Below are 57,671 nucleotides of genomic sequence, written 5' to 3' on the forward strand. Positions count from 1 at the left end.
ACTTTATTTTATCAGATTTTTGTCTATCTCTCTTTTCTTTTTTCTTAATTTTGTCCAATATCTATTGTAGCACTACACAGGAATTTGTTAAATAACTGTTACAACTCTTGAAATAAATATGGGAGTGTGCTATAATGTATTCTATAGAAATGTGTATTTTATAAGCGAAATATTTATATGAGGTGATTTAACAATGACAGAAATGGAACTTTACAAGCTTTGGTGTGAAAAGGCTGTTGACGATCCTGATCTCCAGACAGAGCTTAAGTCTATCGAGGGCGACGAGGCTGCGATCCAGGACAGATTTTACAGAGATCTTGAATTTGGCACAGGCGGACTCAGAGGAGTTATCGGTGCAGGCGCATACAGACTTAATGTTTACACTATCAGACGTGCAACACAGGGTCTTGCAGACTATGTAAACGGCGCATTTGAAAACGGCAGCGTAGCTATCGCATATGACAGCCGTATCAAGTCTGACAAGTTCGCAAAGGAAGCTGCTGCGGTTCTGGCTGCAAACGGCATAAAGGTATACATCTATTCAGAGCTTATGCCGACTCCAATGCTTTCCTGGGCTGTAAGAGAGCTTAAATGTCAGGCAGGTATCGTTATAACTGCATCACACAATCCTGCAAAGTACAATGGTTACAAGGTTTACGGCGAGGACGGCTGTCAGATCACACTCGATGTTGCAAACACAGTTATCGGCAAGATCAACGCAGTTGAGATGTTCGGCGGTGCAAAGGTAATGGACTTTGAGGACGGTATCAAGTCAGGCAAGATCGAATACATCAAGCAGGAAGTTATCGACAAGTATCTTGACAAGGTAGCACAGCAGGGCGTACATACTGACCTCGTAGCAGACAGCGGTCTGAAGGTAGTATACACTCCTCTTAACGGCACAGGAAACAAACCTGTAAGAGCTATCCTTAAGAAGATAGGCATAAAGGAAGTAACAGTAGTACCTGAGCAGGAAAATCCTGACGGAAACTTCCCTACCTGCCCATTCCCTAACCCTGAGATAAAGGAAGCCCTTGCAAAGGGACTTGAGCTTTGCAAGACAGTAAAGCCTGACCTTCTTCTTGCAACAGACCCAGACTGTGACAGAGTTGGTATCGCAGTACCTGACCCTGACGGAAACTATGTTCTGTTCAGCGGAAATGAAGTAGGTGCAATGCTCCTCAAATACATTTGTCAGGAAAGAACAGCCCTTGGCACAATGCCAAAGAACCCTGTAGCTGTTAAGACTATCGTAACAACAGACATCTGCAAGAAGATAGCAGCAGAATACAATGTAGAGCTTAGAGAAGTTCTCACAGGCTTCAAGTTTATCGGCGAGCAGATCGGATTCCTTGAGAAAGAGGGACAGGACGACAGATATATCTTTGGATTTGAAGAGAGCTATGGTTATCTTGCAGGCTCATATGTAAGAGATAAGGACGCAGTAGTAGGCTCAATGCTCATTTGTGAAATGGCAGCATTCTACAGAACAAAGGGCATCTCACTGCTTCAGGCAAGAGAAGATATGTACAAGAAGTACGGAAACTATCTCCACAGCCAGAAGTCATTCCAGTGCGAGGGTGCAAGCGGAATGGAGAGAATGAAGGAGATCATGACAGATCTGAGAGCTAATCCACCTAAGGCTATTGGCGGACTCAAGGTAGTAGACATAGCAGATTATCTTGCATCTGAGGAAACAAACCTTGAAACAGGCGCAAAGACAGTTCTTACACTTCCAAAGTCAGATGTTATCGCATTCAAGCTTGAGCAGGGTGCAAGTGTAATAATCAGACCTTCCGGCACAGAGCCAAAGATCAAGGCATACTACACAACTATCGGCGACACAAGAGCTGATGCAGAAGCACAGGAAGAAAAGCTTATTGAAGATTTCAAGGGCATTCTTGGTTTCTAATAATTACTGAATATAGCGAAAGCAGGCGGTTTCCGCCTGCTTTTTTTCTGCGTTTTTTACCATAACTTCTGATAAACGCCAACCTCTACAATTCTAAATATAACGCTACTCCGCACCCACAGGCGAACTCTGTTCGCCCATACAGAGTTTCAGACAAATTCGCTGTGCCGCAAAATCGCTACGCTCTTTGCGGATTTTACGTTGTGCTATGGGATAGAAAAAGCGGTGCAGAGTTTTTTTACTCCGACACCGCTTTGATTTTGCTTTTAGTTTGTTTTTCTTCTATTGCTTTTCTGCACCGCTTTTGTAGGCTTGCGCCTATTGAGGCTCTGCCTCAAACTCCGACAGGGCTTTGCCCTGTACCCACAATGGGTTTCACCCCTTGACCCTGACCAGGGGCGTGCCCCTGGACCTTTTGCTCGCTACGCTCGGTGTTGACTTTTACTTTATGCTTGTGATTTACTCGGTTTGGCTATGCCATTCCTCACTCCTCACTTCTCACTTTAACCGAGAAGTTTATCCGCAATGGAATCCAGCCAGCCGCCCTCGACTTCTTCTATCTCACCGTTATCGCAAGCTTTCGCAAACTTCGGGTCTATAGGCATTTTCGCCACAGCGTCGATACCAAACTTCACTGCCGCTTCGTCCACATGGCTCTCACCATAGATATTATGCTTCTTTCCACAATCAGGACACTCAAAATATGACATATTCTCCACTATTCCAAGCACCGGTACTTTCATCATATCCGCCATATGCACCGCTTTCTCGACTATCATGGAAACCAATTCCTGTGGCGATGTGACGATAACTATGCCGTCAACCTTAATGGATTGAAAAACTGTCAGCGGCACATCACCTGTTCCTGGTGGCATATCTATAAACATCACGTCAACGTCGTTCCATGCCACATCTGTCCAAAACTGCTTCACTGCGCCTGCAATAACAGGGCCACGCCATACAACAGGGTCAGTTTCATTTTCAAGAAGCAGATTAAGGCTCATTATCTCAATACCGGTCTTGCTCACCGCAGGGATAATGCCATACATATTGGTATTAGCTCTCTCGTGGATATTAAACGCTGTCGGTATAGACGGGCCTGTTATGTCAGCGTCCAGCACAGCGGTCTTAAAACCACGTCTTTGTGCCGTTACTGCAAGCATACTTGTCACCAAAGACTTGCCTACGCCACCCTTTCCACTCATTACTGCATATACCTTTTTCACAGAGCTCGCAGCATTAAGCTCCTCTTTCAAGCTCTTTTTATCAGAGCATTTTGAAGCACAGTTTTCGCAATCATGTGTGCAGCCTTCGCTCATAGAATCATTCCTTTCAAGGCATTTACACCTTTATTTACTATGTTAAGTATATCACTTTGACCGTGAAAAGTCAACCAATACTGACTTTTCACCCAAAGCACTGCTGCCGCATAAAATAAAACAGCCCTGCACCTTGTAACAAAATAGATACTTTGGTATAATACCCCGATAATAAGGCAATAATAGGAACAAGCAGGAGCAAAAGCCTGCAAATCAAGGCGAAAGCCCATAGAATAGGAGTGTTTACAAGTGACTGTACACAGGGGCGATATATATTATGCAGATCTCAGCCCAGTGGTAGGCTCAGAGCAAGGCGGTATGCGACCGGTGCTGATAGTACAAAATGACATAGGCAATAAGCATTCACCCACAGTGATAGCAGCGGCAATAACGAGCCGCCTTGATAAAGCGAAACTGCCGACACATATAGAAGTTGGCGGTGGCACCTGCGGACTAGCGAAAGATTCCGTGGTATTGTTGGAACAGATCCGTACATTGGACAAGAAAAGGCTAAAGGAGAAAATGGGAACACTTGACGTAAGCTCCATGTCCGCAGTAAATTCGGCATTATCAATAAGCTTTGGATTAAAGCTCTAGTTAAATGAGGAATGAGGAGTGAGGAATGGCATAGCCAAACCGAGTAAATCACAAGCACTAAATAAAGAACAAAAGATAAAGCGGTGTCGGAGTGGAAACTCTGCACCGCTTTTACTATCTCATTTTACAAACTCCCCCCGCAAAGAGCGCCAGCGATTTTGCAGCAATAGAACTTGCGAACAAAATGTAGGGGACGGCGCCCTCGACGTCCCGTTCGGAGAGTGTCAAGGTTTTGCTTTATCACAATTTTGTGTAGACGTACCGTGTTGCAAATGTTACGCCGTTAAGCATTTTGAAACAATACGTCGAATGTTGTGCGGATAACACAGGATTAAGCAGGCGACCAAATTTGGGACATCTAGGACGCCAGCCCCTACAGAATTTCCACACAGAAAAAAGGCGGTCAAAAACCGCCCTTCTAAAAATCATATCAAACCTATCCGAGAATATCAGAGTGTAGCAATAATAATTCCTCACTCCTAACTCCTAGCTCCTCACTAACCACGACCCTGTGAAAAGGCAGATTGTAAGCCGCATAATCAGTTATGCCCTTGCCCTGATTAGGATTAGCCTTTGAGTAAACAGCGTCACAACAGAATAATACAACAAGTATCACGCACGCCGCAAACCTTGCCTTGAATGGTATCTTCTTCAAAAGATCATCAAAAAACGGTGCCATGATGTATATTCCTGCACAGCCTGCAAAGCCAAATATCAACGCTCCCTCAAGACATATCCTGCCATTGATGTTGCAGAAATATCCCGTGTAATCCCAATATTTCATGTGCTTGAACGTTTCAAGATACCAGCTCGTTACGTATTCGACCACCGAGCATAACCCCACGACAAGGAAAAAAGTCGCCACATGGTGGTCTATGAACCGCTTCAGCAGTATGATACCGCACACACCGCCAAAACCATATATAGGAAGCCATGGGCCAAACATGGTTCCTCGATTGACGAAAACTCCGTCCTCAACGATGTGTATGCCCACTTCCCATATCCAACCTATAAATGCGAATATGAAAAACAGCAGTATATACGTCATGAGTGTATAGTTTCTGTGATAGTCACGGTGAACTATAGTCTTGTTGGCAAATCGGCTGAAATGCGCCTTTCTGTCTACCGCAAGACCGGGGTATTGCTCAAATTCCCGCAGATCGTCAAGCGTCAGCGTTCTCTCCATTATTCACCGCCCCCATTCTCATTATTTTCAGGCACTTTTATCGTGCATATCGGTATGCTTCTAACAATGTCAGGATTTTCGCCCTTTTGTGCAGCTTCCTCAGCCATAAGCTCTTCCAGAAGGTCAAGGTCAAGCAGCTTGTCATTAAGCTCCTCATAGCCCTCTATCTTGTTCTTGATAGCCTCACGCCTTAGCTGTAAATACACCTCTGCGTCTATCGCCGTTGTATATGGGTTAGACCAGAAAACTCCCACCGCACCGAACGATATGCTCGAAAGCAGTGTCCAGCCTATCATAGAAAGATCCACCTTGAAAAGCTGCCACTTGTATCCCCTAGTCATGGCGATAGAAAGCTTTATTGCCTTTCTCGTCTTGATGTTAGGGTTTTCCGCACATATGAACGGCACCATTGAATAGGCATAATGTTTTATAGGATATCCCACGATAGTAAACGCCCATAAGGTCTGATATATGCTGGTTACAAACATAGTCCTTGCGGGGTGAAGCGTTCTCTCGCGGAAAAGAAAGCCTAGTCTGCCTATCTTCGTTTTCTTGTATGTGTGATTTTCAAGGAAAAATCTTCTCTCACATACCCAAAGCACATTCACTATGAATATGGTGAACATCAACTGGAAAATAAAATACACGAATGAAACTATAGTATCCCATGTGGATTTTTTTCCTAAAACATTCATTATCGCCGTAAGCAATGAAAACTGATAGGAATTGGAGCTTGTTGCACTGTCAAAATAAACCGAAGCAGAGGCTGTAAAATTATTGAGTCTGTCATTAAGATAGGTCTGTGCCTTTTCCTTTGCATTTCGGCTAAAAGAAAAAGCGTCTGCCAGTGCTTCCAGGTTAGAAGTGTCGTTTGATGAACCAAAGAACGTGACTTCCTTTGAATTTAGCCCGTCAACTCCGTATTTTTTATAAGCGTCCAGCCACTTTTTTACAGCGTCAGGGTTATCTATCTGCCACTTGTCACTGACCTGTTCTGCCGTAAGACCATTTTTAACCATATCCTCAATGATCTCTTCCTTATCTTCGGCGTCATATTTAAGATCAGCAACGTGAGAATTATCATAGCTTGACATATTCTGCGTGGTCGATCCATATTCTCCTGCAATAAATACCATTATGAAGCACACTGCTATGCAGGCGATATAATTTCGCTTCACCCTGCCTTTAGCCGACTGCTTTATTTTTTTTCGGTCAAGCTTTATGACCACCGGCATATCTTCATTTTTCTTCATCTAAAACTATGCCCCCGACGGGACATATCCTCCCTTCACACATACCACTTAACAAAACACTACATAATCAACAATAAATCGACTATTTAATTATATCTTTTTTTTGTGAATATGTCAACGATTTTGAGATCAAAACAAGTTTATTTTAAGATAGTTTTAAGTTTACGTTTAAAACGCCAAACTTTTTTTGCATATTTTCATCTGCAATGTAGAAAATAACATCAAATGACGATATTCATCAATAGGAGTGATAAAATGAAAGCCACTAAGCTTATGAAAACCTCACCCTCTGTCATCTCTTTCGCAGCCATAGGCGGCAAGAAAGAAAACGAAGGACCTTTGGGCGACTATTTTGACAAAATAAATGACGATCCCTATTTATCCACAGATAGCTTTGAAAAGGGCGAAAGTCAGCTTCAAAAGCAGGCAGTGCTTCACGCTTTGGATAAAGCCGCCCTCTCCCCCGAGGATATAGACGTGCTTTTCGGCGGTGACCTGCTAAATCAGTGTGTCGGCACTACCTATGGCGTAAGAGCCTTTGAAATGCCCTTTCTCGGCATTTACGGAGCCTGCTCCACCATGGCGGAGGGACTTCTCCTCGCCTCTCTTTTCGTTGACAACGACCTCGCAAAAAAAGCAATGGCGGTCACATCTTCCCACTTCTGCACCGCTGAAAGGCAGTACCGCTTTCCCCTCAACTACGGTGGACAGCGTATTCCCACATCTCAGTGGACAGCCACAGCCTCAGGCTCATTGGTGGTTGCCCCCTCGGACAAGCCCCCCTACATCAGGGGCTGTACTATCGGAAAAATAGTTGACTTGGGCGTGAGCGACGCCAACAACATGGGTGCAGCCATGGCTCCTGCAGCCTTTTCCACAATTAGCACATTTTTCACCGACACAGGCATGACCCCCTCCGACTTCGATTATATCGTCACAGGCGACCTTGGCAAAGTTGGAAGCCGTATTCTCTGTGAGCTTTTCGAGCGTGAAAATATAAATATCCGTGACAATCATAAAGATTGCGGCATGATGCTCTATGACTTTGACGAGCAGGATATCCACGCAGGTGGAAGCGGCTGTGGGTGTGCAGGAAGCGTTCTGTGCGGCTATTTTCTCCCGAAGCTCCGTGCAGGTGAAATAAAAAATATCCTCTTTGCTGCCACGGGTGCGCTAATGTCACCAACAGTAAATCAGCAAGGGGAATCTATCCCCTCTATCTCACATCTCGTGTGGCTGTCAGGGGAAAAAGATATGAAAGGAGCAAACTAATGGACTATCTATGGGCTTTTCTTATAGGAGGTCTTTTTTGTGCCATAGGACAGGTGCTTATGGACTTCACAAAACTGACCCCCGCACGAATACTGGTGGCATACGTCACAGGCGGCGTGCTTCTGGGTGCACTGGGACTTTATAAGCCACTTATAGACCTTGCAGGCTGTGGCGCAACTGTCCCTCTCACGGGCTTCGGCTATCTTCTCTATAACGGTGTCCGTGAACAGATAGATAAAATAGGCTTCCTAGGCATTTTCACAGGGGGACTTACCGCCTCCGCCGCAGGCATAACTGCAGCCATGACATTCGCCTTTATCTTTTCGCTTTTCTTTAAAAGCTCAGCAAAAGAATAGTTTTATCTTGACAAACCCCAAACCCAGTGGTATTATAAAGATATGTAAATTGGGGGTGCAGAATAATGTATAAACAGATATATCCCGTCATAGGCGACGAAAAAAACCTGCCCTTTTATGTGGTAGGTCTGGGACTTGAAAGCTGGCAGTTTCCAATAAAACGTGCAGATGGCTACGAGTACCCACAAATATTTTTGTCACGCTCAGGGGAGGGCGAGGTCATAATAAACGGAGAAACCACAAAAATACCGCCCGATACTGTTTTCTATATCCCCCCATTCTGTCCACATGAGTATCATGCCATAAGCGATGCGTGGTATCTGGATTGGATAGCCTTTTCCGGCTCACAGGTCATTCCCCTCTTGGAGCAGTGGAAGCTTAATAAGTTCACCGCCATTCAAGGGGTAGATATGGACAGATTACGCCGTATCATAACACGCATCTATTATACTCTGAAAAGTGATAAGCTTTATGGCAATCATTACGCTTCAGCACAGCTTTACGACTTTCTTATAGAATATCGTAAAATAGCTGATAACAGGCTTTCGTCATTTTATACCGCACAATCTGTTGCCTTGGCAGACGTATTGCAGTATATTGAAGAGCATTATCCGGAGCAAATAAAGCTTAACGAGCTTGCAAAAATCGCAGGAGTATCCGAGCAGCACTTATGCAGACTTTTCAAGAAAAATTTTCAGCTCAGACCTATGGAGTATCTTGCGCAAGTAAGGGTACAGCACGCAAAGGATCTGCTTGTGTATTCCAACAAGACCATAGGTGAGATATCAGATGAAACGGGCTTTCAGGACGGATCTTATTTCTCCGTGGTATTCAAACGGTATGAAAATATGACTCCGGGAGAGTATCGGAGAATAAAGGTGTAGGCAAAGTGAGAAGTGAGGAGTGAGGAATGGCATAGCCAAACCTAGCAAAGAGCCACTACCAAGTAGAAGAAACACAAACTAAAGCAAATAACAAAGCGGTGTCGGAGTAAAAAATCTGCACCGCTTTTACTATCTCATTTTACAACCCCACCCCGCAAAGAGCGAGGCGATTTTGCGGCGGTAGAATTTGCAAACAAAAAAAAGAGCGGTCAAAACCGCCCTTTTAAGATCATATAAAACCTATCCGAGAATATCAGAGTAAAAGCAAGAATAATTCCTCACTCCTAACTGCTCACTACTTAGAAAGCAGCTTCTTTATTCTCTCCATAGCCTCAACAGTTCTGTCCTTGTCGCCGAACGCAGTCAGTCTGAACCAGCCCTCGCCGTTCTTGCCAAAACCTGCGCCAGGTGTGCCAACAACATTTGCATTCTCAAGAAGATAATCAAAGAACTCCCATGAACCCATGTTGTTAGGGCATTTCAGCCAAATGTATGGCGAGTTCTTGCCGCCTGTGTACTTGATACCAAGCTCGTCAAGTGTGGAAGCCATTACCTTTGCGTTGTTCTGATAGTATTCAATGTTTGCTCTTGTCTGTTTCTGACCCTCCTCAGTGAATACAGCCGCAGCAGCACACTGAACAGGATATGATACACCGTTGAACTTTGAGCCTTCACGTCTGCCCCAAAGCTGAGCAATAGATACTTCACTGCCGTCAGATGCCTTAACAACAAGCTCGTGTGGGATAACTGTATATCCGCATCTCATACCTGTGAAGCCTGCTGTCTTTGAAAGTGAGCACATCTCGATAGCACATTCCTTTGCACCCTCAACAGCAAAAATACTTCTTGGTACGTCCTTTTCTGTAATGAATGCCTCGTATGCAGAGTCGTAAATGATGATAGCGTTGTTCTTCTTTGCATAGTCTATCCAAACTTTAAGCTGCTCCTTAGTGTAAACAGAACCCGTTGGATTGTTAGGTGAGCAAAGATAAATAATGTCGCACTTTACGTTCTCGTCAGGCATAGCCGCAAAGTTGTTCTCCTCGTTTGAATCAGCATAAATTACCTTTCTGCCGTTCATAAGGTTCGTGTCAACATAAACAGGATATGCAGGGTCTGTGATAAGCACTACATTGTCGTCACCGAAAATGTCAACAATGTTTCCGCAGTCAGACTTTGCACCATCGTTTATCCTGATGTCGTCAGCAGGAATGTCAACACCGAAGCTCTTGTAGTAGCCTGCAACAGCCTCTTTCAGGAAGTCATATCCTGCACCGCTGTCCTCATAGCCCTTGAATGTTTCCTTGACGCCCATTTCGTCAGCGCCCTTTTTCATTGCCTCAACAACGCACTTTGCGATAGGCTGAGTAACGTCGCCGATACCCATTCTGATGATGTCAGCCTCAGGGTGTGCCTCAGTGAAGGCCTTTACCTTCTTGGCAATGTTTATAAAAAGATAGTTCTTTTCCAGCTTGAGAAAATTTTCGTTGATACTTGGCATAATTCCAACTCCTTTTCATTTTTGCGACCCGAAGTTTCACGGGTCAAACTTATAAAACGCACACAGCCGCAAAGCACATTCAAAACGCTCTGCGGCTGCCGCTTTTTTAACGCAGTGTCCGCTGCGAAATTTACATTACGATGTGACCTGAGAATACTGTTACAGCGTCGCCTGTAAGATATACAGCCTCGTCTGTGTATCTTATCTTAAGAGTGCCTCCCTTAAGTATAACAGATATTTCCTCGTCCTTTTTGCAGAATCCGTTAAGAACAGCCGCAACTGCTGCTGCACAAGCACCAGTGCCGCAAGCCCAAGTTTCGCCGGAGCCTCTCTCCCATACTCTCATCTTGAGTGTGTGGTCATCGATCACCTTGATGAACTCAGCGTTCACTCTCTCAGGGAATATCTTGTCATGCTCGAACTCAGGACCTACCTTGTCAATGTCAAAGCTGTCAACATTGTTCATGAATACAACAGCGTGTGGGTTGCCCATTGAAACGCAGGTGATGTTGTAGTCATTTCCTGCAATGTTCACCTTTCTGTCAACTACCCTGCCGTTCTCGTCAGGCTCAAGTTCAACAGGAACAAGGTGAGGAGCAAGAATAGCCTTGCCCATGTTTACAGTAGCACCGCTTACCTCACCGTAGTGACGGATAAGTGAAACTGTCATGATACCCGAAAGTGTTTCGATAGTCATTTCGTCCTTGTCAACAATGCCGTTATCTCTCATGAACTTAGCAACGCATCTGATACCGTTTCCGCACATCTTGCCCTCAGAACCGTCAAGATTGAACATTCTCATCTTAGCGTCTGCGACCTTTGAACGGCAGATAAGGATAACACCGTCGCCGCCGATACCGAAGTGTCTGTCAGACAGATTGAGTGCCAGACCCTCAGGATTGTCTATTCTCTGGTCAAAGCAGTTGAAGTAGATGTAGTCATTGCCGCAGCCCTGCATCTTTGTGAACTCAAATGTCTGCTTTTCAGTTCTCATGTTGTTGATATCGACTATCTCAGTAGTTGACTCAGTGTATTTACTTCTGATAGATGCCGCAATAGCGTTTGCAGTGTCGATAGAAGTCAGACAAGGAATGTTCCACTCAACTGTCTTTCTTCTTATCTTAACAGAATCTCTTGTAGGTATTCTTCCCTTTGAAGAAGTGGAGATAACATAAGCTATCTTTCCGCTCTCGATAAGTGTAAGAGTGTTGTTGTCCTCGTTCTCGTGTATCTTTGCCACTACCTCAGCGTCGATGCCGTGCTCGTGAAGCACCTTAGCAGTGCCGTTTGTAGCGTATATCTTAAATCCAAGGTCAGCGAACATCTTAGCCGTCTGTGGTATCTCGCCCTTGTCAGAATCTCTGACAGTGATGAATACTCCGCCCTTCTTGCCAAGCTTGTAGCCAGCAGCAGTAAGGCCCTTATACAGTGACTCTTCAAGAGAATTAGAAACTGCAAGCACCTCACCTGTTGACTTCATCTCAGGTCCAAGGTGGTTGTCAACGCCGATAAGCTTCTCGAATGAGAATACAGGAACTTTAACGGCAACATATGGTGAATTTCTGTAAAGACCAGTGCCGTAGCCCATGTCCTTGAGCTTCTCGCCAAGCATACACTTAGTTGCAAGGTCTACCATAGGAACGCCCGTTACCTTAGAGATATAAGGGATAGTTCTTGAAGAACGTGGGTTTACCTCGATAACATATATCTCGTCATGGTATGCAATATACTGAATGTTTACAAGACCCTTTGTGTTAAGTGCGATAGCAAGCTTCTTTGAACACTCGATAATTCTGTTTATCAGGCTGTCAGAAACGTTCCATGCAGGATAAACTGCAATAGAGTCGCCTGAGTGGATACCAGTTCTCTCGATATGCTCCATGATACCAGGGATAAGAATATCCTCGCCGTCACAGATAGCGTCTATCTCAAGCTCAGTACCCATAAGGTACTTGTCTATAAGTACAGGGTTCTCGATTCCCTGGTCGAGAATGATAGCCATGTATTCCTTGATATCGTCATCGTTGAATGCGATTATCATGTTCTGTCCGCCAAGAACGTAAGAAGGTCTCATAAGAACAGGATAGTGTATCTTATTTGCAACTTCAAGAGCCTCGTCACAAGTCATGACAGTGAAGCCCTGCGGTCTTTTTATCTTAAGCTGTTCAAGCAGTTCGTCAAATCTCTCTCTGTCCTCAGCAGCGTCGATAGCGTCAGGAGGAGTACCCAGAATGTTTACACCATGTTCAGCCATGTGCTTTGTGAGCTTGATAGCAGTCTGTCCGCCGAATGCCACAACAACTCCAACAGGCTTTTCAACTCTGATGATGTTCATAACATCCTCGTCAGTAAGAGGCTCGAAATAAAGTCTGTCAGCAGTATCAAAGTCAGTTGAAACAGTTTCAGGGTTGTTGTTTACGATAACAACGTCATAGCCCTTTTCTTTCAAAGCCCATACGCAGTGAACTGACGCATAGTCGAACTCGATACCCTGACCTATTCTGATAGGACCTGAACCGAATACTATAACAGTCTTTCTGTCATGACCCCTGTTTGCAATGAACTCGCTCGCCTCGTCCTCATTGTCATATGTTGAGTAGAAGTAAGGTGTCATAGCCGCAAACTCAGCCGCACAGGTATCAACCATTTTAAATACAGCATGAACAGGCTTTTCTATCTTCTTGCCTGTTATCTTCTCGATGACCTTATCAGTATAGCCTATCTTCTTAGCTTCAAGATAAGTTTCCTCGTTGAAATTATTTTTGAGCGTCTTTTCCATGTCGATAAGCTTGCAGAGCTTGTAGAGGAACCACTCGTCTATCTTAGTGATGCTGTGTATCTCATCAACAGAAACTCCACGTCTGAGAGCCTCGTATACAACGAAAAGTCTTTCGTCTGTGCAATCAGAAAGTCTGTCATGGATAGTCTTGTCGTCAAGGTCAAGCATCTTAGGTGAGATAAGGCAGTCGTGACCTATCTCAGCACCTCTTACAGCCTTCATTATAGCCTGCTCAAAAGTTGAGCCGATAGCCATAACTTCACCTGTAGCCTTCATCTGTGTACCAAGCTCACGCTTAGCATAAACGAACTTGTCGAAAGGCCACTTAGGGAGCTTAACAACAACATAGTCAAGGGCAGGCTCAAAGCAAGCATAAGTCTTGCCTGTTACAGCATTCTTTATCTCGTCAAGAGTATATCCGATAGCTATCTGAGCTGCAACCTTAGCGATAGGATAACCTGTCGCCTTAGAAGCAAGTGCGGAAGAACGTGAAACTCTAGGGTTTACCTCGATAACAGCATACTCGAAGCTGTCAGGGTTAAGAGCGAACTGACAGTTACAGCCACCCTCTACTTTAAGAGTATCGATTATCTTCAAAGCTGCGGAACGGAGCATCTGATATTCCTTATCAGCCAGCGTAACAGCAGGAGCGATAACGATAGAGTCGCCTGTGTGAACACCAACAGGGTCAAAGTTCTCCATTGAGCAAACAGTGATAACGTTGCCCTTAGCATCTCTCATTACCTCGAACTCTATCTCTTTCCAGCCTGCGATACATTTCTCAACAAGCACCTGAGTGATAGGTGAAAGATAAAGACCATTTCTTGTGATCTCTTTCAGTTCTTCTTCATCATTAACTATACCGCCGCCTGTACCTCCAAGTGTAAAGGCTGGTCTGATGATAAGAGGATAACCGATACCAGGCTGATTAGCGAAGTCTACAGCGTCCTCAACAGTATTAACGACCTTTGAAGGGATACATGGCTGACCGATAGACTCCATAGTGTCCTTGAACATCTGTCTGTCCTCAGCCTTGTCGATAGTTTCAGGGTTAGCACCAAGAAGCTTAACATTATACTTGTCAAGGAATCCCTCCTTAGCAAGCTGCATAGAAAGCGTAAGACCCGTCTGACCGCCAAGGGTAGAAAGCAGGCTGTCAGGGCGTTCTTTTTTGATAACTCTCTTAACAGTTTCAAGAGTAAGCGGCTCAATGTATATCTTGTCAGCCATAGCATTGTCCGTCATGATAGTAGCAGGGTTAGAGTTTATAAGAATAACCTCAAGACCCTCCTGCTTGAGCGCACGGCAAGCCTGTGTACCTGCATAGTCAAACTCTGCAGCCTGACCTATAACGATAGGACCCGAGCCGATAACGAGAACTCGCTTTATATCTTTATTTAAAGGCACTTAAATTCAATCCTTTCTGAAAAGTTTAGGGAAACACTGAAAGTGAGGAGTGAGGAGTGAGGAGTTATCCCTTCTCACACTCTCGAAAACCGCACCCAGCAGCCCTCTGTGTTAAAGCTTAACGACCTCAGTAAAACATAATGTAGGGGCGAACAGCGTTCGCCCGTTCACTATCACGACCGCCCCATATAAAAGCCGCTCGAATAATGAACACTACAATAGTCATATCAAACACATTCCGTCAGCCACGGGCGAACACTGTTCGCCCCTACTGTTGCAGAAACTGAGATCAATAATTTCTATACTTCAAAAAATCAGAGCTTACTTCTTGTTAGTGTCAATGAGCTCAATAAACTCATCAAACAAGAAGTCAGTATCATGCGGACCACCACAAGCCTCTGGGTGGAACTGTACAGAAAATGCAGGCTCGTTGAGATATCTGATACCCTCACAAGTGCCGTCATTGGCATTTACATAAAGCACCTTTGCTTCACCCTCAGGGAGCGAATCGTTTTCTACTGCATATCCATGGTTCTGTGATGTTATGTAAACTCTGCCTGTTTCAGTGTTCTCAGCAGGCTGGTTCGCACCTCTGTGACCATACTTCAGCTTGTGTGTCATCGCACCATGTGCAAGCGCCAAAAGCTGATGACCCAAACAAATTCCAAAAGTAGGTATCTTCATCTCAGAAAGCTTTTTAAGCTCCTCGATTATCTCCACATTCTCCGCAGGATCTCCAGGGCCGTTTGAAAGCATTATGCCGTCAGGTGCAAGCTCCTTTATCCTCTCTGCCTTTGTGTATGCAGGAACAACAGTTACCTCGCAGCCTCTCTTAACAAGCTCTCTTCCAATGTTGTGCTTTGCACCAAAATCGTAAAGCACTACCTTTCTCTTGACCTCTCCCTCAGGCTCGAATGTTTTCTCCTCCGAGCAGGTCGTGTTCTTTACAGCCTCAACTATCGTATAGTTTTTCAGATCTGTCAGTCCGAAACTTGAACCCTCAGGAACGATCTTTCCGTTCATAACACCCGACTCACGAACTATCTTTGTGAGCTGACGAGTGTCGATACCGTAAAGACCAACGATGTTATGCTGCTTTAAAAAAGTGTCAAGATCACCCTCACAACGGAAGTTGCTAGGCTCTTGACACCAATCTCTAACAATATAAGCTTTAACATGAGGACATTCACTTTCAAAATCCTCAGGAATAACGCCATAGTTACCAATTAACGGAAATGTCTGAACAACTATCTGTCCGTAGTAACTAGGGTCAGTAAGTGTTTCGAGATAGCCTGTCATAGCCGTAGTAAAAACAATTTCGCCAATAGCTTCGCCAGCTGCGCCGAAACTTTTACCCTCGAAAATAGTACCGTTCTCCAAAATCAGATACGCCTTCTGCACTATAAGCTCCTCCTTTTTCACGCAAATTTTTACGATTACTATTATAGCACAACCTCCTGCCTTTGTAAAGGCTTTTAACACTTTTTTTAGTTTTTATTTTTCAGTGTAAAATAAAAAACGAGCAGACTGAAGTCCACTCGTAAAAACCTTATTCTGCAGCTGCAGATACAGCCCCGCTTTTCTGTTCACGTTCTCTGAAAATAAGTCCGAAGACAAACCTCACTATAGGGCCTGCAAAGAAAAGCTGCCAGCAAAGAGCCATAGGAAAGTTCATAGCCGTTGTTTCTAACCATACCGCAATTACCTCCCTGCCTGCGTCCTTAAAAAGCAGCGTAGCCGCAAGGCTCATGAGTGGGCACATAAAAATAACAGAGATAACAGATATGGCAAGCACAAGATGAAAAGGATTATCCTTTCTCACATCAACAATGCCGAACGCCTTTTTCTTTGCTATCTTTCCCACAGCAAAAAAGTCAAGAACAAAAGCTATCGGACCCATTATCACAAGCTCGTGAAAAGCCTTGAGAAATACTGCGTTCGACATTCCGCCCATGTTGAGTGCAATGTTGTAGCATATCATGGCGTATACCATCACAAACACCATCAGCACCGTAAAAACTATCTCCTGAAACAAATTCTTTGGCATAAAAAAATCCTCCTTATGATATCAAACCTACAGCCCTTTCGCAGACGCTGTGTTGTTCGTTATCATTCAGAGAATGTGCGTTTCCAATATAAACCTGTCCTAACAATATTCTATTGCTGTATTCCTTACTTATTTATTTTACCATATTTTAAGCCTGCCGTCAATTATCCAAACAGACAGAATATTTTCAAAAATGCAGGACAAAAAATATATTTTTACACAAAAAAACAGGCAGACCAAAGCCTGCCCGTATTAAAATGACCCAATATAATCTGTAGGGGCGAACAGCGTTCGCCCGCTTTTACGGCTTATGCAAAGCCTATTTTCTCTTTTTCAACGCCGCTTTAAGCCCTCTCATGATAACATCTCTCGCCTTAACAGCGTCCTCCTTGTCAAGAGGCGGCGTGTCACCAAGAGGATAATCTATACCAAGCTGCTCATACTTTACCTTGCCCATAGTGTGATAAGGCAGAACGTCAAGCGCTTTCAAAGTCCTGAGCTGTGAGATAAACTCGCCCAGCCTGAAAAGGTATTCTTCCTTGTCCGTGATACCCGGCACAACAACATGACGTATCCATATAGGCACACCATGCTCCGACAAAAACTTCGCAAACGCAAGAATGTTGTCATTGTAATGCCCCGTAAGCTTCTTGTGTTCCTCACGGTCAATATGCTTGATATCCAGCATAACAAGGTCAGTGCATTTGCAAAGCCTTTCAAACTTTTCAGTGCTGTCAGGCGTAAAAGTGATGCCCGAGCTGTCAAGACAAGTGTGTATCCCCTTTTCCTTAGCCTTTTCAAAAAGCTCCGTCACAAAGTCTATCTGCACCAAAGGCTCACCGCCCGTGCAAGTAATGCCGCCGTTTTTCATGAACTCTTTTACCGAGTCATATTCCGCCAGCAGACTTTCCACCGTCCTCTTTGTACCAGTGCCTATCTTCCAAGTATCAGGATTGTGGCAGTAAAGACACCGCATAGGACAACCCTGAAAGAAAATAACAAACCTTATCCCCGGTCCGTCCACCGTACCAAAGCTTTCCGTAGAATGTATAAATCCCTCCATGGGATATCCCTCCTTTTTTATTTCGCATGAACGTACGCCCGTTCAGCCTGCACAAACCATTCTGTAGGGGACGGCGCCCTTGACGTCCCGTTTCTGCTCGCTCACAAATTTATATCACCGCATACCTATCCGCAAAAAGTAACAAACGAGCGGCAGCTCCCCTCCACATAAAACAAGATGTTCCATGTAAGACGACGCCGACCGCCCGTGTGCATATTATCCGCAAAGAAACTCGCTCTATGCGGCAAAGCTCAAATTAAAGGCTCTTGTGGAACGTTCTTGAAATAACGTCGTCCTGCTGCTCCTTAGTAAGCTTTACAAAGTTTACAGCGTAGCCTGAAACTCTGATAGTGAGCTGTGGATACTTCTCAGGGTGAGCCTGAGCGTCCAGAAGAGTTTCTCTGTTAAGTACATTTACGTTAAGGTGATGACCGCCTTTTTCAGCATATCCGTCAAGAAGTCCGATAAGGTTGTCTACCTGTGCCTCTGTTGGTTCAAAGTTTGCCATAGTATTACATTCCTTTCTTAGTATTTATGGAAAACAAGCGGAGCATTTATCTCCGCCGTTTTCTAAAATAGGGAGTTAATCTTCATCTCTGTCAACAGCGTCCTCTTCTGTAGGCTGACAGCAAGCCGTCTTGCCGTCACCGCCACAATCGGAAGTGCTGTAAGTTTTAACGTTCAGACCTTCTTCAGTTTCGTCAATGTCTATCGTAAGATGACCCTGACCGCCCATCATAAGTCTGTCAATGACGTCAACAAGCTCGTTTACCTGAGCCTCGTCCTCGTCCTTTTTAACATTAAACCCCATCTTCGTTAAGCTCCTTAGCTATGCTTTCGATATCAAGGTCGCCCATGAATACCTTGTCGTCCTTGCCAAGAGCGTCAGGAATGATAGAGAATGTGTTTGAGATACCGTCCTGAGCGTGTCTGAATGGCAGCTTAGCAACTGAAGAAAGTGATGCAGATGCACCGTGAGTATCTCTGCCGTGCATTGGGTTAGCACCAGGAGCAAGAGGCACACCGATCTTTCTTCCGTCAGGTGTAGAACCAGTCTTCTTACCATAAACAACGTTAGATGTGATAGTAAGGATAGACATTGTAGGAACACCATCTCTGTATGTGTGGTGCTTTCTGATCTTGTCCATAAATGTTCTAACGAGGTCAACTGCGATCTTGTCAACTCTCTCGTCGTTGTTGCCATACTTAGGGAAATCGCCCTCAACTTCGTAATCTGTAACGATTCCGTCCTCATCTCTGATGCACTTTACCTTAGCGTACTTGATAGCAGAAAGTGAGTCAGCAACAACTGACAGACCTGCGATACCTGTAGCGAAGTATCTCTTGACATCTCTGTCATGAAGAGCCATCTGAACTCTCTCATAAGAATACTTATCGTGCATATAGTGGATAACGTTCAGTGTATTTACATACAGACCAGCCAGCCACTCCATCATATCGTCATACTTAGCCATTACATCATCATAATCGAGGTAATCGCCTGTAACCGGACGATACTTAGGACCTACCTGTATCTTAAGTCTTTCGTCAACACCGCCGTTGATAGCATAAAGCAGGCACTTAGCAAGGTTAGCTCTTGCACCGAAGAACTGCATTTCCTTACCGATCCTCATTGAAGATACGCAGCAAGCGATAGCGTAGTCGTCACCGTGTGTAACTCTCATAAGGTCGTCGTTCTCGTACTGGATAGCAGAAGTCTTGATAGAAGTCTTAGCACAGAACTTCTTGAAGTTTACAGGAAGCTTTGTGCTCCACAGAACTGTCATGTTTGGCTCTGGTGCAGGACCAAGGTTCTCAAGTGTGTGGAGATATCTGAATGAAGTCTTTGTTACCATTGGAACGCCGTCGATAGAAACGCCACCGATAGACTCTGTTACCCAAGTTGGGTCGCCTGAGAACAGTGAGTTGTACTCAGGTGTTCTAGCGAACTTAACAAGTCTGAGCTTCATGATGAAGTGGTCAACAAGCTCCTGAGCCTCCTGCTCTGTGAGGATACCTCTGTCCATATCTCTCTTGATGTATATATCAATAAATGTAGAAGTTCTGCCAAGTGACATTGCAGCACCATTCTGCTCCTTAACAGCAGCAAGATAGCCGAAGTACAGCCACTGGATAGCTTCCTTAGCGTTCTTAGCAGGACGTGATATATCGTAGCCGTAGATCTCGCCAAGCTTCTTGAGTTCGCCAAGGGCTCTGATCTGCTCAGAAAGCTCTTCTCTGAGTCTTATGTTCTTAGAAGTCATTCTTACCAGTGAAGTAGCAAGCTGATCCTTCTTGTCCTCAACGAGATAGTCTATACCATAAAGAGCAACTCTTCTGTAGTCGCCTATGATTCTTCCTCTGCCGTAAGCGTCTGGAAGACCTGTGATGATAGCAGCGTGTCTGGCAAGCTTCATCTCAGGTGTGTAAGCGTCAAAAACGCCCTGATTGTGAGTTTTTCTATATTCAGTAAAGATCTTTACAACTTCAGGATCAACTGTGTAGCCGTTCTGCTCGCAAGCATTCATAGCCATTCTGATACCGCCGAAAGGCTGAAGAGAACGCTTGAAAGGCTTGTCAGTCTGGAAACCAACGATCTTTTCAAGATCCTTGTTAAGGTAACCAGGGCCGTGTGAGGTGATAGTAGAAACGATCTTAGTGTCCATATCGAGAACACCGCCGGCTTCTCTCTCCTTCTTTGAAAGCTCCATTACCTGTTCCCAGAGCTTAGTAGTTGCTTCTGTAGGGCCTGTAAGGAAGCTGTCGTCACCGTCATATGGTGTGAAGTTCTTCTGGATAAAATCACGAAGATTGATAGAAGTGTTTGACCATCTGCCGGGCTTAAAGCCTTCCCATTCGTCATAAAACTGTCTTTCCATTTTATACTCTCCTGACATAAGATTTCGGGCAGCACATATTACCTCAATATTCAGTATTGCATACCTATTAATAATACTACCGCTCGTATGTTAAAATAATAACATACTTCAAAATCAAAGTCAAGTCACATTCAGAAATATTACTCTTACGCCATACTTCTTTCATATGTTAGAATTGGTTACCCAATTCACGGAAAATTATTTGAATAAAAAAAGTGATCGCCTCCAAAAAGCTCAAACATTTTTCGCAACAAAAGCGGTGCAGAGCATTCCGCTCCGACACCGCTTTGTAATTGATTTTTTTGCAATTGTTCTATTGCTTTTCTGCACCGCTTAGTAGGCTTGTTCCTATTAAGGCTCTGCCTCAAGCTCCGACAGAGCTTTGCCCTGTACCTTTTGCTCGCTTCACTCGTGTGTGCTTTTACTTTGTGTTGGTGATTTGCTCGGTATGGCGCTGCCATTCCTCACTCCTCACTTAAAAACTACGCTCTCTCGACTTTGAGCAGATTTGTCGTTCCGCTCATTCCAAGCGGTACTCCTGCTGTAATAACGACAAGGTCGCCCTTCTTCAGATAGCCAAGCTCCACAGAACGCTCCAGAGCGTGTCTGATGAGTTCGTCAGTGTTTGTTTTCTCTTCGATAACGCCTGCTCTGATACCCCATGAAAGGCTGAGCTGATGATATGTTGTATCGTCAGTTGTAAGTGCGATTATAGGACAGTTCGGACGGAATTTTGAAAGCGTTCTTGCTGTTGTTCCGCCCTTTGTTACTGTCAGGATCGCTACAGCATTAAGGTCATGGGCAGTTGTAACAGTAGCGTGTGAGATAGCGTCAGTGATAGATGAATTTCTCTCGTCTACTCTTTTCTTGAAACGTGAGATATAGTCGATATCCTTTTCGGTCGTTTCTGCGATAAGGCTCATGGTCTTGACAGCCTCAACAGGATATTTACCTGCGGCAGTTTCCCCTGAAAGCATTATAGCAGACGAGCCGTCATAAATAGCGTTTGCAACGTCGGTTATCTCGGCTCTTGTAGGACGTGCGTTTGTTATCATAGACTCCAGCATCTGAGTTGCTGTGATAACGTTCTTGCCTGCGTTGTAAGCTTTCCTGATAAGCTCTTTCTGGATAGCAGGTATCTGCTCGAAAGGTATCTCAACGCCCATATCTCCTCTTGCTACCATTATTCCGTCAGCAGCGTCAAGGATCTCGTCAATATTGGCAACACCCTGAGCGTTTTCTATCTTAGCGATAATTCTAGGATTGAACCAGCCAAGGCTCTGGGTAAATTTTCTAAGATAAATAACGTCAGCGCCTGTTCTTACGAATGAAGCTGCGATATAGTCAAATCCCATTTTTGCGCCAAATTCAAGGTCAGCCATATCAGCGTCAGAGATATAAGGCATAGAAAGGTTTACGTCAGGAACGTTGATACCCTTGTGGTCGGAAACAACTCCGCCGTGGATAACTTCGCAGACGATGTCAGTGTTGTCAACTCTCAGTGCTTTCAGCTCGATATTTCCGTCATTGATAAGTATTCTAGTGCCTACAGAAACGTCCTTTGGAAGCTGTGGAAATGTGATAGAGCAGATAGTTTCGTCACCCTCCACTTCTCTTGTGGTAAGCGTGAATGTATCGCCGTCCTTGATAGTAACAGGCTTGTGATCCTTAAAGTTTTTAAGTCTTACCTCAGGTCCTTTTGTATCAAGAAGAGTTGCAATATTAACGCCAAGTTCTTCCCTTAGCTTGCATACAGTTTCAAAACGAGCCTTATGAACACTGTGGTCAGAGTGTGAGAAATTGAATCTCGCAACGTCCATGCCGTTTTTCATAAGCTCACGCATAATGTTTTCGTCATCTGTGGAAGGTCCGATAGTGCATACGATCTTAGTTTTTTTCATTTTTACTCTCCTAACATACATTACTATTTCAACGCATTAGCGTTTTAATCCAAAAAAACAAAGCTTTTTCATTTATTATAACCGATTTTAACTTAATCGTCAATAGCACAATGTATAATTTGTGTAAAATCGAAAAACAAAATCATACATTTTTCAAAACAAAAAACGGACGATCTTAATAACCGCCCGTTCAACATCTTATCTTCCGAAACAATCCTCGCAAAGCTCACGAAGATCCTTTGCCGCCTTTTCAATATCAGGCTGAGATACCACCGCAGAAACTACCGCAGCGCCGTCAATACCCATACCCTTAAAGTTCGGCACAGTTTTTTGATTAACTCCGCCTATTATTACGATAGGGATATCCACAGCGGCTCTTATTTCTACAAGTTGTTCCCTTGTGACAGCTCTTGCGTCTGTCTTGGTGTTGGTGGCATACATTGCACCAACGCCAAGGTAATCTGCACCGTCTGCCTGTGCTTTTTTAGCTTCTTCAAGAGTTGCCGCAGAAATACCTATTATCTTGTCCTCACCGAGGATTTTTCTTGCAACTGCACATGGCATATCGCTCTGTCCCAGATGAACGCCTGCACAATCAACAGCCTGTGCGATATCAAGTCTGTCGTTGATGATAAGCGGCACATTGTATTTGTCCGTTATCTTTTTTACTCTAACTGCAAGCTCATAGAACTCTCTTGAAGTGCAGTCCTTTTCTCTTAGCTGGATAACTGTACAGCCGCCTTTTACGCCCTCCTCTACCGACTGCTCGATAGTTTCGCAGGACATAAGTCCACGGTCTGTGCAGAGATAAAGCGTGTAGTCAATTTTCGATTTGTCCATTTTTTTACCCTCTTATCTTTTATCATAAAATAACTTCCATACCTGTCTTGTATGGCTTCAGCCCCGCTTTTTCGTAAAATTTTCTTGCCGATGGATTACACTCCCACACGTTGAGAGTAACATTATAACAGCCCTGCTCCTTAGCGAATTTCTTCACTGCCTCGTAAAGTACCGAGCCGATATGCTGACCTCTGCAATTTTCATCAACGCACAGATCGTCGATATACAAAGTCTTTATATCCGTGAGAACGTTGTCGTCCTTATGCTCCTGAAACACACAAAAAGCGTAGCCCTTCATCACATCATTTTCATCAACTGCGGCAAATATAGGCTTAGTTTTATCCTTGAGCATATCTTTAAGCTCGTTATCAGTATACTTTTTCGCACCCTCTTTAAAAAGGTCAGGTCTGCCCTGCTGATGAACTCTCTCTACCTGATAGAGCAAGCTGTCCATTTGCGGTATATCCTTTTCACAAGCAAATCTTACGGTCATTTTTCATTCTCCTTCATATGAAAAAGTATAATATGCAATGCAAACGGACGAACACTGTTCGCCCCTGCAAGCAACATCACCACATAAAATTTAGTGGCATCACATTGATATGATACCACTAGATCTGAAATATTGCAATACTAAACTTCTTCTATCTTAGCCTTAGCCGCAAATACCTGACTATTCATTTTGCTGATTGCGTCAATGATAGAAATATGGAAGCTTCCAGAGCCTATCTCTCCAGCATTTTCATATGCGAACTCGCCTGCTATGCCCATGCTTGCAATGCCTGTTACAGCGGCGGTATACATATCGTCGCAAGCACCTGCGAATGAGCCTACAAGTCCTGTTGTCATACAGCCTGTGCCTGTTACCTTTGAAAGATATGGGTGACCGTTTGATATCCTTGCGACTCTTTTTCCGTCTGTTATTGTATCCATCGCACCTGTGATAGCTGCAACGCAGTTATACTTTGCGGCTGTTTTTTTCGCAACGGAAACAGGGTCGTTTTTCTCGTCAGCTTCCGAGGTGTCAACACCCTTTGTGGAAACTTCTAGTCCTGCAAGATATGACATTTCAGAAAGATTTCCTCTGAGTATGCTTATCTTCACATTTTCAAGTATACGCTTTGCAGTTTCATTTCTGAAATTTGATGCGCCTGCTCCAACCGGGTCAAAAACCACAGGAACGCCAAGCTCGTTGGCTTTCTTTCCAGCAGCTACCATTGACTCGACCGTTCTTGCATTGAGAGTACCCATGTTTATAACGAGAGCCTTTGAGATAGAAGTTATATCTGCTGCTTCTGCGATATCGTCTGCCATGATAGGTGAAGCGCCAATGGCGAGAATGCAGTTTGCAACGTCATTTACAGTAACATAATTTGTGATACAATGCACCAAAGGGCATATATCTCTTACCTTGTCTGCTGCTTTCGCACAGCTTTCAATTATAGAGCCCATTATGCTCTTACCTCCTTTGAGAAGCCAAGGAAATTATCAAATACTTTTGCCTTTTTAAGAGCTGTAACGATAACGATAGCAAGAACTGTACCGCCTGCACAGCTTACAAAGAAAGGCAGGATATAAACTGTTATTGCTGCGGCTGGTGCGCCAACGAGAAATCTAGCAACAGGATATGCAAGAAGTCCACCGAGGACTGATGTGCCGAAAAGCTCGCCGACATAAGCGGCAGGGAGCTTCTTTATGTACTTATAGAGCATACCTGCAACGAATGCGCCAACCATTGAGCCCGGGAACGCAAGGAGAGAGCCAAGTCCCAGAAGATTTCTGAGAAGTGCGGCTGTGAAGCCAACGCCCACTGCCCATGCAGGTCCAAGGAAAACTGCACCGATTATGTTTACAAGGTGCTGAACAGGTGCGCACTTTGAAGCACCGATAGGGAACGAAACAAGCGAGCCTACCACTGCAAGAGCTACCAATACTGCTGCGAATACCAATTTGTGAATGTTTGTCTTTTTCATTTTTATTCCTCCATATCGTATCGCACCGCCGAACGAAAAAGAGCAAGTTATCCAGCGGCGCACAGACCGTGGCTATGCTATCCGCTCACGATCTGACGTAAATTATTTTCGGTCGGTGCTCCATTGCACCCTCTCACCCCGAAACACGGGTTCCCTCGCTGAATACTTTTTATGAAAAAGTTCGCAAGACGCTCCTCTTGCACATTACATTCTTTTTATATCTGCTCTCATGTAATTGTCCGATTTTTCGCACAACTGCCGAGCTGACATTCAATTTTTATATCATGCGGGCGAATGCTGTTCGCCCCTACATCGAGTTTTCTACTTCTCTGAGCAGAATTTCACCTCTTTGCCCTCGAGTATCATGTTTGTTGTTCTAACGGCACACATCTTGCCGCACATTGAGCAGGTATGTCTGTCGGCAGGTGGGGTCTGCTCAAAGAATCTTCTTGCCTTTTCACCGTCAAGTGCTATCTCGAACATTTCGTCCCAATCCATTTTGTGACGTGCCGCCGCCATTTTATCGTCTATATCTCTTGCACCCTTTACGCCCTTTGCGATATCTGCAGCATGGGCTGCTATCTTGCTGGCGATAATGCCCTCCTTAACGTCGTCAACGTCAGGAAGTCTGAGATGCTCGGCAGGGGTAACATAGCAGAGGAAGTCTGCACCGCTTGCTGCGGCTATTGCTCCGCCGATAGCTGATGTGATATGGTCATAGCCAGGAGCGATATCTGTTACCAGAGGTCCAAGTACATAGAAAGGTGCACCATGGCATATCTTCTTTTCCATTATCATATTTGCGGCGATCTCGTTCATTGCCATATGGCCAGGGCCTTCTACCATTACCTGAACGTCCTTTTCCCACGCTCTCTTTGTGAGGTTGCCAAGCTCGATAAGCTCGGAGATCTGAGCGGCGTCGGAAGCGTCTGCAAGACATCCCGGACGGAGTGCGTCGCCAAGTGAGATAGTTACGTCATACTCTCTGAGTATTTCAAGCACCTCGTCATAATACTCAAAGAATGGGTTTTCATTGCCTGTCATCATCATCCATGCGAAGAGCAGTGAACCGCCACGGGAAACGATATTCATTTTTCTTCCCTCACGTCTGAAAGCTTCGATTGCACGTCTGTTGATACCTGCGTGGATAGTCATAAAGTCAACGCCCTCTTCTGCATGGGCTTTTACTACTTTAAGAAAGTCCTGAGCTGATATCTCAAGGAGGTCTTTATCAAGGTAGCCGATAGCGTCATACATAGGAACAGTGCCTATCATGGCAGGCGATTTTGCTACTAGCTCTTTTCTGAATGTATTGGTCTTGCCGTAGTTTGACAGATCCATGATAGCTTCAGCGCCGAACTTGATAGCCATATCCACTTTCTGCATCTCAATGTCATAATTCTTAGCGTCCCCTGAGATACCGAGATTTACGTTTATCTTAGTTTTAAGACCTTTACCGATACCCTCGGCAGAGAGAGCAGTATGGTTTACGTTGGCAGGGATCGCCACCTGACCTGCTGCAACGAGAGCCATAAGCTCGTTTACGTCTATATTTTCTTTCTTAGCCACTGTTTCCATTTCAGGGGTAACGATACCCTTTTTAGCGGCTTCCATTTGAGTTTTATAATTTCTCATAGAACAGTTCCTTTCAAATCGTAATAGTCATAAAAGTGATTAACGGGGCTATGTCCTTTGCCCACTGTGAATGATTTTTCTATTGCCTCGGTGATATAGTTTTTCGCCTTTGTTACAGCGGAGAGCATATCCATACCGTGGGCAAGGTTTGCAGTTATGGCAGATGACAAAGTACAGCCAGTGCCATGGGTATTAGGCGAATCAACACGCTTGCAGGCAAGCTTATGAACGCCCTCTGGGGTACAGAGATAATCCACAGCGTCGCCAGTGAGATGACCGCCTTTGACGAGGACGTTTTTTACGCCCATATCCATTATTATCCTTGCGGCTTTTTCCATATGGTTTTCATTCTTTATCTCCAAGCCTGAGATAGCTTCGGCTTCGGGGATATTCGGTGTAAGGAGCGTAACTATAGGAAAGAGCTTTTCCCTCATGGTGGAAACAGTTCCGCCCTCAGAGAGAGCGTCACCGCTTGTAGCGACCATGACGGGATCGCAGACGATAATACTTGGTTTATACTCATTAAGCTTATCCGCAACTGCTGAAATAATTTCGGCAGTTGGGAGCATACCGAGTTTTACGGCATCGACGTGGATATCCTCAAACACAGCGTCTATCTGTTTTTGTATCTCCTCAACGGGTACGTTGAAAACAGACAGCACACGGGTAGTATTTTCAGCGACGACAGAGGTAATAACGCTCATGCCGAAAGTTTCATTAGCGCTGAAAGCTTTAAGGTCGGCTTGTATACCTGCGCCACCGGAGCAATCCGAGCCTGCCACTGACAAACATTTTAACATACTTTATTCCTTTCTTATGGAAAAGGGGAAACAAAAAACCTCCTGACAATGCAGGAGGTAAATTTACACAAAACTTGCTTCCTACACTGGTCTTGACCAACAGGTTCAAAGGGTCAGGTTTTACCTTCTCAACCCAGCTTTTTGCTTGGGTCCCCCTGCAAACTTTATTCGATTTTTTCGCAGTTTTTCTGCTTTTTTATTATAACACTGGTCAGCGAGATTGTCAAGGAAAAATTGTGCAGATATCGCAAGTATTATCGAGCAAACAAAATCGGGCTGTCGAGGGCGCCAGCCCCTACATTTACATTTGAAAATTTGCCGATACAGTTTTTGTTATGCCGCAAAATCGCTTCGCTCGGTGTTTCCTCTACTTTGTGTTGGTGTTCAGCTCGGTTTGACTCCGCCATTCCTCACTCCTCACTCCTCACTTAGCTCTGCTCCTCACTTACTACAGTATTCTCCTGATAGTGTTTATCTTTCCACAATACTTGATATTTGCAAGAGGCTGTATTCTGATCCCATAATATGTACTCATAGCATGGACTATTTTCCCACCGCCTATATACATTGCTACATGGCCATAGTTATTACAGATTATCAGGTCGCCTGCTTCTATATTTTTCAAAGACACTGCTTTTCCCATTTTCGCCTGCGAATATACGCTGTTATACATATTCACACCGGCTTTTCTATAGGCTTGCATTGTCAATCCACAGCAATCCGTTGCCTTATACTTTGTTCCGCCCCAGACATATCTTCCGCCGTTCATGCTTGCGGCATAATCAACGGCTGTTTTTATTCTTGCTTTTCTCTCAGGTGTACGCTTCACACCTTTTCCTACCTTGACGTACTTACCCTTATGATCGCCTTCATTGATAAGGACATAATTTGCTCCGCCGATATTCTTGCTCTGACCTGCCACACGCTTATTTTTATCGGTAGTGAGAGTACCCGACACAGCCACAGAGGCTTTTGTTTTTGAGGATTTCTTGAACCTACCGTTTTTAAAGCTATAAAGCTGAACGTTTTTATCTATATGATAGTATGTTTTTGCTGCTGTCTTTACGTTGAGGACCGATGACTCTGACTTGGCACTGCCGTTTACCGCTTTAACGGTGACTTTATATTTTGTGGAAGCTTTAAGATAAAGCTTGCCGTCATCGGTTATATTTATATAGTTATCCTTTTTAAGTGCCTGCCATGTATATTTTCTTACATAGCGTCCGTTTACATAGACCTCAAATGTAGTCTTTGATGAAAAGCTGGTGAGATTTTTTACTCCTGCTTCTATTTTGTTTGAATACGCTTGTCTTTTTATCAAAACAGGTTTTGTCATCGAGTCAGCGGCAGAAGCTGTTATAACATTCACATAAGTCTTAGTGGATTCCTGCGGTGCAAATGCCACAAAGCTTATCATTATAACTGATGAAATTATCACTGCTGTTATTTTTCTTATTATGTTGATAACGGATCAGTCCTTTCCAGTTTTTTGTATTCATATACTTATACGATTTCATTTATATTATTATACACCATTAATTATTACAATCTGTAATAATTAAGTTTCTATTTTGTAAACCTTTATGATAGTATTATACATTTTTGACTATTGTTAGTATGCTAATCTCCTATTTTAATGCAGTTGTTGGTGTTTTCTTGCATTATCGTGAACAGCATATCATTCTTTATTAATATTATATAAACATAATTTATGACAATCTTACAAATATAAGAAAAACATCATCTTATGGTTTGGTCGATTTAATCAAGCGAATTCCATAGATTGGTATTAGTCTTTTGCATCATTTGCGAAAACGTTTGCTACCATAAAATTACAGTGTTCTCATAGATTGAGAACGATATGTGAAAACTAAAATTATTTTGCGTAAATTAATTGTGAAAAGTGACAAAAAAGCCGTTCACAATCAGTGAAAAAGTTCTGAAAATTAATTTTTTATAAATAAAATATTGCGAATACCATTGACAAACATAGTTTACTGTAGTATAATTTCATTAGAAAATACAGAAAACGTTTAAGTTCAGTTACGAGGTATATATTTATAGTGGGTATAATGGAGGTCACGCTGATGAAAAGCATTAATTTTATGGGCGACAATGGTTTCAAAAAAGCACTTGAGAGCGTTGGTGTAACTGCAAGCAGCAGTATCAGCAGCGAGAAGATCTCGGGCTGTTTTAAATATGTTACGGCTGACGATATGTGTATTATCACTGGATATTGCGGTGACAGCCATATCGAAGTGCTGGAGCTTCCTTTTGAGCTTCGCGGCAAAAAGGTCATAGCTGTTGCAGGCGGTGCTTTCGCACATCTTTACGACCTTAAATGTGCTGTTATCTCAAAGGACATTGTTATCATCGGAAGAAAGGCATTTTACAAATGCTGTTCACTGGTGAATGTGACTATACCTGAGAGCGTAAGGTTTATTGGTGAGATGGCATTCTGCGGTTGTGAATCTCTGAGATTTGCGACTATACCTGATGGTGTGGAAAGGATACTGCCATTCACATTCTACAATTGCGACAGTTTGGAGAGAGCTGACCTGCCTGAGAGCGTAAGAGAGATCGGCGAGTCTGCATTCGGTTTCTGCTCTTCAATGAAAGAAATTTGTCTTAATGAAAATATAGTTTCCATAGGAAACGGAGCTTTCCAGAACTGCATTTCTCTGAGAGAGCTTGAGATACCGGCAGCTATGATCGAGATCGCAGAGAATGCTTTCACATTCTGCTCAGGTCTGGAAGCGATCTCTATACCATTTGGAATCGAGGCTGTTGGCGACTACGCATTCTTCGGCTGCTCTGCTCTGAAAAAGGTTGAGTTCGCAGGATCTGTAAGAAAGATAGGCGAGTGTGCATTTGCACTTTGTGAGAAGCTCGAGAGCGTTTATCTTCCTGATTCCGTTAGCAGAATAGGCAAGAGAGCGTTTGCTCAGAATACTGTAGTTAAGACGGTGAGGATATCAGGCAAGATCGCTTATGTTGGAAGCGAGGCTTTCCGTGGCTGTAAGACTTTGAGAGAAGTTGTTATCCCATCATCTGTGAAGAAGCTTGGTGCAAAGGCTTTCGTGGATTGCTCTGAGTTAAGAAGCGTTGTTATTCAACATGGTGCCGATGGCATTGCGGAGGACGCTTTTGAGAGAGGTGCCGCCTTGATTACTGCTGACGCTGTTCCTGCACTTGATGACGAAACATTCAGGATAGCCGAGGCTGTTTACAACAAAAATTTCGCTTTATAAAATATATAACCTCTGGATCGGGGCGGCAGCTTTTAAGTTGCCGCCCTTTTTCTGTCTATTCGCAGGTGGGATATAATAATCCAAGTCGGTAGGATATAGGTCATTGTCGGTGGTACATAAAAAAACGAGCGACCAAAGGTCGCCCTACTATATGTAAACAAAAAAATACGCTCTGCATAATGCAGAACGTATTCAGTGGGGTGGGTAGTGAGATTCGAACTCACGGTCTTCAGTGCCACAAACTGACGCGTTAGGCCAGCTACGCTATACCCACCATACATATTAGAAGAAAATACTCGCAGCAGATTTTCATCTGGAACGAGTTTAATGGTACGCCATACTGGATTCGAACCAGTGACCTACCGCTTAGAAGGCGGTTGCTCTATCCAACTGAGCTAATGACGCATACTGTACTCATTGATATCTCAAACTCGGATAAAAGTTTAAGATATATTGGAGCGGGTGATGGGAATCGAACCCACATGACCAGCTTGGAAGGCTGGAGTTCTACCACTGAACTACACCCGCATACTGCCTGACCAGGCGTTTTTGGTGGTCTTTCAAGCTTACCGCTCAATCAACGATATTTATTATACCACTACAAGAGCCTTTTGTCAAGCACTTTTTTATATTTTTTTCATCTAAACTCAACTTTGTGCAACTTTACTTATTTGTTCTTCTTATGTTGTTTCATTTTATTCACTATAACATCTTTGAACAAAAAGCCAACGATACCTGCTACTAGAGCTACTCCAAGCACCACAAGTACAACTGTGAAGTTGCCGCTTTTTACATTGCTTCCCAAAATCGTGGAGAGCATTATTGCTGGAAGTCTGCAAGGCATGACATAATAGAAAAAATCCTTCTTGCTTATGGGAGTCAGAGGGACGATATATGAGATAACGTCCTTGGGTATTCCCGGTATGAGATAGAGGATTATAAGGATAACGGTTAGCTTTTTCTCATTTTGCAGGAATTTGAATTTTTTTAGCTGTTTCTCGTCAACAAAGGCTTCCACTATCGGTCTGCCAAATTTTTTCACAAGCACGAATATTGCCATTGTGCCAAGGAGCGTACCTAAGAATGATAGCAACCCGCCCCAGAACCAGCCGAACAGCACTCCACCCACCACTTGTATAGGCGGTATGACTGCTATGACCACTTGAAGAGCTTGTATGAAAGTAAAGATAAGCACTCCCACAATGCCACTGTAGTTATCTAGCTTACGCTCCAAGGCTGCAATGCCTGCCTCGCTGTGAAGCGCTTTTATAAGAGGTATACACACCACTGTAGCCATTGCTATGACCGCTATTATTGCAACAAGGCTTATTATCTGTATTTTTTTCTTGTGCCTTGCAGTTTGTATTTTCGCCTCGTTCAATATTTCTTTCTCTTGTTCTTCGTTCATAAAAACGTCACCGTCATTTTCTTCTGAGTATTTTTTTCCTAAACCAATTTATGTACATATCTGTCAACTGTGTGAGGGCATAGTCATAAATAAAGAAAAACAGGTTCGCCGCCACCCACAGAACAAGCACGGCATACTTGCCAAACATCTCCATGCCCTCGAGCATATCCACTGAGGTGAAGATATACTGAAAAGCCAAAAAGAATATGACTATCGCCACATTGAACACTGCAAGCTTTATTGCCCACACAAGCAGGCGGTTTTTCTTTTGGTCGAGATAATATTTAAGTATTGGATAATACCCCATGAACAATATGAAAAGCAGGGTCGCTTCGTAATTTGGGGTCACGAAAATGCTCAGCAGGCTCACTGCACAATAGGTGGCTATCGCCCAGTTTTTATCCACCTCCACTATCATCACAACCATCATGAAGCCGGCGAAGGTAGGGATAGTATAATCGAGCATGGGCAAAAAGCTGCTTGAAAACATCAAAAGCAGGCAGACAGCAGAGCATATGCCGCCAAGTGCCACTCGAAAAGCTATTTTATTTCTCATGATTATTTAGCAGCACGGTATAAGGTCGCCGCCCATCATTTCACAGCAGCAGTCTGCACAGCAAAGGGAGGAACAGCAGTCAGGTCCGCTCATGCCGCCTGCTTGGTAGCCCTGAGTTGGGTTGCCGCTCATATAGCCGCTTCGCTGTCTGTTCATCTGGGCTAACACGCTTTGGTACTCCATGTTATTTGGGTCGAGCTGGACGGCTCTTGTGAAGTTGTTATAAGCCTCATTGAGCCAGCCTCTGCGGTGGCAGATAGTGCCTTTAAGGAAATACCACTCGGCATTTCTTTCCGAGGAGGACACATTATCAAGTATCTGATCTGCCTGAGTATAGCTTCCGCTTTGGATAAGGCTTCTGATATAGCCTGAGTCAAAGCCCTGCGAAGAGGCATAGCCGTCATAGCCGCTTTCTGCGGACTGGTATCCTCCGCCACGTCTTGAGGTCATTATCTGATCGTAGGCGGCGTTTATCTCGGACATTTTCTCCTCAGCTACGTCAGCTAGGGGGTTATCCTGATACTGATCGGGGTGATATTTTTTCACAAGCTCTTTATAAGCTGATTTTATTTCAGCCTCTGAAGCTGTTGGGGATACGCCTAAAATTTTATAAGGGTCTTTGGAGATCATTGATCGTTATTTCCTTTCCTGTTATTGCGGAATTTTCCGCTTCTTATTTGAGTATAGACATTCTTAAGTCCAAGATACACGATATTATCAAGTATATCACGATATCTTTTAAGATTGAGCTTCACATAGATATCTGCCATTTCGCCCAGCGTGAAGTTTATGCTGTCATCGCAAAAGGCGTGGACTTGTTTCAGATAGTCAGCATTTATGCCCTCGGTGGGTGGAAATTTTGCAAGGAGCGGATTGTAGCTTTCACTCTCGTGGTCGTCGGGCAGGTCGTCAAGAGCGTCGCAGATATAGATAAATCTGCCGAGAAGGTAGCCGAATCGTTCAAGGAGCGGTCGGCGTTGGTCCTGCCTGGTGCAAAGATTCCCTGCAACGGCTTGCATCATAAGTGCGGTAGGCTCGCAGGCAAGGTCTATGCCTGCTGTTTTTTCACGCTCTATTTTATTTTGCAATTCCATTGCGTTTTCAACGGCAGGGGCAAGATCCGGATAAAGGTGAGCCGCCTTCTTATAGGGCTTTTTGAAAAAAGGCAGAAGTGCAAATGCGGCAAGCTTGCCTTTTAGCCCTTTATCGGCTATATCGTCACGGAGCTTATGATATGTGAGTATCACGGCGGCTGAGGACGTATATTTAAGATTGCAGGTACACTTTGCGCACATGGTCTTTTTAAGAGGGTGTGCGATACAGCGTTGCTTTTCTGCGTCAAGCTTCACTCCCCTCACAGAGAGATCCATAAGGGAGAGAAATGCGAAATCGTAGCTAAGGGTAAAGCGTGTCACAAAGCCATAGCGCCTGCCCATATCCTTACAGAGTCCGCAGTAGACAGCTTTATAGATATCATATTCAAACATTCGCATATAGGGTTTGAAAGGGCGGACATATCCGAACATAGGCACTCCTTAGATTTTCGTTACTATACATTATAAAACACGATTGTGTATATCCCGTGAAATATATAACATTATACAACAATTTTAAGATAAAAGTCAATAATTTTTATGATAAAAATAAGGTGGCAGAGTACAAAAAGGGCGACCTTGGGTCGCCCTTACAATTTTATAATGTTACATTGTAAAACGTAAATCAATTAATTTGTGCGGTAACAAGACGGGCGAACGCTGTTCGCCCCTACGTCACGTCACTGCAAACTGTGAGTTATAGAGATCGGCATAGAAGCCGTTCTTTGCCATAAGCTCATCATGACTTCCCTGCTCTACTATGTGTCCCGAATCCATTACTATGATCGTATCTGCGTTCTTGATAGTAGAAAGTCTATGGGCGATTATAAAGCTCGTTCTGCCCTGCATCATTTTCTCAAAGGCACGCTGTACCAATATCTCCGTACGGGTATCTATAGACGATGTAGCTTCGTCCAGAATGAGCATTGGCGGCAGCGAGAGCATTACTCGTGCGATACAGAGAAGCTGTTTCTGTCCTGCGGAGATAGTGCTGTAGCTGTCTGAAATAACGGTATCATAGCCCTTTGGCAGACGCTTTATAAAGCCGTGACAATGTGCTGACTTGGCGGCGGCTATCATTTCTTCCTCGGTGGCGTCAGGCTTGCCGTAACAGAGGTTCTCTCTTATGGTGCCTGTTTTCAGCCACGTTTCCTGCAAGACCATGCCGTACATACTTCTCATGGAGTCACGGGTACAATCCTTTATAGGCTCGCCGCTTATGCGTATCTCGCCGCTGTCGGTGTCGTAAAATCTCATAAGGAGGTTTATCATGGTGGTCTTGCCGCAGCCTGTTGGTCCTACGATAGCTGTACGCTGACCGCTCTTTACATGGAGGTTAAAATTTTCGATAAGCTTCACATCAGGCACATAACTAAATGACACGTTGTCAACGTCTAATGTGCCATCAACGTAGGTAAGGACAGTAGCGTTAGAGCTGTCAGGTATCTCCTCTGTTTCGTCTATGACCTCAAAGACACGCTTTGCAGAAGCGAATGCACTTTGAAGCTCGGTGATAACGCCTGATATTTCATTGAAAGGCTTTGTATACTGGTTCGCATAGGTGAGGAAACAGCTAAGGTTACCAACTGTGAAGCCCACGCCTTTTATTACGGAGAGTGCGCCCACGATACCGACAGCCATGTAGACGAGGTTGTTTACAAAACGTGTGCATGGGTTGGTGAGTGAGGAGAAGAATGTGGCGTTAAGTCCAACTTTCTGGAGTTTCAGGTTCACTTCTTCAAACTGCTCCTCAGCTTCTTCCTGATAGCCGAATGCTGTTACTACCTTCTGATTGCCTGTCATTTCCTCAACAAGGCTGGTCATGTCGCCTCTTGCAACTGATTGCTGGTGAAAAAGCTTGAATGTGTTCTTGGCGATAAATCTTGCGACAAATAGTGAAAGCGGAGTGAGGATAACCACGATAAGGGTTATTTTCACGTTGATGGAGAGCATGAAGCCAAGTGTACCAAAAATTGTACATACGCCTGTAAAGAGCTGTGAAAAGCCCATGAGAAGTCCGTCTGACACCTGCTCCAAGTCGGAGATTATACGGCTGATTATATCACCGTGAGGGTGGGAGTCGATATAAGAAAGGGGTAGCTTTTGGAGCTTAGCGAAAGCATCGTTTCGGATATCTCTTACCACGCAATAGGTTATCTTATTTGTACAAAGTGACATGAGCCACTGGGCAATGCCTGTTACGGTGACTGTTACGCTAAGCTTGATGATGATATTGATAATTCCGTCAAAATCTACAAGTCCCTTGGCTATGATAAGGTCAACAGCGTTGCCGACGAGGATAGGAGCATAAAGGGTGGTGGCAACGGTTATGACCGCAAAGACCATGGACAGTATGAACAGCCACATATGCGGTTTTGCATATCTGAGAAGCGGTCTGAGAGCGGAGGTATCAAGCTTGTTTTTTGTGCTTTGCTTAGCCATTTGCCTGTGCCTCCTTTTCTGAAAGCTGTGAAAGGCAAATTTCTTTATATACCTCGCAGCCGTTATAAAGCTCTGAATGAGTGCCGATACCTGCTATTTTGCCATCGTCAAGAACGATTATCTTATCGGCACTTTTTATAGATGAGATCCTCTGTGAAACTATGAAAACGGTCATGCCGCTTGTTTTTTTGTGGATAGCTTTTCTTAGTCTTGCATCTGTGGCAAGGTCAAGGGCGGAGGCTGAGTCATCGAGAATGAGTATCTCAGGATCACCGACCAATGCTCTTGCAATGGTAAGTCTTTGACGCTGACCGCCTGAGAGGTTTTTGCCCTCCTGCAAGATCATTTCGTCAAGCTTATCAGGCTTTTTCTCTACAAAGTCTTTTGCCTGAGCAATGTCAAGAGCGTTCCAGATATCCTCGTCCGTGGCGTTTTTATCACGCCACTGCATATTGTGTCTTATAGTACCCTTAAAGAGGACAGCTTTCTGAGGAACAATGCCTATCATACCTCTGAGCTGTGAGAATGGGTACTCTTTTACGTCAACGCCGTCAACGAGGACTTCGCCCTGACGGACGTCATAAAATCTTGGTATAAGGTTGATAAGAGAGGTTTTACCTGAACCTGTACCACCGATTATACCGATAGTTTCGCCTTTCATGGCTTTGAAGCTTATATCCGAAAGGGAGTCGGCTTCGGCTGATGCGTACGAGAAGAAACAGTTCCTAAACTCTACGCATGGTGCATTACCGTCAGTTGTGACAGGCTTATTATCCTTATCGGATACACTTGGCTCCACAGCGAAAACGTCGTTTATTCTGATAGCGGAAGCCTGCATTTTGGTGATATTTGTAACGAGTATCGCCATAGCAAGGAGTGCCAAAAGTATCTGGTTCATATAGTTTACAAGGGCTATCACTTCGCCCTGTGAGATAGAGCCTGAATAAACTGTTTTGCCGCCAAACCAAATGATAGCGATGATAGCGAAGTTTACGATAACATAGGTGGCAGGGTTCATAAGGGCGGAAACTCTTCCTGCAATTATCTGCTGACGTCTAAGTTCTTCAGTATTATCAGCGAACTCTTTCTCCTCGTCTTTCTGACGGGAAAATGCTCTGATAACTCTTGCGCCTGTAAGAGTTTCGCTTGTCATAAGGTTAGTTTTATCCAGCTTTTTCTGGATATTCTTATACTGCGGGATAGTGATGTGCATTATAAGATAGATAACATAGGCAAGGCATGGGGCGATTATCAGGAAGATAAGGGTAAGCTTCACTGAGATAGAGAATGCCATTATTATTGAGCCTAAAACGATAAAAGGCGAACGAAGAAACAGACGAAGGAGAATATTCACACCCTGCTGTGCGGTATTGATATCCGCTGTCATTCTTGTGACGAGGGTATGGCTTCCAACGCTGTCTATTTCCGCATAGGACAGTGAATTGATATGCTTGAAAAGGTCACGTCGGATGGCTGTTCCAAAGCCCAGTGACGCTTTTGCGGCGAAATACTGAGCAGTCAGCGAACAAGCCAGACCGCAGAAGGCGAGGAGAACAAGCACGCCACCCATTTTATAGATGTAGGGCTTATCTTGATTTTTTATACCCACGTCAATGATATTAGCCATAACGAGTGGCACTGCAAGCTCGAAGCAGGCTTCGATAAGCTTAAACAGCGGACCGATTATGCTTTCTTTTTTATAGTTTTTCAGATACCTAAAAAGCTTCAGCATTTTTCTTTCTCCCAACTAAATAAAATCATATAAATTTCATTATATCATATGTTTTTGTACATTTGTAGACGAATAAGTTAATTCTTTAAAAAAGTGGAGGATAATGTAGGGGCAAAAAGCTTGCCCGTCTTTATACACCGGCATAGTTTGTGATGATTCAAGCCTCGCACCTCCGAGCGGGACGCCGAGGGCGTCGTCCCCTACAATAATCATCGCCGCAGGCGATACCTTCATTCCTCACTTCTTATTCCTCACTTCTAAAAAAGGGGGTTGACAAAATGGTGAAAGTGTGCTATAGTCATATCAATAGGTTTAAATGCTATGACGGAAATAAGTAGCCTTTTGCGAAATTTCAGAGAGCTTTCGGTCGGTGCGAGAAAGCATTTCTACAAAGTGTGAATACATTCCTGAGCTGTTCGCTGAGAAAGCTTTTGCGTAAGGCGAAACGGTTTGCACACGTTACAGTGCTATGGCTTCGCTTTCTGCTGAGCCTGTAAGGTCGGGAGTTTCCCCGATAAACTGAGGTGGTACCACGATGATTCGTCCTCTGACAGATATTCTGTCAGGGGATTTTTTATTTATGTACCGCAAAAAAATAATACGGAGGTATGAAAAATGACAGTATTTGAAGAACTGAAAAGAAGAGGTCTTCTCGCTCAGCTCACTGACGAGGAGGAGATAAAGGAGCTTATCAACGCTGGTAAGGCTACTTTCTACATTGGTTTTGACCCAACTGCTGATTCTCTACACGTTGGTCACTTTATGGCGCTTTGTCTTATGAAGCGTTTGCAAATGGCAGGCAACAAGCCTATCGTTCTTATCGGAGGCGGTACGGCTATGATAGGCGACCCGTCAGGCAAAACAGATATGAGAAAAATGATGACAAAGGAAACTATCAACCACAATGTTGAATGTTTCAAAAAGCAGATGTCACACTTCATTGATTTTTCTGATGACAAAGCTATTATCGTAAACAATGGCGATTGGCTGCTTGACCTTAATTATGTGGACGTACTTCGTGACGTTGGCGCTTGCTTCTCTGTAAACAAGATGCTTACATTCGAGTGCTACAAGCAGAGAATGGAAAGGGGTCTTACTTTCCTTGAGTTCAACTACATGATAATGCAGTCCTACGACTTCTACAGACTTTTCCAGGATTACGGCTGTAATATGCAGTTCGGCGGTGACGATCAGTGGGCTAATATGCTGGGCGGCACTGAGCTTATTAGAAAGAAGCTTGGCAAGGACGCTTATGCAATGACTATCACTCTCCTGCTCAACTCTGAGGGCAAGAAGATGGGCAAGACAGAAAAGGGCGCTGTATGGCTCGACCCTGAAAAGACTTCTCCATACGAGTTCTATCAGTATTGGAGAAACGTTGGTGACGCTGATGTTATCAAGTGCCTGAAGATGCTCACATTCGTTCCTATCGAGGAGATAGAGGAAATGGAGAAACACATGGAGGGTGCTGAATACAACAAGGCTAAGGAGCTTTTGGCTTACGAGCTTACAAAGCTTGTTCACGGCAAGGAGGAGGCTGACAAGGCTGACGCTGCGGCAAAGGCTATTTTTGCAGGCGGTGGAAACAGCGATGATATGCCTAGCACGACTATTGCGGCGGCTGATCTTACTGACGGCAAGATAGGTATTCTTACGCTTCTTGTTAAGTGCGGTCTTTGTCCTTCAAACGGTGAGGCAAGACGTCTTGTTACTCAGAACGGTATTGCGGTGAATGGTGAGAAGTTCACTGACCCTAAGGGTCTTGTTGATCTCTCTGAGCCTGTTGTTATCAAAAAGGGTAAGAAGATCTTCCACAAGGCTATTGCGGAATAATATAGCACAAAATAATTTCCACGGGTGGACAGAAGTTCACCCGTTTTTTTTTATATAAATATATGGTATTTTGCAATATTCATAAACATTCACACAAAATACATATAAGGTTTAGCTATATTTAAAGTTATTCATATATACTTTTAATCAAAGGAAAGTTTACACGAAACATACGAAAAAATCACGAAAAGAGGCGTGGATATGAATGGCAATCAGGAAGTGTTCAGACGGATAGAGAAAAAATATATCGTTGATGAACCGACTTATGAAAAGCTTATAAAAAAGCTCGATGGGCATTTTGTCAAAGACAGATATTACAAAAGCACTATCTGCAACATATATTATGACACACCAAGTCATCAGCTTGTGAGAAACTCCATTGAAAAGCCTGTTTACAAGGAAAAGCTGAGAGTGAGGAGCTACGGCGTACCTAATGATGAAGACATGGTCTTTGTGGAGCTGAAAAAGAAATACAAGGGTGTGGTCTACAAGAGGCGTATTGAAATGACCCTTGCACAGACCCGTGATTTCTTTGCAGGCAAAGAGGTACCTCATGATAATCCGCAGATAGAGAACGAGCTGAAATATTTTCTCAAATTCTATGAGGGCATTGCTCCTGCAATGTATCTTAGCTATGACAGGCTTGCTTACTGCGGTACAGAAGACCCGTCCCTTAGGCTGACCTTTGACACGCACATTCTTTACCGTGAAGAGCAAAAGGAGCTTGACAAGGGCATTTGGGGAAAAGAGCTTCTGCCTGCTGGCATGAGGGTAATGGAGATAAAGATACCGAACGCTATGCCTCTTTGGTTATCGGCTATACTTGATGAACTGGAGATATATCCTGCGTCATTCTCAAAATACGGAACTGCGTATCTTAACGAATTTTCTGAAAAAATACATAAAGGTAAGGTGATAAGCTGTGCTTAATTCAACTACTCTTGCGGCTACTACTGTGACCACCACTGAAACGACCGTGGCGGCGATAACTACAAACGAATTTGTTTTCTGCACTGCGGCGTCTTTGGTGCTTGGTCTTATAATTGCATTTGCATTCAACTTCAAGCAGAAAAAGACAAAAAGCTTTATGATGACGCTTGCTTTGCTGCCTGTGATAGTACAGGTAGTGATAATGCTTGTAAACGGAAACATCGGTACGGGCGTGGCTGTTATGGGTGCATTCAGCTTGGTAAGATTCCGTTCTGTACCGGGAAGTGCAATGGACATTTGTGCTATCTTCCTTTCAATGGCTGTCGGTCTTGCGACGGGCACGAACCACCTTGCGTTGGCTCTTATGCTTGCGGTGTGCGTGAGCCTGCTGAACATTATTTATACGCTTCTGCCTATTGGCAAAAAGAAGTCGGGTCACAAGGATCTTAGTATCACTATCCCTGAAAGCCTTGATTACACTGAGGTATTTGACGATATATTTGAAAAATATCTTTCAGAATGTGAGCTTGTTTCGGTAAAGACCACAAACATGGGAAGTCTTTTCAAGCTGAAATACCGCATCGAGCTTAAAGACGGTGCTAACGAAAAGAAGCTTATTGACGAACTTAGATGCAGAAATGGCAACCTTGAGATAATGTGTGCAGTGGCAGCAGACATTGAGGAACAATCATTCTGACAAAATAACAAAAGTATCCATAAGCAAAACCGCACAAGGCTAAAGCGGTCTTGTGCGGTTTTTTTCAACCTTTTTTACCATACAAGGGGGTATTTTTCATGAAAATTTTGGACACTAAAAAGCTGGCAGCTATCACGGCGGCGTTTTTTATCACGGTCACGGCTTTTTCAGGCTGTTCTGAGAGTGCAAATTCTTCACAGACCACAAGCAGTGTTTCTCAGGCGGCAAAGTCTGACATTGACGCAAGCATTGCGGCAGAGGACATTGACGTTAGATATGACGAGGAAAGCTCAGTAGGGATTACATTTGCTGATGGCAGTGCGGCTATAGACGGTGAGGGTGCGACCTCAGAAGGGGAAACTGTAACCATTTCGCAGGCAGGCACTTACATTCTTTCAGGCACGGCGACCAACGGCAGGATAATCGTTTCAGCGGACAAGACGGCTGAAATAAAGCTTATTTTCAATGGAGCTGACATAACTTGTGCTGACAACGCTCCCCTGCTCGTGAGCAAGGCTAAAAAAGTTTATATCGTGCTGGAGGACGGCACAGAGAACGTTTTGACGGACAGTGCAATCTACTCTTTAGGAGAAGATGACAGCAACACAGACGGTGCTATTTTCTCCAAAACCGACCTTACTATAAACGGCAGCGGTACACTTACTGTGAATGCAAACTACAAGCACGGCATAGTTTCAAAGGACGATCTTGTTATCACTGACGGCAATATCAATGTGACCTCGGCTTCAACCGCTATGGAGGGCAAGGACAGCGTTAAGATATCTGGCGGAACATTCAACATTTCCGCAGGCACGAACGGCATAAAAGCCACTAACGCAGAGGCTTCTGACAAAGGCTTTATAAGCGTGACAGGGGGAAGCTTCACAGTAGTCGCAAACAATGACGCATTCGAGGCGGAAACTGTGCTTTCTATCCAGGGCGGAAGCTTTGACATCACCACAGGCGGTGGAAGTGCAAACGCTTCTATGAAGTCTGACGGCACGCCAAACAGAAATTGGCAGAACAACATGGGCAACGGTGGTGGTGGTCCGAACGAAATGGGCAGACCTGACGATAACGGAAACGGCACGGGAGGCGACCCGCCTGCAATGCCTACGGCTGACAACACAGGGCTGACTATCAAGACTACGGCCAACACTACTACAGACAGCGACAGCACTTCAACATCTGCAAAGGCTTTAAAGGCAGGCAACGAGGTGAACATAAGCGGCGGCGAGTTCAAGATAGATTCGGCAGACGATTCAGTACACAGCAACGGAAACATTGTTATAACAGGGGGAAACATTTCTGTGGCGTCGGGTGACAACGGAATGCACGCTGACGGAAATCTGACCATATCCGACGGCACTGTAGACATCACAAAGAGCTACGAAGGTATCGAGGGAGCTATCGTGACAATAGACGGTGGCACCATATCAGTGGTAGCAAGCGATGACGGAATAAACTGCGCAGGCGGAAGCGACACTGGATCAACAGACAGAATGGGTGCTGACCAATTCTCGTCACAGGACGGTGTTGAACTTAACATCAACGGAGGAACTGTAACCATTGACGCTGAAGGCGACGGACTTGACTCAAATGGCAACTTCACAATGGCAGGCGGTACGGTTTGCGTTTGCGGACCTACTAACGGTGGCAACGGTGCACTTGACTACAACGGCACTGCAACTGTAACAGGGGGAACGCTCATCGCCTGTGGTGCAGTTGGAATGGAAGAAGGCTTCGGTGACAGCTCCACACAATACAGTGTTCTGCACGATCTTGGTTCAACCGTTTCAGCAAACGAAAAACTGACTATCACTGACAGTGAAGGCAAGGAGATCTTAAGCTTTACCCCTAAAAAGACTTGGCAGAGCGTTGTATTCACAAGCGCTGACCTGAAGGAAGGCGAAACCTACACCATTACGGCAGGGTCGCAGTCGGAAACCGTGACTATTGACGGCATTGTTACTTCTAATTCCAAAGGAATGAGCTTTGGCAGAGGTCATGGCGGAGGACGTGGTTTCTGATATGAACGACAAAAGGACGAACTTTGGGTTCGTCCTTTTTTATTTGGCCGATTTATCGTTCATAGTATGCGGGACGTCGAGGGCGCCGTCCCCTACATTTGTGTAATATAAATTGTAGGGGCGAACAGTGTTCGCAAGTTTTTGCTCACCTTTGTTGTATACATACGCAAAAAAGACCGCCTCATGATGAAGCGGTCTTTAGTAAGCAATTTAGTTTTGGCTGTGCAGATTATGCAAGCTCAGCAAAGTACTTGATTGTTCTTACCATCTGTGATGTGTAAGAGTTCTCGTTGTCGTACCAAGAAACTACCTGTACCTCATAGAGATCATCAGCGATCTTAGATACCATTGTCTGAGTAGCATCGAAGAGTGAACCAAATCTCATGCCGATAACGTCAGAAGAAACGATTGGATCCTCGTTGTAGCCAAATGACTCAGATGATGCAGCCTTCATAGCAGCGTTGATGCCTTCAACTGTTACGTCAGCACCCTTTACAACTGCTGTAAGGATTGTTGTTGAACCTGTTGGAACTGGAACTCTCTGTGCAGAACCGATGAGCTTGCCGTTAAGCTCTGGGATAACAAGGCCGATAGCCTTTGCAGCACCTGTTGAGTTAGGAACGATGTTTGCAGCACCAGCTCTTGCTCTTCTCAGGTCACCCTTTCTGTGAGGACCGTCAAGGATCATCTGGTCGCCTGTGTAAGCATGGATAGTGCTCATGATACCGCTCTGGATAGGAGCATACTTGTTAAGAGCATTAGCCATAGGAGCAAGACAGTTTGTTGTGCAAGATGCAGCTGAAATGATTGTATCGTCAGCTGTAAGTGTCTTCTCGTTTACTGAGTAAACGATAGTCTTGAGGTCGTTACCAGCAGGAGCTGAGATAACTACCTTCTTAGCACCAGCATCGAGGTGAGCCTGGCTCTTAGCCTTTGATGTATAGAAGCCTGTGCACTCGAGAACTACGTCTACACCAAGCTTGCCCCAAGGACAATCCTTAGCGTCCTTTTCTGCATAAATCTGAAGAGTCTTGCCGTCAACAGTGATAGTATTAGCCTCATCGTCAGCTGATACTGTGTGAAGGTTCTCACCGATCTTACCACAGTAACCGCCCTGAGCTGTATCATACTTAAGAAGATCAGCGAGCATTGAAGGCTTTGTCAGGTCGTTGATTGCAACTACCTCGTAGCCCTCTGCGCCAAACATCTGTCTGAATGCAAGACGTCCAATACGTCCAAAACCATTAATTGCGACTTTAACTGCCATAATTAATTTACCTCCTAAAAATTTTTCTGTACTTATTATACTACATTTTTCTATACATTGCAAGTGTTTTTACAAAAAACTTAGAACTTTTTTTCTTTAAGGCAATACCGCACAAAGATTGTGCGTCAGATGCGTAGTCAGATTTTTTCGTCAGGTCACATAAAAATTCCGCAGGCATACTGTCGTATGTCAAGGGATTTTTGTGTGATATGGCGGAAAATCTGCAAGCAGATGGCGTGCAAAGCCGTCAGGCGGGCTTTGTGCGGTGTTGCCTTAAAACTTCACCGTAAAGCTATCTGTGTCTTGATCCGTCAAAGCACTGCTAAATTCTTTAAAATATGATCAAATATTGATGATTTTTTATTGACTACCCCGACAGTTTAGGTTATAATATTTACATGAGATCTTTATGAAAGGCAGGCTAACAAAGTGGAACTGACATCTTCTGTGAAAGAGATATATGCTCAGTCTGAGGAAAACATTATCCTCACTGACGCTGAGCTTAATGTCATTTGGAAAAATCATGGCGATCTGCCTGATGTTATAGATATTTCTGCTTTATGCGATACTCCGGAAAACGCTTTCATTCTGCCTGTTGAAAAGACAGCTACCTTTGAATATAAGGGCAGGTTTGCAGACTCAGCGGCAATGCGGTTTGAACCGCTGAGAGATAATGGCGTTATAACGAATTATCTCATACACTATTACTCCTGCATGGACATAGAACGTCTTTCGGACAAGTCTGGGTATTTACGCTTCAAATCGAATTTTCTCGGCAACATCAGGATAGAGCTTTCTAAAATGTTAGCGATGCTTGACAGCCAAAAGAAATCCTTTTCTTCAAAAACCGGCACTGAATATGAGCATTTTGACCACGAGGCAAGGCTTCGTATACTAAAGACATTTTCCGCAACGGTGAACATGACAGAGCTTGCGAAATATTTCAGTGGCAATTTCACAACTGAATATCAGAGCCTATCAGACATATGCGGTGAGGTATGCGACGAAGAAGGCAATTTGCTGGAGGAGGACGGCTGTATTTTCAGATACTCCATTGACCCATGCATTTATTTTGAAACAAACAAAAGCCTTATTAAAAATGTGCTTGTAAATCTGCTTGTGAACGCATATATGTACAATGACAAGGAACAGCGGCAGGTTGAGCTTATCCTAAAAACCGAGGACGACAGGATAATACTGTCAGTTAGTGATAACGGCAACGGCATGACAGACGAGGTATGGCAGGCGGCTATCACGCCCTTTGGCACATTTCAAAAATACAGCAGCAATGAGGCATTGGGACTTGCACTTGCAAAATGCTTCTGCGTCCGTTTTGGCGGTGAGCTGAGTTATCGCAGTGAGATAGACAAAGGCACTTGTGTGACCATGAGTTTCCCTTGCGACAGCCGTGGTTTGCCGAAAGAATTCCATGTTAGCAGAATGCCACCCATACCGAACCCATACGGCAGCACATACTGCATAATGGCTAAAGGGCTTGACCCGCTGAAATAGGGTTTGGGCAATATACAGAGCAAGTGAATAAATGGGATACAAAAAAGGCAGTGCCGATTTTCTCGGTACTGCCTTGATTATTTTATGGAAATTAGTCCTTGATGATAGACTTACCTGTCATTTCCTTTGGCTGCTCCAGACCCATGAGTTTGAGCATTGTTGGTGAAAGGTCAGCAAGCACGCCGCCCTCTCTGATAAGAACATTGCCTGCGCCTGCGATAATGAGAGGTACAAGGTTGGTTGTGTGGGCTGTGAATGGAGAGCCGTCCTCTTCCATCATCTTATCTGCGTTGCCGTGGTCTGCTGTGATAAGTGCTATGCCGCCCTTTGCAAGAACTGCGTCAACCGTTTTGCCTACGCACTCGTCAACTGCTTCTACTGCTGCTACGGCTGCGTCGAACACGCCTGTGTGACCTACCATATCGCAGTTTGCATAGTTGAGGATAATTGCGTCATACTTGTCAGACTCTATTCTCTTGAGAACTTCGTCGCAAACAAGATATGCGCTCATTTCAGGCTGGAGGTCATAAGTTGCTACCTTCGGTGAATTGATGAGGGCTCTGTCCTCGTTCTCAAAAGGAGCTTCTACGCCGCCGTTGAAGAAGAATGTAACGTGTGCATACTTCTCTGTTTCGGCAATTCTAAGCTGTGAAAGACCCTTCTTTGCGATATACTCGCCGAAAGTATTTTCAAGGCTTGCTGGCTTGAATGCAACGTCAACGTTTGGCATTGTTGCGTCATACTGTGTCATGCAGACATAGTAAAGTGGGAATCTGCCGTTTCTTCTCTCAAATCCTATGAAGTCGTCGTCAACGAGAGTTCTTGTTATCTCTCTTGCTCTGTCAGGACGGAAGTTGAAGAAGATAACGCTGTCATTTGCGGATATCTTGCCGTTTTCATCGATAACTGTAGGAACAACGAACTCGTCTGTAACGTCAGCGGCATAGGAAGCCTTGATAGCGTCAACTGCGTTATCAGCCTTATTGCCCTCGCCGTATACCATTGCGTCATAAGCCTTGCCTACACGCTCCCAACGGTTATCTCTGTCCATTGCATAGTAACGTCCCATTACTGTTGCTATCTTGCCGACACCAATTTCCTTGAGCTTTTCTTCAAGCTCAGCTACGAAGTCAACTCCGCTTGTAGGAGGAACATCTCTGCCGTCCATGAAGCAATGAACGTATACCTTTGTAAGACCTGCTTTCTTAGCAAGTTCCAAAAGACCATAGAGGTGTGAATTATGTGAGTGAACGCCGCCGTTTGAAAGAAGTCCGAACAGGTGGAGTGCGCTGTCATTCTTCTTGCAGTTCTCAACGGCTGCTGTGAAAGCTTCATTTGAGAAGAATTCGCCGTCCTTGATAGACTTTGTAATTCTTGTAAGTTCCTGATAAACTATTCTTCCTGCACCGATATTTGTATGGCCTACCTCTGAGTTACCCATCTGTCCCTCAGGAAGTCCAACGTCCATGCCGCTTGCGCCGATAAGAGTGTGTGGATAGTTGGCAAGAAGTCTGTCGATATTAGGTGTTTTGGCAGCTCTGATAGCGTTGCCGTAATCCTTGTGATTATAGCCGAAGCCGTCCATAATGATAAGTGCTATGGGTTTCTTTGACATATTTCTTAGTCCTTTCAACATCATTTATATTCGTATTATCCCCAATAACCGCCATTTTCAAGGAAGCTCAGGACATATTCCTTAAATTCCTTGGCTGTATCGTCGCTTGTGTAATAGGTCTTTGCGCCGATACGGACATAGTTGCTCTCTCCTGCTTCATAGTAGATAGCTGGACCTTCTGAACATTTTATATCCAGCCAATCGCCGCCAACAACGTACTCCTTTGAATCCGGCTCTTTTTCTTCTGCGTTTTCCATGACTTTCGTGCGGAACTCTGTTATCTTGTCGAGCAGCTCGCTGTCTGTGAACTCAACGCCGCTAAGGAGCTTACTAGAGTCCATTTTGATAGTTACATTTTCAAGCTTAGCTTCAGATGTTGTCTGAGAGCTTTCTGCCGCTGGTGCGCTGCTTTCGTCAGTGCTTCCGCAGGCTGCAAATGACATACACATAGATAATACTAATGCTGCAAATATTATTTTTTTCATAGTTGCGTCCCCCTGTTCAAAAAAAAGCAGAGGACAGCCGCAGCCGTCCCCTGCGGAACTTTTTATTTGTTTGTTCTTGTGACGAATGATATTTTGCCCCTAGATATCCGTCTGTTAATTAGCCCTCAACAGCAGCCTGAACGATAGTGTTGAAGTCAGCAGCCTTCAGTGAAGCGCCGCCGATAAGACCGCCGTCTACGTTCTCCTTAGAAAGAAGCTCTGCGCAGTTCTTAGCGTTCATTGAACCGCCGTACTGAATTGTAACTGCCTCTGCTGTAGCCTCGTCATAGATCTTAGCAAGTGTTGCTCTGATGAATGCGCAAACTTCCTCTGCCTGATCTGCTGTAGCTGTCTTGCCTGTTCCGATAGCCCAAACTGGCTCGTAAGCGATAACGGACTTCTTAACGTCCTCTGCTGATACACCGAAGAAATCAAGCTTTACCTGTCTTGCGATAACTTCCTCTGTGATGTTGCACTCACGCTCCCAGAGAAGCTCGCCAACGCAAACGATAGGCTTAAGACCAGCTGCAAGAGCTGCCTTTGTTCTCTTGTTTACTGTTTCGTCTGTTTCACCGAAATACTGTCTTCTCTCAGAGTGACCGATAACAACGTACTCAACGCCAAGCTCAACGAGCATATCTGCTGAGATCTCGCCTGTGAAAGCACCGCTCTTCTCAAAGTGAACGTTCTCTGCACCGATCTTTACGTTTGAACCTGCTGTTGCGTTGATAGCAGTTTCAAGGTTTGTGAAAGGTACGCAAGCGATAACTTCAACCTTGCCCTCAGCGTTTGCAACCAGTGGCTTGATAGCTTCGAGAAGCTCCTTAGCCTCAGGTCTTGTCTTGTTCATTTTCCAGTTTCCTGCAATAATTGCTTTTCTTACAGCTTTTTTCATGATAAAAAACTCCTTTATTTTTTATAGGGAACAGAAAAACTGCTCCTGCTAGTTTTCCAAGTCTATTATACAACATTCACTCGTATTTGTCAACTAATTAACAAAGGCTTGGACTTATTTTATCTGTTTTTTTACAGCTTATCTATAAGCATGACCACACCGAAAACGCCAAGCAGGACACCGATAGCGATAGCCGCATAGCCGAAAGGCGTTTTCTCCTCTTTTTCCTCGGCTTCCTTTTCCTCCTCAGTGACTTCTACCTTTGATTTTTCATCGTCAAGGTAAAATTCCTGTGGGTTTTCTGGGTTATACTTTATGTCTATCATGTCGCCCTTTTCATAGCCGTTGTCTGTGACTATCTGGGTATACTTTTCGCCGTCAATGGTATAGCCTATTTTCCACTCGGTAAAAACTCTGTCCTCACCGCCGTTGAAGTCAGGCATTGTGGTCTTGACTTTCTGCAAGGCTTTTGCCTGAGTTGGTTCGTAGTGATCCTCCTCAGGGATATTATATTCCTGCTCAGGGAAAAAGCGATAGCCCTGCAAGGCTTTGATACCGAAATAGATAAGTCCCACGCCTGTGAGCAGAAGAATTATTCCGCCTATGCCCTGCCAGCCTAATCCGCTTTTTGCAAGTAGTGTTATTTCATTCATTTTTACTACCTCGATTTCTGCATAAAAAAGGGACAGGCAAAACCTGCCTGCCCCTAGCTTATAGCTTAGTAAAATATATTACTTGTCAGCGATTACGTCAATACCTGGGAGAACCTTGCCCTCGAGGTATTCAAGTGAAGCTCCGCCGCCTGTTGAGATGTGTGACATCTTATCAGCAAAGCCAAGCTGGATAACTGCTGCTGCTGAGTCGCCGCCGCCGATGATAGTTGTAGCGTCTGTTTCAGCAAGTGCCTTTGCAACTGCGATAGTACCCTTTGCAAGTGTTGGGTTCTCGAACACGCCCATAGGACCGTTCCAAACAACTGTCTTTGCAGACTTAACAGCCTCGCCGAAGAGAGCCTGTGTCTTTGTGCCGATATCAAGGCCTTCCTTGTCAGCTGGGATCTTATCAGAATCAACAACTTCTACGTCGATAGGAGCGTCGATAGGATCAGGGAAACCTGCTGCAACTGTTGTGTCGATAGGGAGAAGAAGCTTCTTGCCAAGCTTTTCAGCCTTTGCCATCATTTCCTTGCAGTAGTCGATCTTTGTATCGTCAACGAGGGAAAGACCAACTTCCTTGCCCTGTGCCTTAAGGAATGTATATGCCATACCGCCACCGATGATAAGTGTATCGCACTTCTCGAGGAGGTTTGAGATAACGTTGAGCTTATCTGCTACCTTTGCGCCGCCGAGAATAGCAACGAATGGTCTAACAGGTGTTTCAACTGCATTTCCGAGATAGTTGATCTCCTTCTGCATGAGGTAACCAACTGCTGTTTCCTTAACGAACTTTGTAACGCCAGCTGTAGAAGCATGAGCTCTGTGAGCTGAACCGAAAGCGTCCATTACGAATACTTCGTCGTCAACGAGGTCAGCAAGTTCCTTAGCGAAAGCTTCGCCGTTCTTTGTTTCCTCTGCGCCTCTGAATCTTGTGTTCTCAAGAACAACGATATCTCCGTCAGCCATTTCAGCAACTGCCTTCTTAGCGTTGTCGCCAACTACTGTATCGTCAGCAGCGAATGTTACCTTTGTTTCAGTAAGAAGCTCTGCAAGTCTTGCAGCAGCAGGAGCAAGTGAGAACTTAGCCTCTGGGCCGTTCTTTGGCTTGCCAAGATGTGAACACAGAACTACCTTGCCGCCGTCAGCTACCAGCTTCTTGATAGTTGGGAGAGCAGCTGTTATTCTGTTATCGTTTGTAATAACGCCGTCCTTAAGAGGAACGTTAAAGTCAACTCTTACGAGTACCTTTTTGCCCTTTACATTAATGTCATCAACAGTAACTTTGTTTAAACCTGCCATTTTAAAGACACCTCTCAATTTAATTTTTTTAATTCACGTTGTTAAAAAACTAACAACCTTACCTTTATTATATAACATACCGTCATAAAAATCAAGTATTTTTTTATAATTTTTACCCTGATTTTATAACTTTAGGCTTTTAAAGTGCGTCCACCTTTATCTCTCCGTTGTCAGCGGATATTGCCACGGCGGACACCGCTCCCTCGCCCTTATCTATAAGCAGTTCGGCTATCTTATCCTCCACCTCGTTTCTTATGACGCGGCGGATATCTCTTGCACCAAGCTTCTGACCGTATGCCTTATGTGCGATAGCTTTCAAAGCTTCATCTGTATATCTCAGGCTGATATGTTTCTCCTCCAGCGGCGACTTCATCTCGTCCAGCATAAGACCTGCTATGCCTGCGAAATTCTCCTCTGTGAGCGGATTGAACACAACTATCTCGTCTATTCTTCCAAGAAACTCAGGCCGCAGGAAATCTCTCAGTGCTTTCATTGCTTTATCCTTGGCGATATCACTGTCGGTCTTATTGAAGCCCACACCTGTATCTCTATCAGTCGAACCTGCGTTTGATGTCATGACGATAACTGTGTTCTCAAATGAAACGCTTCTGCCCTGTGAATCGTTGATACGTCCCTCGTCAAGTATCTGGAGGAGTATGTTCATAACGTCAGGGTGAGCCTTTTCTATCTCGTCAAAAAGTACCACTGAATATGGTCTGCGGCGCACCTTTTCGGTAAGCTGACCTGCTTCATCAAAGCCTACATATCCCGGAGGTGAGCCGATAAGCTTTGATACTGAGTGCTTCTCCATATACTCGGTCATGTCAACTCTGATAAGCGGTTCGGTGGCGTCAAAAAGCTCTTCTCCAAGGACTTTCACAAGCTCTGTTTTTCCAACGCCTGTTGGGCCGACGAAAATAAATGAAGCCGGTCTGCGACGTTTTGAAAGCTGAACCCTTGTACGCTTTATTGCCTTTGCGACCTTATCAACGGCTTCGTCCTGGCCGATAACACGCTTTGAAAGAGCTTCTTTAAGATGCTTTATCTTATCATACTCGGTCTGAGCTATCTTATTGGCAGGGATACCTGTCCAAAGCTCTATTACCTTTGAGATATCTTCCTCTGTGACCTGAACGTTTTTAAGAGTTTCTTCCACCTCTTTGAGTCTGTTCTGGATCCTGAGTATCTCGCCCTTTTCCTTTGCGATTATCTCATAGTCAGGGTCTGACTTCTGTTCGTAATCCTCAACGAGCTTTTCATGCTTTTTAAGCTCCTCGTTAAGTGCGTCGAACTCCTCTATTTCAGGCGTTCTGATACTTGTGCAGGCGCAGGCTTCATCAAGAAGATCTATCGCCTTGTCAGGGAGGAATCTGTCGTTGATATATCTTTCAGAAAGCACTGCACACTCTCTGAGCATATCGTCTGATATCTTTACTCTATGGAAATTCTCGTAATACTGCTTTATGCCTTTGAGGACTGTGATTGTGTCCTCAACTGTCGGCTCGGAAACTGTTACAGGCTGGAAACGTCTTTCAAGTGCAGAGTCCTTTTCGATATACTTTCTGTACTCCTTGAAAGTCGTTGCGCCTATTACCTGTATCTCGCCTCTTGAAAGGGACGGTTTCAGGATATTAGCTGCGTTCATCGTTCCCTCATTATCGCCTGTGCCAACAAGGGTATGCACCTCGTCTATAAAGAGGATAACATTGCCCTGCTCTTTTACTTCCTCTACAAGTCCTTTACAGCGGCTCTCGAACTGTCCTCTGAACTGAGTGCCTGCAACAAGTGCGGTAAGGTCAAGGAGGTAAAGTTCCTTATCCTTGATATGGAACGGCACATCTCCGCCAACTATCCTCTGTGCGATACCCTCGGCAATGGCTGTTTTACCAACGCCAGGTTCGCCTATAAGGCATGGGTTGTTCTTCTGACGTCTTGACAGGATATGGATAACTCTTGATATCTCCTTATCTCTGCCCACAACGTTATCAAGCTTGCCCTCTCTTGCTTTCTGAGTAAGATTTGTGCAATAGTTGTTGAGAAATTTAAGCTTTTTCTTTTTATCCTTTGGCTTGTTCTCTCCGCCCTCATCGGTGGCTTTAGGCATACCTCCTGCGAGGTTGCTGAAAAGATTGGCTGCATCACCGCCGAAAAGATTGCTCAGGAAGTTCGTTCCGCCCGGCTCAAAATCGTCCCCGTCGGAAGCCTCCATAAGCTGATTTGACATTGCTTCAAGGTCATCGTCTGAGATGCCCATTGCCTTCATATAATCGTCCACCTGCGAAATGCCAAGCTCCTTGGCACAAACAAGGCAAAGTCCCTCGTTCTTCTTGTGCTGAGGGTCCTTGGCGTTCATCTGTGAGATGAACACCACAGCAGGACGCTTTTTACATCTTGAACACATTAACATTTTTATTTGCTCCTTTCCTTACTGATACACCTTACGGTAATCATTTATACAGAATATCAAAGAAGTAACTGAACAGATAGGTATTTTCAAAAACAGCGCTGTTGAACTTGGGAAGCTTGTTCTCGGTAGCATTTATCACAGTGCAGACCATAAAGGCTATCAACACCAGATACAGACCACCTTTGCAAAGACCAAGCACCATGCCTGCGAAACGGTTTGCCGCTGTCAGACCTGCCATTCGGGTAAAAACTCCCGACAGACGCAGGATAAGCCTTATGACTATCTCCATAAGCACATAAACCGTCATGAACACGCAAAGCCTTATAAAAGTCAGGGCGATCGGTCGGAAAATGTTCTTTTCCAGATACTCAGCACCAGTTCTGCCACCCTCAGAGAGAGCCTTGACGGCTTCGTCTATCTGCTCGGCAGTGAACTTCACCGCCTTAGACAGACTTTTTCCAAGCTTATTGCCCTCCAGCTTTTCGCTGAGCTTTTGGGGCATAACGCTGTGGATATACTCTGAAAGCTCCTCGCCCTTTTGCTGAGCGGTATCAAGGTCTGTTCCCTTTGAAACAAGCAGCTTTTCGGTATTCTCCGCAAGAGTGCCTGCCCCTGACAGGACGTTTTTTATCTCCTCATCTGAAAGGTCGATATCAACGCCCTCGTTTTTCAGTTCATTGCTCACAAGCTTTGAAAGATCCGTCTGTTCAGCAGCGTTTTCAAGGCTCGTTATAAGCTGTGTTTTGAAATATTTGTTATATACATTTTCAGCCGACATATTGGCTATAAGAAAAGCCACAAGAACGGCTGCCACTGTTCCGAGCATTGTGATGACATATCTCACAAAGCCCTTACAGTATCCTGTCAGAGCGGTCACGATAAGGATCATTATAACTGCTCCGTCAAAAAAATATGCCATATTTTCCTGCCTTTCGTCAGGTCTCGAAAGCTATTTTGTTTATCTCATGCAGACCCAGGAAATAAACGCTGTCGTTGAGGTAAACAAAGTCAAGATACTCAGAGGACACTGCCGCTGTTGCAAGTAGATTTCCTGCACTGTCATAGGCTTCTATATTATCCTCGCCGAGAAGGATCACCTTCTTGTTCTCTGCGACCATTTTCTTAGGCTTGCCGCTTTGAGTATAAACAACGCTATCAGGCTTATCTCCGTCAGAGTCCGAACGGAACACCGCAAGAGTTCCTGTTTTACGCTGTATGCCATCGAATGCTACTGCGGCAGTGGTGTCTGTCAGGGCATAGTCTGAAAGCTCCTCAGGATATTCATACTGCATAAGTATTTTACCATTGCTGTCAAGCTTGTAGAAGCAGGTATCGCCCACTACCCAATAATCGCCGTTATCGTTTCGCTGAACAGCAACTGCGAGAGTTTCAAGCTGTTCGCTCTTCATCTTCTCCTCTGTGCTGTCAAAGGTCACATAATAGACGACAGAGCGTAACGCTCCGCCACTGCTGGAAAATGTTGAGATACAACAGCCGTTTCCGTCCTTATCAAAGCTTATATCAAGTATTCTTCGTGAGCTTGACCACTGATATATCTCTGCTCCCGAGGAGTCATAAACTGTCAGCACTGCGGCATATTTCTCAGTCTGGGTGACCACTGCAACTGTGCTGTCAGGGGCTATCTCCGCCAAAAGTATAGACTGGTCTATATCCTTTGAGAGCAGCTCGCCCTTTTTATTCAGCACTCTGAAAGAATTTCCACCGTTATCGTAAACAAGCACACGCTTTCCAGATGTTCTTACAACAGGGTTTGCAAAGTTGTGAGAATTATCCGATATCTTATTGCCCGACTCGTCATAAAAAGCAATGTTCCTGTCGTCAACTCGAACTATACCGTCGGAAAGCTGTTTTATAACGTTAACGGAGCTTTCATCAAAGGTCAGCGGGAAATTTCCGCTTTGCTTTTTTCCGTCGTTTACTATAGTGGCATGAGGTCTGTCCAAAATGCCCTCAAGCTTCGGCACCCACACTCCTCTTGAAGCGTAAACGCCAACTCCGAAAGCGACCACCACTGCTATGGCGGCTATCTTTTTATAGAGCTTTTTGTTTTTCTCTTTCTTTCTTGCCGCTCTTATATCGGTGACGTTAGATATCTCCTCGTCAGACCTCTCTGCTTTCTCGGCTTTTTTCTCTTTTCTGCTTTTATGCTCGGATTTTTCCTCTTTGCTTTCTGAAGCCTGCTCTTTATTTTCACCGCCTGATACTGTTATCTTGCTTTCATCAGCTTTTTCAGGCTTTTCCTCCTCGGCTTTATCCTCGGTGTTCGTCAGCTCTATTCTGCTTCGTGACTCCTCGGCTTCTTCCGCTTCTTTTCGGAGCTGTTCTTCCTGCTCACGTTCCGCCGCTTTCTGAGCCGCCTTTTTCTGACGCTTTATCTCTCTGAAAGTAACGTTCGGCATAGGCTCTTCTGCACCGTGAAACTCGTCACGCTGAACAAAATCCGTCTGCTTGGTTATTCTTATTGTTTTTTCTTCTTTGGTAGGCGGATTTTTCTTTCTCCGTCTGTCCTTTGATCTTTTATCATTCACCTTGTTCAGATCCTTTATCTTTATCATAATACACTTCGTTAAGATACAATCCCTGCGGCGGAACGGTCTTTCCGCCTCTTGTTCTGTCCTTTGACGCAAGTATATCGGGTATTTGAGTTTCTCCTATCTTGCCCTCATTTATAAAAATAAGCGTGCCTACCATTATCCTTACCATATTGTACAGAAAGCCGTCTCCCGAAACTGTGAATATCACAAGCTCGCCCTCACGTCTTACATGGAAAGAGAATATAGTCCTAACTGTATTCTCCTTTGTGCAATCGGTGGAACACATGGCTTTGAAATCGTGCGTTCCCACAAAATCCTGTGCCGCTTTATCAAGCTTTTTTTCGTCTATTGGAAACCAGCTGCGGTAGGCTGTATCTTTATAAAAGGGATTTTTTATCTCGCTGTTATGTATAATATACTCATACTCCTTGCCGCTGCACATATATCTTGCGTGAAAATCAAGGGGGACTTTTTCGCACTCCAGCACTGAGATATCGTCCGGCAGCTTTGAATTAAGTCCGAAAACTATCCCACGGCAGGTTATTGTGGACTCTATAAGAAAGCTTGCACAAAATCTTCTTGCGTGTACTCCTGCGTCTGTTCGTGAACAGCCGTTCACTGTGACTGTCTGTCCCGTCAGCGAGAGGATAGCTTCTTCAAGCACCTGCTGGACGGCAAGGGCGTTGTTCTGCCTTTGCCACCCATGATAGGCTGTGCCGTTATAGGCAAGTATTATCCTGAAATTTGTCATGAGCATATCCCGTTTCTTTAGTCGAGTGTTATGGAATCTATATTGTCAAGTCTTACTATCATGGTGCTGTCGCTTTTCTTTTCATGAACGATAAGCTTTACCCACTCGTCGTCTGCGTCAAGAATAGTACAGCTATGACCATAAATCCCGTCGCCGTCAATGGTACATTCTCTGCCGATAAGTTCTTTTATAATGCCTGACATTTTACTTCCCCCATTTACATTTCTCTCAAGTTTCTTGACTTTTCTTTCCAAAGCATCAAGTCTGTCGTCCTGGTCCATATCTTTAAAAACACTGCTCATAATACCCCTCCTAAACGACTACATTTATGACGATAACGCCTGCAAGGAACAGCACGCAGAATATCGAGCCGTAGAGATCGACTATGCTCATATGGAGCTGTTTCATTCTTGTTCTGCCCTCTCCGCCGTGATAACAACGGCACTCCATAGCAAGGGCAAGCTCCTCGGCGTGTCTGAACGATGCCACAAAAAGCGGTATCAGCACTGGGATAAGGGCTTTGGCTTTCTGAATGAGCGAGCCTGTTTCCATATCCGCTCCTCTTGCTTTCTGTGCCGACATTATCTTGTCTGTTTCCTCGATAAGGGTAGGGATAAATCTCAGGGCAATAGTCATCATCATTGCAAGCTCA

Annotated in this window: 48 protein-coding genes, 3 tRNA genes, 1 riboswitch and 1 other annotated feature (1 of these 53 running past the window's edge); of the genes, 11 read left to right on the forward strand and 40 right to left on the reverse strand. The window is 44.5% G+C overall.

Going from position 1 to position 57,671, the window contains the following annotated elements:
• Window positions 1–193 precede the first annotated feature (193 nt).
• On the forward strand, window positions 194–1,912 hold the full coding sequence (locus AB5123_RS06240; RefSeq protein ID WP_117878033.1) for a phospho-sugar mutase: 1,719 nt from the start codon (window positions 194–196) through the stop codon (window positions 1,910–1,912).
• 503 nt (window positions 1,913–2,415) lie between these two features.
• Here the strand turns inward: AB5123_RS06240 and AB5123_RS06245 are convergent.
• Window positions 2,416–3,231 carry an Mrp/NBP35 family ATP-binding protein gene (locus AB5123_RS06245; protein WP_041337156.1) on the reverse strand — a complete coding sequence of 272 codons (816 nt, stop codon included), beginning with the start codon at window positions 3,229–3,231 and terminating at the stop codon, window positions 2,416–2,418.
• Window positions 3,232–3,480: 249 nt separating this feature from the next.
• Between AB5123_RS06245 and AB5123_RS06250 the strand changes: the two genes are divergently transcribed.
• Complete coding sequence (locus AB5123_RS06250; RefSeq protein WP_022287405.1) at window positions 3,481–3,828, forward strand: type II toxin-antitoxin system PemK/MazF family toxin; 348 nt, start codon at window positions 3,481–3,483, stop codon at window positions 3,826–3,828.
• Window positions 3,829–4,264: 436 nt separating this feature from the next.
• Here the strand turns inward: AB5123_RS06250 and AB5123_RS06255 are convergent, their stop codons facing one another.
• Both AB5123_RS06255 and AB5123_RS06260 read right to left on the reverse strand, forming a co-directional pair.
• Window positions 4,265–5,014: a putative ABC transporter permease gene (locus AB5123_RS06255; protein WP_051706846.1), complete on the reverse strand. Its 750-nt coding sequence runs from the start codon at window positions 5,012–5,014 to the stop codon at window positions 4,265–4,267.
• Window positions 5,014–6,267, reverse strand: a complete 1,254-nt coding sequence (locus AB5123_RS06260) for a DUF975 family protein (RefSeq protein WP_347503219.1) — start codon at window positions 6,265–6,267, stop codon at window positions 5,014–5,016. Before AB5123_RS06260 ends, AB5123_RS06255 begins: the two co-directional genes overlap by 1 nt.
• A 255-nt stretch (window positions 6,268–6,522) precedes the next feature.
• Between AB5123_RS06260 and AB5123_RS06265 the strand changes: the two genes are divergently transcribed.
• The 3 genes from AB5123_RS06265 (at window position 6,523) to AB5123_RS06275 (ending at window position 8,779) form a co-directional block, all read left to right on the forward strand.
• Complete coding sequence (locus AB5123_RS06265) at window positions 6,523–7,539, forward strand: stage V sporulation protein AD (protein ID WP_347503220.1); 1,017 nt, start codon at window positions 6,523–6,525, stop codon at window positions 7,537–7,539.
• Complete coding sequence (gene spoVAE, locus AB5123_RS06270; protein WP_022287409.1) at window positions 7,539–7,895, forward strand: stage V sporulation protein AE; 357 nt, start codon at window positions 7,539–7,541, stop codon at window positions 7,893–7,895. Before AB5123_RS06265 ends, spoVAE begins: the two co-directional genes overlap by 1 nt.
• A 65-nt stretch (window positions 7,896–7,960) precedes the next feature.
• On the forward strand, window positions 7,961–8,779 hold the full coding sequence (locus tag AB5123_RS06275) for an AraC family transcriptional regulator (RefSeq protein ID WP_302833265.1): 819 nt from the start codon (window positions 7,961–7,963) through the stop codon (window positions 8,777–8,779).
• Between the two features lie 295 nt (window positions 8,780–9,074).
• Here AB5123_RS06275 and AB5123_RS06280 read toward each other — a convergent pair whose 3' ends face one another.
• The 16 genes from AB5123_RS06280 to AB5123_RS06355 all read right to left on the reverse strand — a co-directional run bounded on the left by AB5123_RS06280 (window position 9,075) and on the right by AB5123_RS06355 (window position 29,042).
• Window positions 9,075–10,280, reverse strand: a complete 1,206-nt coding sequence (locus AB5123_RS06280) for an LL-diaminopimelate aminotransferase (protein WP_041337153.1) — start codon at window positions 10,278–10,280, stop codon at window positions 9,075–9,077.
• Between the two features lie 130 nt (window positions 10,281–10,410).
• Window positions 10,411–14,466, reverse strand: coding sequence for a carbamoyl-phosphate synthase large subunit (carB, locus tag AB5123_RS06285; protein WP_302833266.1), 4,056 nt, complete (start codon window positions 14,464–14,466; stop codon window positions 10,411–10,413).
• A gap of 321 nt (window positions 14,467–14,787) precedes the next feature.
• Complete coding sequence (locus tag AB5123_RS06290; protein ID WP_041337647.1) at window positions 14,788–15,870, reverse strand: carbamoyl phosphate synthase small subunit; 1,083 nt, start codon at window positions 15,868–15,870, stop codon at window positions 14,788–14,790.
• Between the two features lie 145 nt (window positions 15,871–16,015).
• Window positions 16,016–16,513, reverse strand: a complete 498-nt coding sequence (locus tag AB5123_RS06295) for a DUF2798 domain-containing protein (protein ID WP_337812624.1) — start codon at window positions 16,511–16,513, stop codon at window positions 16,016–16,018.
• Between the two features lie 319 nt (window positions 16,514–16,832).
• The gene (pflA, locus tag AB5123_RS06300) at window positions 16,833–17,576 is read right to left on the reverse strand and encodes a pyruvate formate-lyase-activating protein (protein WP_288162388.1); all 744 of its coding nucleotides are present in this window, start codon (window positions 17,574–17,576) and stop codon (window positions 16,833–16,835) included.
• Between the two features lie 256 nt (window positions 17,577–17,832).
• On the reverse strand, window positions 17,833–18,084 hold the full coding sequence (gene grcA3, locus AB5123_RS06305) for an autonomous glycyl radical cofactor GrcA3 (protein WP_022287416.1): 252 nt from the start codon (window positions 18,082–18,084) through the stop codon (window positions 17,833–17,835).
• Window positions 18,085–18,159: 75 nt separating this feature from the next.
• Entirely contained in the window at window positions 18,160–18,387 is a 228-nt protein-coding gene (locus AB5123_RS06310) for a hypothetical protein (RefSeq protein WP_022287417.1), read from the reverse strand.
• Window positions 18,377–20,455 carry a formate C-acetyltransferase gene (gene pflB / locus AB5123_RS06315; RefSeq protein ID WP_278634642.1) on the reverse strand — a complete coding sequence of 693 codons (2,079 nt, stop codon included), beginning with the start codon at window positions 20,453–20,455 and terminating at the stop codon, window positions 18,377–18,379. Before pflB ends, AB5123_RS06310 begins: the two co-directional genes overlap by 11 nt.
• A gap of 482 nt (window positions 20,456–20,937) precedes the next feature.
• Entirely contained in the window at window positions 20,938–22,356 is a 1,419-nt protein-coding gene (pyk, locus tag AB5123_RS06320) for a pyruvate kinase (RefSeq protein ID WP_368364617.1), read from the reverse strand.
• A gap of 198 nt (window positions 22,357–22,554) precedes the next feature.
• On the reverse strand, window positions 22,555–23,196 hold the full coding sequence (thiE, locus tag AB5123_RS06325) for a thiamine phosphate synthase (RefSeq protein WP_287209209.1): 642 nt from the start codon (window positions 23,194–23,196) through the stop codon (window positions 22,555–22,557).
• A gap of 22 nt (window positions 23,197–23,218) precedes the next feature.
• Window positions 23,219–23,689 (reverse strand): N-acetyltransferase, encoded by a 471-nt coding sequence (locus AB5123_RS06330; protein WP_256322394.1) that lies wholly within the window; start codon window positions 23,687–23,689, stop codon window positions 23,219–23,221.
• A gap of 140 nt (window positions 23,690–23,829) precedes the next feature.
• Complete coding sequence (gene thiM / locus AB5123_RS06335) at window positions 23,830–24,648, reverse strand: hydroxyethylthiazole kinase (protein ID WP_278945862.1); 819 nt, start codon at window positions 24,646–24,648, stop codon at window positions 23,830–23,832.
• Window positions 24,648–25,169 (reverse strand): energy coupling factor transporter S component ThiW, encoded by a 522-nt coding sequence (thiW, locus tag AB5123_RS06340; protein WP_046439968.1) that lies wholly within the window; start codon window positions 25,167–25,169, stop codon window positions 24,648–24,650. The genes thiM and thiW overlap by 1 nt, the downstream gene beginning before the upstream one ends.
• A gap of 321 nt (window positions 25,170–25,490) precedes the next feature.
• Window positions 25,491–26,804, reverse strand: a complete 1,314-nt coding sequence (gene thiC / locus AB5123_RS06345) for a phosphomethylpyrimidine synthase ThiC (protein WP_118162797.1) — start codon at window positions 26,802–26,804, stop codon at window positions 25,491–25,493.
• Complete coding sequence (thiD, locus tag AB5123_RS06350; protein ID WP_046439964.1) at window positions 26,801–27,604, reverse strand: bifunctional hydroxymethylpyrimidine kinase/phosphomethylpyrimidine kinase; 804 nt, start codon at window positions 27,602–27,604, stop codon at window positions 26,801–26,803. Before thiD ends, thiC begins: the two co-directional genes overlap by 4 nt.
• A 61-nt stretch (window positions 27,605–27,665) precedes the next feature.
• Window positions 27,666–27,771, reverse strand: a riboswitch (TPP riboswitch).
• Window positions 27,772–28,052: 281 nt separating this feature from the next.
• Window positions 28,053–29,042, reverse strand: coding sequence for a C40 family peptidase (locus tag AB5123_RS06355; RefSeq protein WP_368364618.1), 990 nt, complete (start codon window positions 29,040–29,042; stop codon window positions 28,053–28,055).
• A 649-nt stretch (window positions 29,043–29,691) separates the two neighbouring features.
• Between AB5123_RS06355 and AB5123_RS06360 the strand changes: the two genes are divergently transcribed.
• Window positions 29,692–30,855, forward strand: coding sequence for a leucine-rich repeat protein (locus AB5123_RS06360; protein WP_368364619.1), 1,164 nt, complete (start codon window positions 29,692–29,694; stop codon window positions 30,853–30,855).
• Window positions 30,856–31,051: 196 nt separating this feature from the next.
• Here the strand turns inward: AB5123_RS06360 and AB5123_RS06365 are convergent.
• The 9 genes from AB5123_RS06365 to AB5123_RS06405 form a co-directional block, all read right to left on the reverse strand.
• A tRNA-His gene (locus AB5123_RS06365) sits at window positions 31,052–31,129 on the reverse strand.
• 54 nt (window positions 31,130–31,183) lie between these two features.
• A tRNA-Arg gene (locus AB5123_RS06370) sits at window positions 31,184–31,260 on the reverse strand.
• Between the two features lie 49 nt (window positions 31,261–31,309).
• Window positions 31,310–31,383, reverse strand: a tRNA-Gly gene (locus AB5123_RS06375).
• A 139-nt stretch (window positions 31,384–31,522) separates the two neighbouring features.
• Window positions 31,523–32,263: a TVP38/TMEM64 family protein gene (locus AB5123_RS06380; RefSeq protein ID WP_368364620.1), complete on the reverse strand. Its 741-nt coding sequence runs from the start codon at window positions 32,261–32,263 to the stop codon at window positions 31,523–31,525.
• Window positions 32,264–32,276: 13 nt separating this feature from the next.
• Window positions 32,277–32,819, reverse strand: coding sequence for a hypothetical protein (locus tag AB5123_RS06385; RefSeq protein WP_288162382.1), 543 nt, complete (start codon window positions 32,817–32,819; stop codon window positions 32,277–32,279).
• 6 nt (window positions 32,820–32,825) lie between these two features.
• Entirely contained in the window at window positions 32,826–33,449 is a 624-nt protein-coding gene (locus AB5123_RS06390) for a DnaJ domain-containing protein (RefSeq protein ID WP_368364621.1), read from the reverse strand.
• Entirely contained in the window at window positions 33,446–34,345 is a 900-nt protein-coding gene (locus AB5123_RS06395) for a DUF5685 family protein (protein WP_368364622.1), read from the reverse strand. Before AB5123_RS06395 ends, AB5123_RS06390 begins: the two co-directional genes overlap by 4 nt.
• A gap of 243 nt (window positions 34,346–34,588) precedes the next feature.
• Window positions 34,589–36,355, reverse strand: coding sequence for an ABC transporter ATP-binding protein (locus tag AB5123_RS06400; protein WP_368364623.1), 1,767 nt, complete (start codon window positions 36,353–36,355; stop codon window positions 34,589–34,591).
• Window positions 36,348–38,087, reverse strand: a complete 1,740-nt coding sequence (locus tag AB5123_RS06405; protein ID WP_368364624.1) for an ABC transporter ATP-binding protein — start codon at window positions 38,085–38,087, stop codon at window positions 36,348–36,350. The genes AB5123_RS06400 and AB5123_RS06405 overlap by 8 nt, the downstream gene beginning before the upstream one ends.
• A gap of 312 nt (window positions 38,088–38,399) precedes the next feature.
• Window positions 38,400–38,638, forward strand: a binding site (T-box leader).
• A gap of 64 nt (window positions 38,639–38,702) precedes the next feature.
• On the opposite strand from AB5123_RS06405, the gene tyrS reads away from it, so the two are divergent.
• The 4 genes from tyrS (at window position 38,703) to AB5123_RS06425 (ending at window position 43,577) form a co-directional block, all read left to right on the forward strand.
• Window positions 38,703–39,920: a tyrosine--tRNA ligase gene (gene tyrS / locus AB5123_RS06410; protein ID WP_022287434.1), complete on the forward strand. Its 1,218-nt coding sequence runs from the start codon at window positions 38,703–38,705 to the stop codon at window positions 39,918–39,920.
• Between the two features lie 201 nt (window positions 39,921–40,121).
• The gene (locus AB5123_RS06415) at window positions 40,122–40,850 is read left to right on the forward strand and encodes a polyphosphate polymerase domain-containing protein (RefSeq protein WP_117923010.1); all 729 of its coding nucleotides are present in this window, start codon (window positions 40,122–40,124) and stop codon (window positions 40,848–40,850) included.
• Window positions 40,843–41,547 (forward strand): DUF4956 domain-containing protein, encoded by a 705-nt coding sequence (locus AB5123_RS06420; protein WP_337811912.1) that lies wholly within the window; start codon window positions 40,843–40,845, stop codon window positions 41,545–41,547. The genes AB5123_RS06415 and AB5123_RS06420 overlap by 8 nt, the downstream gene beginning before the upstream one ends.
• 98 nt (window positions 41,548–41,645) lie before the next feature.
• Entirely contained in the window at window positions 41,646–43,577 is a 1,932-nt protein-coding gene (locus tag AB5123_RS06425) for a carbohydrate-binding domain-containing protein (RefSeq protein WP_337811911.1), read from the forward strand.
• A 229-nt stretch (window positions 43,578–43,806) separates the two neighbouring features.
• Here AB5123_RS06425 and gap read toward each other — a convergent pair whose 3' ends face one another.
• The gene (gap, locus tag AB5123_RS06430; protein WP_022287438.1) at window positions 43,807–44,844 is read right to left on the reverse strand and encodes a type I glyceraldehyde-3-phosphate dehydrogenase; all 1,038 of its coding nucleotides are present in this window, start codon (window positions 44,842–44,844) and stop codon (window positions 43,807–43,809) included.
• 429 nt (window positions 44,845–45,273) lie between these two features.
• Between gap and AB5123_RS06435 the strand changes: the two genes are divergently transcribed.
• The gene (locus tag AB5123_RS06435) at window positions 45,274–46,356 is read left to right on the forward strand and encodes a HAMP domain-containing sensor histidine kinase (protein WP_195248982.1); all 1,083 of its coding nucleotides are present in this window, start codon (window positions 45,274–45,276) and stop codon (window positions 46,354–46,356) included.
• A 91-nt stretch (window positions 46,357–46,447) separates the two neighbouring features.
• On the opposite strand, the gene gpmI is transcribed toward AB5123_RS06435, so the two are convergent.
• The 11 genes from gpmI to AB5123_RS06490 all read right to left on the reverse strand — a co-directional run.
• Window positions 46,448–47,971 carry a 2,3-bisphosphoglycerate-independent phosphoglycerate mutase gene (gene gpmI, locus AB5123_RS06440; protein WP_278634652.1) on the reverse strand — a complete coding sequence of 508 codons (1,524 nt, stop codon included), beginning with the start codon at window positions 47,969–47,971 and terminating at the stop codon, window positions 46,448–46,450.
• A gap of 35 nt (window positions 47,972–48,006) precedes the next feature.
• Entirely contained in the window at window positions 48,007–48,456 is a 450-nt protein-coding gene (locus AB5123_RS06445) for a hypothetical protein (protein WP_337812213.1), read from the reverse strand.
• A 118-nt stretch (window positions 48,457–48,574) separates the two neighbouring features.
• On the reverse strand, window positions 48,575–49,351 hold the full coding sequence (gene tpiA, locus AB5123_RS06450; protein ID WP_022287442.1) for a triose-phosphate isomerase: 777 nt from the start codon (window positions 49,349–49,351) through the stop codon (window positions 48,575–48,577).
• Between the two features lie 131 nt (window positions 49,352–49,482).
• Window positions 49,483–50,004, reverse strand: coding sequence for a DUF3592 domain-containing protein (locus AB5123_RS06455; RefSeq protein ID WP_195220095.1), 522 nt, complete (start codon window positions 50,002–50,004; stop codon window positions 49,483–49,485).
• Between the two features lie 78 nt (window positions 50,005–50,082).
• A complete protein-coding gene (gene pgk / locus AB5123_RS06460; protein ID WP_337812212.1) occupies window positions 50,083–51,306 on the reverse strand; it encodes a phosphoglycerate kinase in 1,224 nt (407 codons plus the stop codon).
• Window positions 51,307–51,445: 139 nt separating this feature from the next.
• On the reverse strand, window positions 51,446–53,713 hold the full coding sequence (locus AB5123_RS06465) for an ATP-dependent Clp protease ATP-binding subunit (RefSeq protein ID WP_288737855.1): 2,268 nt from the start codon (window positions 53,711–53,713) through the stop codon (window positions 51,446–51,448).
• Window positions 53,714–53,753: 40 nt separating this feature from the next.
• Complete coding sequence (locus AB5123_RS06470; RefSeq protein ID WP_278642555.1) at window positions 53,754–54,632, reverse strand: CvpA family protein; 879 nt, start codon at window positions 54,630–54,632, stop codon at window positions 53,754–53,756.
• Between the two features lie 16 nt (window positions 54,633–54,648).
• Window positions 54,649–56,289 (reverse strand): DUF5711 family protein, encoded by a 1,641-nt coding sequence (locus tag AB5123_RS06475; protein ID WP_368364625.1) that lies wholly within the window; start codon window positions 56,287–56,289, stop codon window positions 54,649–54,651.
• Window positions 56,255–57,019 carry a tRNA pseudouridine(38-40) synthase TruA gene (truA, locus tag AB5123_RS06480; RefSeq protein WP_046441640.1) on the reverse strand — a complete coding sequence of 255 codons (765 nt, stop codon included), beginning with the start codon at window positions 57,017–57,019 and terminating at the stop codon, window positions 56,255–56,257. Before truA ends, AB5123_RS06475 begins: the two co-directional genes overlap by 35 nt.
• A gap of 17 nt (window positions 57,020–57,036) precedes the next feature.
• On the reverse strand, window positions 57,037–57,321 hold the full coding sequence (locus tag AB5123_RS06485) for a hypothetical protein (RefSeq protein ID WP_022287449.1): 285 nt from the start codon (window positions 57,319–57,321) through the stop codon (window positions 57,037–57,039).
• Window positions 57,322–57,331: 10 nt separating this feature from the next.
• Window positions 57,332–57,671, reverse strand: partial view of an energy-coupling factor transporter transmembrane component T gene (locus tag AB5123_RS06490; RefSeq protein WP_302836215.1) — the 3' end only. Its footprint extends 464 nt past the window's final position; the window shows 340 of its 804 coding nt (coding positions 465–804); its start codon lies off the right edge, out of view; its stop codon occupies window positions 57,332–57,334.

This window comes from Ruminococcus sp. RTP21204st1_B2_RTP21204_210225 (assembly GCF_040914135.1).
In the GTDB taxonomy this organism is placed as follows: Bacteria; Bacillota; Clostridia; order Oscillospirales; family Ruminococcaceae; genus Hominimerdicola; species Hominimerdicola aceti.

Excerpts from the sequence above, each read along its gene's own strand:
- AB5123_RS06240 (WP_117878033.1), top strand. The coding sequence starts at position 194 with ATGACAGAAATGGAACTTTACAAGCTTTGGTGTGAAAAGGCTGTTGAC.
- AB5123_RS06245 (WP_041337156.1), bottom strand. The coding sequence starts at position 3,231 with ATGAGCGAAGGCTGCACACATGATTGCGAAAACTGTGCTTCAAAATGC.
- AB5123_RS06255 (WP_051706846.1), bottom strand. The coding sequence starts at position 5,014 with ATGGAGAGAACGCTGACGCTTGACGATCTGCGGGAATTTGAGCAATAC.
- AB5123_RS06260 (WP_347503219.1), bottom strand. The coding sequence starts at position 6,267 with ATGAAGAAAAATGAAGATATGCCGGTGGTCATAAAGCTTGACCGAAAA.
- AB5123_RS06265 (WP_347503220.1), top strand. The coding sequence starts at position 6,523 with ATGAAAGCCACTAAGCTTATGAAAACCTCACCCTCTGTCATCTCTTTC.
- spoVAE (WP_022287409.1), top strand. The coding sequence starts at position 7,539 with ATGGACTATCTATGGGCTTTTCTTATAGGAGGTCTTTTTTGTGCCATA.
- AB5123_RS06275 (WP_302833265.1), top strand. The coding sequence starts at position 7,961 with ATGTATAAACAGATATATCCCGTCATAGGCGACGAAAAAAACCTGCCC.
- AB5123_RS06280 (WP_041337153.1), bottom strand. The coding sequence starts at position 10,280 with ATGCCAAGTATCAACGAAAATTTTCTCAAGCTGGAAAAGAACTATCTT.
- AB5123_RS06295 (WP_337812624.1), bottom strand. The coding sequence starts at position 16,513 with ATGCCAAAGAATTTGTTTCAGGAGATAGTTTTTACGGTGCTGATGGTG.
- pflA (WP_288162388.1), bottom strand. The coding sequence starts at position 17,576 with ATGGAGGGATTTATACATTCTACGGAAAGCTTTGGTACGGTGGACGGA.
- grcA3 (WP_022287416.1), bottom strand. The coding sequence starts at position 18,084 with ATGGCAAACTTTGAACCAACAGAGGCACAGGTAGACAACCTTATCGGA.
- AB5123_RS06310 (WP_022287417.1), bottom strand. The coding sequence starts at position 18,387 with ATGGGGTTTAATGTTAAAAAGGACGAGGACGAGGCTCAGGTAAACGAG.
- pflB (WP_278634642.1), bottom strand. The coding sequence starts at position 20,455 with ATGGAAAGACAGTTTTATGACGAATGGGAAGGCTTTAAGCCCGGCAGA.
- pyk (WP_368364617.1), bottom strand. The coding sequence starts at position 22,356 with ATGAAAAAAACTAAGATCGTATGCACTATCGGACCTTCCACAGATGAC.
- thiE (WP_287209209.1), bottom strand. The coding sequence starts at position 23,196 with ATGGACAAATCGAAAATTGACTACACGCTTTATCTCTGCACAGACCGT.
- AB5123_RS06330 (WP_256322394.1), bottom strand. The coding sequence starts at position 23,689 with ATGACCGTAAGATTTGCTTGTGAAAAGGATATACCGCAAATGGACAGC.
- thiM (WP_278945862.1), bottom strand. The coding sequence starts at position 24,648 with ATGGGCTCTATAATTGAAAGCTGTGCGAAAGCAGCAGACAAGGTAAGA.
- thiW (WP_046439968.1), bottom strand. The coding sequence starts at position 25,169 with ATGAAAAAGACAAACATTCACAAATTGGTATTCGCAGCAGTATTGGTA.
- thiC (WP_118162797.1), bottom strand. The coding sequence starts at position 26,804 with ATGAGAAATTATAAAACTCAAATGGAAGCCGCTAAAAAGGGTATCGTT.
- thiD (WP_046439964.1), bottom strand. The coding sequence starts at position 27,604 with ATGTTAAAATGTTTGTCAGTGGCAGGCTCGGATTGCTCCGGTGGCGCA.
- AB5123_RS06360 (WP_368364619.1), top strand. The coding sequence starts at position 29,692 with ATGAAAAGCATTAATTTTATGGGCGACAATGGTTTCAAAAAAGCACTT.
- AB5123_RS06380 (WP_368364620.1), bottom strand. The coding sequence starts at position 32,263 with ATGAACGAAGAACAAGAGAAAGAAATATTGAACGAGGCGAAAATACAA.
- AB5123_RS06385 (WP_288162382.1), bottom strand. The coding sequence starts at position 32,819 with ATGAGAAATAAAATAGCTTTTCGAGTGGCACTTGGCGGCATATGCTCT.
- AB5123_RS06390 (WP_368364621.1), bottom strand. The coding sequence starts at position 33,449 with ATGATCTCCAAAGACCCTTATAAAATTTTAGGCGTATCCCCAACAGCT.
- AB5123_RS06395 (WP_368364622.1), bottom strand. The coding sequence starts at position 34,345 with ATGTTCGGATATGTCCGCCCTTTCAAACCCTATATGCGAATGTTTGAA.
- AB5123_RS06400 (WP_368364623.1), bottom strand. The coding sequence starts at position 36,355 with ATGGCTAAGCAAAGCACAAAAAACAAGCTTGATACCTCCGCTCTCAGA.
- AB5123_RS06405 (WP_368364624.1), bottom strand. The coding sequence starts at position 38,087 with ATGCTGAAGCTTTTTAGGTATCTGAAAAACTATAAAAAAGAAAGCATA.
- tyrS (WP_022287434.1), top strand. The coding sequence starts at position 38,703 with ATGACAGTATTTGAAGAACTGAAAAGAAGAGGTCTTCTCGCTCAGCTC.
- AB5123_RS06415 (WP_117923010.1), top strand. The coding sequence starts at position 40,122 with ATGAATGGCAATCAGGAAGTGTTCAGACGGATAGAGAAAAAATATATC.
- AB5123_RS06425 (WP_337811911.1), top strand. The coding sequence starts at position 41,646 with ATGAAAATTTTGGACACTAAAAAGCTGGCAGCTATCACGGCGGCGTTT.
- gap (WP_022287438.1), bottom strand. The coding sequence starts at position 44,844 with ATGGCAGTTAAAGTCGCAATTAATGGTTTTGGACGTATTGGACGTCTT.
- gpmI (WP_278634652.1), bottom strand. The coding sequence starts at position 47,971 with ATGTCAAAGAAACCCATAGCACTTATCATTATGGACGGCTTCGGCTAT.
- AB5123_RS06445 (WP_337812213.1), bottom strand. The coding sequence starts at position 48,456 with ATGAAAAAAATAATATTTGCAGCATTAGTATTATCTATGTGTATGTCA.
- tpiA (WP_022287442.1), bottom strand. The coding sequence starts at position 49,351 with ATGAAAAAAGCTGTAAGAAAAGCAATTATTGCAGGAAACTGGAAAATG.
- AB5123_RS06455 (WP_195220095.1), bottom strand. The coding sequence starts at position 50,004 with ATGAATGAAATAACACTACTTGCAAAAAGCGGATTAGGCTGGCAGGGC.
- pgk (WP_337812212.1), bottom strand. The coding sequence starts at position 51,306 with ATGGCAGGTTTAAACAAAGTTACTGTTGATGACATTAATGTAAAGGGC.
- AB5123_RS06465 (WP_288737855.1), bottom strand. The coding sequence starts at position 53,713 with ATGTTAATGTGTTCAAGATGTAAAAAGCGTCCTGCTGTGGTGTTCATC.
- AB5123_RS06470 (WP_278642555.1), bottom strand. The coding sequence starts at position 54,632 with ATGGCATATTTTTTTGACGGAGCAGTTATAATGATCCTTATCGTGACC.
- AB5123_RS06475 (WP_368364625.1), bottom strand. The coding sequence starts at position 56,289 with ATGATAAAGATAAAGGATCTGAACAAGGTGAATGATAAAAGATCAAAG.
- truA (WP_046441640.1), bottom strand. The coding sequence starts at position 57,019 with ATGACAAATTTCAGGATAATACTTGCCTATAACGGCACAGCCTATCAT.
- AB5123_RS06485 (WP_022287449.1), bottom strand. The coding sequence starts at position 57,321 with ATGAGCAGTGTTTTTAAAGATATGGACCAGGACGACAGACTTGATGCT.